Source organism: Streptomyces mayteni, from assembly GCF_054783955.1.
Map to the genome: position 1 here is coordinate 1 of NZ_BAAGPR010000056.1, position 50,967 is coordinate 50,967.

At 71.2% G+C, this 50,967-nt stretch carries 45 protein-coding genes and 3 pseudogenes; 26 read left to right on the plus strand and 22 right to left on the minus strand.

Annotation, left to right across the window (positions count from 1 at the left end):
- Nucleotides 1-300: 300 nt before the first annotated feature.
- Nucleotides 301-2,856, minus strand: coding sequence for a glycoside hydrolase family 9 protein (locus ACYVPE_RS23125; protein WP_461035646.1), 2,556 nt, complete (start codon nt 2,854-2,856; stop codon nt 301-303).
- 216 nt (nt 2,857-3,072) lie between these two features.
- On the opposite strand from ACYVPE_RS23125, the gene ACYVPE_RS23130 reads away from it, so the two are divergent.
- A complete protein-coding gene (locus ACYVPE_RS23130) occupies nt 3,073-3,423 on the plus strand; it encodes a hypothetical protein (RefSeq protein WP_461035603.1) in 351 nt (116 codons plus the stop codon).
- 91 nt (nt 3,424-3,514) lie between these two features.
- On the opposite strand, the gene ACYVPE_RS23135 is transcribed toward ACYVPE_RS23130, so the two are convergent.
- Nucleotides 3,515-4,174, minus strand: a complete 660-nt coding sequence (locus ACYVPE_RS23135) for a peptidoglycan DD-metalloendopeptidase family protein (protein WP_461035604.1) — start codon at nt 4,172-4,174, stop codon at nt 3,515-3,517.
- A 205-nt stretch (nt 4,175-4,379) separates the two neighbouring features.
- Here ACYVPE_RS23135 and ACYVPE_RS23140 point away from each other — a divergent pair, with 205 nt between their 5' ends.
- Entirely contained in the window at nt 4,380-5,147 is a 768-nt protein-coding gene (locus tag ACYVPE_RS23140; RefSeq protein ID WP_461035605.1) for an alcohol dehydrogenase catalytic domain-containing protein, read from the plus strand.
- An 18-nt stretch (nt 5,148-5,165) separates the two neighbouring features.
- Entirely contained in the window at nt 5,166-5,429 is a 264-nt protein-coding gene (locus ACYVPE_RS23145) for a hypothetical protein (protein WP_461035606.1), read from the plus strand.
- Nucleotides 5,430-5,533: 104 nt separating this feature from the next.
- Here ACYVPE_RS23145 and ACYVPE_RS23150 read toward each other — a convergent pair whose 3' ends face one another.
- Nucleotides 5,534-6,424 carry an NAD(P)-dependent alcohol dehydrogenase gene (locus ACYVPE_RS23150; protein ID WP_461035607.1) on the minus strand — a complete coding sequence of 297 codons (891 nt, stop codon included), beginning with the start codon at nt 6,422-6,424 and terminating at the stop codon, nt 5,534-5,536.
- A 16-nt stretch (nt 6,425-6,440) separates the two neighbouring features.
- Here ACYVPE_RS23150 and ACYVPE_RS23155 point away from each other — a divergent pair.
- Nucleotides 6,441-6,755: pseudogene (locus ACYVPE_RS23155) on the plus strand (TetR/AcrR family transcriptional regulator); the annotation flags it as partial.
- 29 nt (nt 6,756-6,784) lie between these two features.
- Here ACYVPE_RS23155 and ACYVPE_RS23160 read toward each other — a convergent pair.
- The gene (locus tag ACYVPE_RS23160; protein ID WP_461035608.1) at nt 6,785-7,660 is read right to left on the minus strand and encodes a glycosyltransferase family 2 protein; all 876 of its coding nucleotides are present in this window, start codon (nt 7,658-7,660) and stop codon (nt 6,785-6,787) included.
- A 132-nt stretch (nt 7,661-7,792) separates the two neighbouring features.
- Entirely contained in the window at nt 7,793-9,133 is a 1,341-nt protein-coding gene (locus ACYVPE_RS23165; RefSeq protein ID WP_461035609.1) for an oxidoreductase, read from the minus strand.
- Between the two features lie 228 nt (nt 9,134-9,361).
- On the opposite strand from ACYVPE_RS23165, the gene ACYVPE_RS23170 reads away from it, so the two are divergent.
- From ACYVPE_RS23170 to ACYVPE_RS23185, 4 genes are read left to right on the plus strand one after another with little or no spacing between them, the layout of a single operon-like run.
- On the plus strand, nt 9,362-10,369 hold the full coding sequence (locus ACYVPE_RS23170; RefSeq protein ID WP_461035610.1) for an ABC transporter ATP-binding protein: 1,008 nt from the start codon (nt 9,362-9,364) through the stop codon (nt 10,367-10,369).
- Nucleotides 10,366-11,205, plus strand: a complete 840-nt coding sequence (locus ACYVPE_RS23175) for an ABC transporter permease (RefSeq protein WP_461035611.1) — start codon at nt 10,366-10,368, stop codon at nt 11,203-11,205. The genes ACYVPE_RS23170 and ACYVPE_RS23175 overlap by 4 nt, the downstream gene beginning before the upstream one ends.
- A 7-nt stretch (nt 11,206-11,212) precedes the next feature.
- On the plus strand, nt 11,213-12,031 hold the full coding sequence (locus tag ACYVPE_RS23180; protein WP_461035612.1) for an ABC transporter permease: 819 nt from the start codon (nt 11,213-11,215) through the stop codon (nt 12,029-12,031).
- 13 nt (nt 12,032-12,044) lie between these two features.
- Nucleotides 12,045-12,935 (plus strand): GNAT family N-acetyltransferase, encoded by an 891-nt coding sequence (locus tag ACYVPE_RS23185; protein WP_461035613.1) that lies wholly within the window; start codon nt 12,045-12,047, stop codon nt 12,933-12,935.
- Here ACYVPE_RS23185 and ACYVPE_RS23190 read toward each other — a convergent pair.
- Nucleotides 12,911-14,083 (minus strand): C40 family peptidase, encoded by a 1,173-nt coding sequence (locus ACYVPE_RS23190; protein ID WP_461035614.1) that lies wholly within the window; start codon nt 14,081-14,083, stop codon nt 12,911-12,913. The genes ACYVPE_RS23185 and ACYVPE_RS23190 overlap by 25 nt on opposite strands.
- Before the next feature lie 404 nt (nt 14,084-14,487).
- Here ACYVPE_RS23190 and pcrA point away from each other — a divergent pair, with 404 nt between their 5' ends.
- A complete protein-coding gene (gene pcrA, locus ACYVPE_RS23195; RefSeq protein ID WP_461035615.1) occupies nt 14,488-16,944 on the plus strand; it encodes a DNA helicase PcrA in 2,457 nt (818 codons plus the stop codon).
- A gap of 152 nt (nt 16,945-17,096) precedes the next feature.
- Nucleotides 17,097-17,822, plus strand: a complete 726-nt coding sequence (locus ACYVPE_RS23200) for a hypothetical protein (RefSeq protein WP_461035616.1) — start codon at nt 17,097-17,099, stop codon at nt 17,820-17,822.
- 91 nt (nt 17,823-17,913) lie between these two features.
- Here the strand turns inward: ACYVPE_RS23200 and ACYVPE_RS23205 are convergent, their stop codons facing one another.
- Nucleotides 17,914-19,338 (minus strand): M23 family metallopeptidase, encoded by a 1,425-nt coding sequence (locus ACYVPE_RS23205; RefSeq protein WP_461035617.1) that lies wholly within the window; start codon nt 19,336-19,338, stop codon nt 17,914-17,916.
- A 374-nt stretch (nt 19,339-19,712) separates the two neighbouring features.
- On the opposite strand from ACYVPE_RS23205, the gene ACYVPE_RS23210 reads away from it, so the two are divergent.
- Nucleotides 19,713-20,126 carry a cobalamin B12-binding domain-containing protein gene (locus tag ACYVPE_RS23210; protein WP_461035618.1) on the plus strand — a complete coding sequence of 138 codons (414 nt, stop codon included), beginning with the start codon at nt 19,713-19,715 and terminating at the stop codon, nt 20,124-20,126.
- A 171-nt stretch (nt 20,127-20,297) separates the two neighbouring features.
- Nucleotides 20,298-21,836 carry a recombinase family protein gene (locus ACYVPE_RS23215; RefSeq protein ID WP_461035619.1) on the plus strand — a complete coding sequence of 513 codons (1,539 nt, stop codon included), beginning with the start codon at nt 20,298-20,300 and terminating at the stop codon, nt 21,834-21,836.
- Nucleotides 21,837-22,212: 376 nt separating this feature from the next.
- On the opposite strand, the gene ACYVPE_RS23220 is transcribed toward ACYVPE_RS23215, so the two are convergent.
- The 5 genes from ACYVPE_RS23220 to ACYVPE_RS23240 form a co-directional block, all read right to left on the minus strand.
- Nucleotides 22,213-23,547, minus strand: coding sequence for a replication initiator (locus ACYVPE_RS23220; protein WP_461035620.1), 1,335 nt, complete (start codon nt 23,545-23,547; stop codon nt 22,213-22,215).
- Nucleotides 23,548-23,825: 278 nt separating this feature from the next.
- Nucleotides 23,826-24,005, minus strand: coding sequence for a hypothetical protein (locus ACYVPE_RS23225; protein ID WP_461035621.1), 180 nt, complete (start codon nt 24,003-24,005; stop codon nt 23,826-23,828).
- Complete coding sequence (locus tag ACYVPE_RS23230) at nt 24,002-25,351, minus strand: FtsK/SpoIIIE domain-containing protein (RefSeq protein ID WP_461035647.1); 1,350 nt, start codon at nt 25,349-25,351, stop codon at nt 24,002-24,004. The genes ACYVPE_RS23225 and ACYVPE_RS23230 overlap by 4 nt, the downstream gene beginning before the upstream one ends.
- Nucleotides 25,351-25,617 carry a hypothetical protein gene (locus tag ACYVPE_RS23235; RefSeq protein WP_461035622.1) on the minus strand — a complete coding sequence of 89 codons (267 nt, stop codon included), beginning with the start codon at nt 25,615-25,617 and terminating at the stop codon, nt 25,351-25,353. Before ACYVPE_RS23235 ends, ACYVPE_RS23230 begins: the two co-directional genes overlap by 1 nt.
- Nucleotides 25,617-25,949 (minus strand): hypothetical protein, encoded by a 333-nt coding sequence (locus tag ACYVPE_RS23240; RefSeq protein WP_461035623.1) that lies wholly within the window; start codon nt 25,947-25,949, stop codon nt 25,617-25,619. Before ACYVPE_RS23240 ends, ACYVPE_RS23235 begins: the two co-directional genes overlap by 1 nt.
- 512 nt (nt 25,950-26,461) lie before the next feature.
- Between ACYVPE_RS23240 and ACYVPE_RS23245 the strand changes: the two genes are divergently transcribed.
- Complete coding sequence (locus ACYVPE_RS23245) at nt 26,462-27,220, plus strand: GntR family transcriptional regulator (protein WP_461035624.1); 759 nt, start codon at nt 26,462-26,464, stop codon at nt 27,218-27,220.
- 548 nt (nt 27,221-27,768) lie between these two features.
- On the plus strand, nt 27,769-27,984 hold the full coding sequence (locus ACYVPE_RS23250; RefSeq protein ID WP_461035625.1) for a hypothetical protein: 216 nt from the start codon (nt 27,769-27,771) through the stop codon (nt 27,982-27,984).
- 1,121 nt (nt 27,985-29,105) lie between these two features.
- On the opposite strand, the gene ACYVPE_RS23255 is transcribed toward ACYVPE_RS23250, so the two are convergent.
- The 3 genes from ACYVPE_RS23255 to ACYVPE_RS23265 all read right to left on the minus strand — a co-directional run bounded on the left by ACYVPE_RS23255 (nt 29,106) and on the right by ACYVPE_RS23265 (nt 31,593).
- Nucleotides 29,106-29,351, minus strand: a complete 246-nt coding sequence (locus ACYVPE_RS23255; RefSeq protein ID WP_461035626.1) for an SH3 domain-containing protein — start codon at nt 29,349-29,351, stop codon at nt 29,106-29,108.
- A gap of 1,367 nt (nt 29,352-30,718) precedes the next feature.
- Nucleotides 30,719-30,937 (minus strand): hypothetical protein, encoded by a 219-nt coding sequence (locus ACYVPE_RS23260; RefSeq protein WP_461035627.1) that lies wholly within the window; start codon nt 30,935-30,937, stop codon nt 30,719-30,721.
- 389 nt (nt 30,938-31,326) lie between these two features.
- Complete coding sequence (locus tag ACYVPE_RS23265) at nt 31,327-31,593, minus strand: hypothetical protein (protein ID WP_461035628.1); 267 nt, start codon at nt 31,591-31,593, stop codon at nt 31,327-31,329.
- A 328-nt stretch (nt 31,594-31,921) separates the two neighbouring features.
- Here ACYVPE_RS23265 and ACYVPE_RS23270 point away from each other — a divergent pair, with 328 nt between their 5' ends.
- From ACYVPE_RS23270 to ACYVPE_RS23285, 4 genes are all read left to right on the plus strand, one after another.
- Complete coding sequence (locus tag ACYVPE_RS23270) at nt 31,922-33,250, plus strand: helix-turn-helix domain-containing protein (protein ID WP_461035629.1); 1,329 nt, start codon at nt 31,922-31,924, stop codon at nt 33,248-33,250.
- 665 nt (nt 33,251-33,915) lie between these two features.
- On the plus strand, nt 33,916-35,091 hold the full coding sequence (gene sucC / locus ACYVPE_RS23275; protein WP_461035630.1) for an ADP-forming succinate--CoA ligase subunit beta: 1,176 nt from the start codon (nt 33,916-33,918) through the stop codon (nt 35,089-35,091).
- Between the two features lie 32 nt (nt 35,092-35,123).
- Nucleotides 35,124-36,008 (plus strand): succinate--CoA ligase subunit alpha, encoded by an 885-nt coding sequence (gene sucD / locus ACYVPE_RS23280; protein ID WP_461035631.1) that lies wholly within the window; start codon nt 35,124-35,126, stop codon nt 36,006-36,008.
- A 518-nt stretch (nt 36,009-36,526) separates the two neighbouring features.
- Entirely contained in the window at nt 36,527-37,777 is a 1,251-nt protein-coding gene (locus tag ACYVPE_RS23285; protein WP_461035632.1) for a cell division protein PerM, read from the plus strand.
- Here ACYVPE_RS23285 and ACYVPE_RS23290 read toward each other — a convergent pair.
- Nucleotides 37,689-38,513 (minus strand): hypothetical protein, encoded by an 825-nt coding sequence (locus ACYVPE_RS23290; protein ID WP_461035633.1) that lies wholly within the window; start codon nt 38,511-38,513, stop codon nt 37,689-37,691. The genes ACYVPE_RS23285 and ACYVPE_RS23290 overlap by 89 nt on opposite strands.
- A gap of 159 nt (nt 38,514-38,672) precedes the next feature.
- Between ACYVPE_RS23290 and purN the strand changes: the two genes are divergently transcribed.
- Both purN and purH read left to right on the plus strand, forming a co-directional pair.
- On the plus strand, nt 38,673-39,353 hold the full coding sequence (gene purN, locus ACYVPE_RS23295; protein WP_461035634.1) for a phosphoribosylglycinamide formyltransferase: 681 nt from the start codon (nt 38,673-38,675) through the stop codon (nt 39,351-39,353).
- On the plus strand, nt 39,350-40,921 hold the full coding sequence (purH, locus tag ACYVPE_RS23300) for a bifunctional phosphoribosylaminoimidazolecarboxamide formyltransferase/IMP cyclohydrolase (RefSeq protein WP_461035635.1): 1,572 nt from the start codon (nt 39,350-39,352) through the stop codon (nt 40,919-40,921). The genes purN and purH overlap by 4 nt, the downstream gene beginning before the upstream one ends.
- Nucleotides 40,922-41,001: 80 nt before the next feature.
- Here purH and ACYVPE_RS23305 read toward each other — a convergent pair whose 3' ends face one another.
- The 3 genes from ACYVPE_RS23305 to ACYVPE_RS23315 all read right to left on the minus strand — a co-directional run bounded on the left by ACYVPE_RS23305 (nt 41,002) and on the right by ACYVPE_RS23315 (nt 42,673).
- Complete coding sequence (locus ACYVPE_RS23305; protein WP_461035636.1) at nt 41,002-41,253, minus strand: hypothetical protein; 252 nt, start codon at nt 41,251-41,253, stop codon at nt 41,002-41,004.
- A gap of 23 nt (nt 41,254-41,276) precedes the next feature.
- Nucleotides 41,277-41,933: an HNH endonuclease family protein gene (locus ACYVPE_RS23310; protein WP_461035637.1), complete on the minus strand. Its 657-nt coding sequence runs from the start codon at nt 41,931-41,933 to the stop codon at nt 41,277-41,279.
- Nucleotides 41,934-42,112: 179 nt separating this feature from the next.
- Complete coding sequence (locus tag ACYVPE_RS23315) at nt 42,113-42,673, minus strand: DUF4234 domain-containing protein (protein ID WP_461035638.1); 561 nt, start codon at nt 42,671-42,673, stop codon at nt 42,113-42,115.
- A gap of 235 nt (nt 42,674-42,908) precedes the next feature.
- Here ACYVPE_RS23315 and ACYVPE_RS23320 point away from each other — a divergent pair, with 235 nt between their 5' ends.
- Both ACYVPE_RS23320 and ACYVPE_RS23325 read left to right on the plus strand, forming a co-directional pair.
- Nucleotides 42,909-43,775 carry a bifunctional methylenetetrahydrofolate dehydrogenase/methenyltetrahydrofolate cyclohydrolase gene (locus ACYVPE_RS23320; protein WP_461035639.1) on the plus strand — a complete coding sequence of 289 codons (867 nt, stop codon included), beginning with the start codon at nt 42,909-42,911 and terminating at the stop codon, nt 43,773-43,775.
- Complete coding sequence (locus ACYVPE_RS23325; protein WP_461035640.1) at nt 43,772-44,224, plus strand: DUF3017 domain-containing protein; 453 nt, start codon at nt 43,772-43,774, stop codon at nt 44,222-44,224. Before ACYVPE_RS23320 ends, ACYVPE_RS23325 begins: the two co-directional genes overlap by 4 nt.
- A 33-nt stretch (nt 44,225-44,257) precedes the next feature.
- Here ACYVPE_RS23325 and ACYVPE_RS23330 read toward each other — a convergent pair whose 3' ends face one another.
- Both ACYVPE_RS23330 and ACYVPE_RS23335 read right to left on the minus strand, forming a co-directional pair.
- Entirely contained in the window at nt 44,258-45,151 is an 894-nt protein-coding gene (locus tag ACYVPE_RS23330) for a glycine betaine ABC transporter substrate-binding protein (protein ID WP_461035641.1), read from the minus strand.
- 196 nt (nt 45,152-45,347) lie between these two features.
- Nucleotides 45,348-46,346: a malate dehydrogenase gene (locus ACYVPE_RS23335; protein ID WP_461035642.1), complete on the minus strand. Its 999-nt coding sequence runs from the start codon at nt 46,344-46,346 to the stop codon at nt 45,348-45,350.
- A 146-nt stretch (nt 46,347-46,492) separates the two neighbouring features.
- Here ACYVPE_RS23335 and trpS point away from each other — a divergent pair, with 146 nt between their 5' ends.
- The 3 genes and pseudogenes from trpS to ACYVPE_RS23350 all read left to right on the plus strand — a co-directional run.
- Complete coding sequence (trpS, locus tag ACYVPE_RS23340; RefSeq protein WP_461035643.1) at nt 46,493-47,509, plus strand: tryptophan--tRNA ligase; 1,017 nt, start codon at nt 46,493-46,495, stop codon at nt 47,507-47,509.
- A gap of 77 nt (nt 47,510-47,586) precedes the next feature.
- The gene (locus ACYVPE_RS23345) at nt 47,587-48,162 is read left to right on the plus strand and encodes a 2'-5' RNA ligase family protein (protein WP_461035644.1); all 576 of its coding nucleotides are present in this window, start codon (nt 47,587-47,589) and stop codon (nt 48,160-48,162) included.
- Nucleotides 48,163-48,315: 153 nt separating this feature from the next.
- A pseudogene (locus ACYVPE_RS23350) lies at nt 48,316-49,074 on the plus strand (YihY/virulence factor BrkB family protein); the annotation flags it as partial.
- A gap of 64 nt (nt 49,075-49,138) precedes the next feature.
- Here the strand turns inward: ACYVPE_RS23350 and ACYVPE_RS23355 are convergent.
- Nucleotides 49,139-50,437, minus strand: a complete 1,299-nt coding sequence (locus tag ACYVPE_RS23355; protein WP_461035645.1) for a D-alanyl-D-alanine carboxypeptidase family protein — start codon at nt 50,435-50,437, stop codon at nt 49,139-49,141.
- A gap of 133 nt (nt 50,438-50,570) precedes the next feature.
- On the opposite strand from ACYVPE_RS23355, the pseudogene ACYVPE_RS23360 reads away from it, so the two are divergent.
- Nucleotides 50,571-50,967, plus strand: a pseudogene (locus ACYVPE_RS23360) (metallophosphoesterase); the annotation flags it as partial.

A 50,967-nucleotide genomic window follows, 5' to 3' on the forward strand; every position in this document is an offset into this window, starting at 1 on the left:
CTGCGGCGGTGTCGGCCTGCGGCGGTGTCGGCCTGCGGCGGTGTCGGCCTGCGGCGGTGTCGGCCTGCGGCGGTGTCGGCCTGCGGCGGTGTCGGCCGTGCCGGCCGTGTCGGCCGTGCCGGCCGTGCCGCGCCCACCCACCCGCCCCAGCGGGTGGCTTTGCGCGGCAGCGTGCCTGCGGCCCGGCGGCGTAGCCGCCGCAGGCCGGTGCGGGCCCGCCGGGGCCCGCCCCCCACCCGCGCGGAGCGCGAAGAAGGGGCGGGGGGCGGGGGTGCCCCGTCAGGTGCCCAGCGGGCCGGATCAGCCGGCCACGTCACACCGCTGCGCGTTGAGGGTGAACGCGGTCGGTGAGGTGCCGCCGGTGCCGCTGGAGTTGAAGCCGAACGACACCGAACCCCCGGCCGGAATCGTCTGGTTCCAGCTGGCCGGCCGCGCCACCACGGTCGACCCCGACTGGCTCAGCGTCGCGTTCCAGTGGGACGTGACCCGCTCGTCGCCCGCGAAGGACCACGAGAGCTCCCAGGGGGAGACGGCGGCGGTGCCGCTGTTGCTGACCGTCACCTGGGTCGTGGCGCCGCCCGTCCACCGGTGCGACTCGTAGCGCACCGCGCACGTCGCCGGGGCCGGGTCGCCGCCCGCGCCGAGGTCGTCGACGTACGACGCGATCCAGGCCAGCGGCGCGTTCCAGTTCACCGTGACCTCGTTCGTCGAGTACGACTCGATGTGGTCGACGTAGCACATCGCCGGCGCGCAGCCCTGGAGCAGGTCCTCCGCGATCGGGTCCTGGAGCGCGTTGTTGGGGCCGCCGGCCACCGAACCGGCCGGCGGGTTGGGCAGGTTGGCGTTGAGCTGGTTGGCCCAGAACCGGTGGTGCTGGTTGCGCACGTCGCGCTCGCCGTAGCCCGTCACGTAGGAGAGGTTCAGCGGGTTGCGGCCCAGCAGGTAGTCGAGGCCGGTGAGCACCGCGTCCCGGTACGTCGCCTCGCCCGTCAGTTCGGCCGCCGTGGCCAGCACCACCATGTTGTTGAGCACCTGGCTGTTGGAGCCCCACACGTAGTTGCCCTGGGACGGCGCGTACGGCAGCCCGTACACCGCCTCCGCCGCGTCGGCCGCGTAGCGGTCGGCGGCGTCGGTGACCATGGCCCGCACCGCGGCGAGTTCGTCGGCCGGCAGGTCGTTGTCGACCGTGGCCAGGCTGAGCGCGCCCAGCGCGGCCGTCCAGGCCCAGGAGAAGCCGTCGTCCGTGAAGACGGCCGCCGCGTCGCCGTGCAGCGGCGAGTCGAGCACCGCCTGCCGGTACGTGTCGTCGCCGGTCGTCACGTACAGCTCGGCGGCCGCCCAGTAGAACTCGTCCCGCACGTCGTTGTCGCTGTACGCGCCACCGCCGACGCCGTCGTTCGGGTCCGCGTAGACGTCCGGGTGGGCCAGGGCCGCCGCGTAGGCCGTGGTGGCGGCGTCCAGCAACTCGGCCGCGAAGTCGGCGTCGTACGGCTCGTACAGCCGCGCGCCCTGGGCCGCGGCCGCCGCCAGGTTGAGGGTGGCGGCCGTCGACGGCGGGTGCAGCTCGCGCGGCTGCGGGTCCTGGTCGGGGCGCAGCGGCAGCCCCGTCCACTCGCGGTCGTGCAGCTTGTGGTGCGCCATGCCCGCCAGCTCCTCGCCGGCCGGCACCTGCATGGCCAGCAGGAACTCCAGCTCCCAGCGCGCCTCGTCGAGGACGTCCGGCACGCCGTTGCCGCCCTCCGGGATGGCGAGGCTGCCGTCGCCGAGCGCCCCGGCCGCGTCGCGCTCGTGGGCGGCGAGCAGCTGGGCGACGGAGATGCCGCCGTTCACCACGTACTTGCCGTGGTCGCCCGCGTCGTACCAGCCGCCGGCCGCGTCCAGCGTGTAGTCGCAGACGCCTGGCTGACACGGCACGTCGTCGTCACCCTGGTTGGGGGCCACGCCCACGTGTCCCGCGGGCCGCGCGTACTCCTCGCCGACGTACTCCGCCTCGATCGGGGTGCCGCTGCGGTTGTGGTAGAAGTACGCGAGCGCGTCGGTCCGCAGGCCGCCGTAGAGGTCGTCGCCGATCGCGAACGGCTCGCTGGTCTCCTCGCCGATCGTCACCGTGTAGCCCTCGCCAGGGGTGGCGAAGTCGTCGAAGGCGAAGGTGTGGGTGTTCTGCCGGGACGTCGGGTCGACGCCGCGCGGCGCGGTGGTGCCGGTGGCGGCCGGCGAGCCGTCGGCGGCGTTGAGGGTCCACGGCAGCGGGTCCGTCGCCTCGGTGACGAAGGTGCCGCGCTTGGGCCCCTCGGTGAGGTAGCCGACCTGGTTGACGCGCACCGGCGAGCCGGTGTCCGGCTCGTAGACCGGCGGTTCGGCGCCGCCGGTGAGCGAGACGTCGTCCAGGCAGAAGGTGAACGGCTCGGCGCTGCCGCCCATCTGGAAGACGAGCTGGGCCGCCGCGTGGTCGGCGCCGGCCGTGAAGACGTGGGTGATGGGCTCGGCCGTCTCGTCGATCGGGTCGGGCGACGCCAGCTCGGTGGTCCACGGCTCGGTGTTCATCTGCACGTTGGTGCGGACGGTGATCGGGGTGCTCGCGGTGGCGGTGAAGGTGAGCTGGTAGCTCTCGCCGGCGGTCAGCGGGAGGCCGTCCTGGCCGACGATGGCGTCCCACGGGTTGACGGTGCCGCCCGCCACCTCCGCGCACAGCCGGCCGTCCACGACGGTGGCGGGAGCGTTGGCGGTCGACCACCAGGGCGTGATGACGCCGCTGGCGAAGTCGCCGTTCTCGATCAGCTCGGGCCCTTCGGCGGCGGCCGGCGCGGTGCCGGCCGCGGTCAGCCCGGCGACGGCGAGCCCGGCGGTCAGGGCCAGGCTCAACAGCCGCCGGCCGCGAGGCGGATGGGATGAAGGAAGTAACGTCACGGCTCGGTCCTTCGGGGTCGGGGGTGGCGTGCGCGCTCTGTCCCGCCTGGGTGGGAGCGCTCCCAAGCGGGTTTCCCGTTCAGCCTGTGTGCCTGGCGTGACCTCGTCAACCCCTGGTGACCCCCCGAGAACGTCCATATCCGCGCATCAATAAACTCTGGCCCCATGGACGCTCTGATAGCGGTCTTCCTCGTTCTTCACATCGTCGGCATCGTCGCGCTGCTCGGCATCAGCCTGCTGCAGTTCACGCCCGTGGGCGCGGCCCGGCCCCGGCTCGCGGCTGGCATGCTGCACGGCGCCCTCACCATGCTGGTCACCGGGGTCGTGCTGGTGGGCCTGAACCAGGCCGACGACCAGGAGGTGAACAACGTCAAGATCGCCGTCAAGCTGGCGGTCCTGGTGGTGGTCCTCGGCCTGGTCTACGTCAACCGGGACGAGGAGCGGGTCCCCGCCCCGGTCGTCGGCGGGGTCGCCGTGCTCACCACGGCCAACATCTTCCTCGCGACTCTCTGGTAGAGCGCTCCTCACCGGGACGGTTTCCGCACCGCCGGCCCGCCTCGCGCTTGCCGCTCGGGCCTCGCGACCGGTGGGTGCGCCGCGGTGCCGGTCACCAGGACGGTTTCCGTACCGCCCCGTAGCCGCCGCCGCGTGGGCGGTCCTCGAAGTGCAGGTGGGGGCCGGTGACGTTGCCGGTCGCGCCGATCCGGCCGAGCCGCTGGCCGGCGTCGACCCGGGTGCCGGCCCGCACCTCGCGCGAGGACAGGTGGCAGTAGACGTAGTCCCGGCCGTTGTCCGCCCGCAGGCCGAGCCACTTGCCGTAGGCGCCGCCGTTGTCGTTCGACCAGACGACGGTGCCGGAGCGGACCGCCACCACCGGCGTGCCGGTCGGCGCGGCGTAGTCGTTGCCGGTGTGGAAGCCGGCGGCGTAGCGGCTGTTCCTGACCCCGTAGGCGTAGGTCACGGAGCGGCCTGGCACGGGTGACGAGACGCGCCCCCCGCCGGAGCCGCCCGAGCCTCCCGAGCCGCCGCGGCTGTTCGTGAAGCCGAGCCGGGCGAACGTCTGCGGCCCCGGCAGCCCGTCGGCGTCGCTGCCGCGCCAGCCCTGGTCGCGTTGGAACGCGGTGCAGGCGGCCTTGGTCTGCTCCCCGTAGTAGCCGGTGGCGCCGGCCGGAATCCGGTGGCCGCGGCTGATGAGCGCCCGCTGGAACGCGGTGACGCAGGAGTCGTTCTTCCCGAACTTCACGTGCGCGAAGTTGATCGCCGGCATGATCCCCCCATGTCAATTGGGCGTGGGTCGTGCTCCTTTGAAACGGAATTCTGGTCGCTAATTGTCCGGCACGGGGTGATAGCGGACAAGGGGGCGGCCGGATGACGGCGTCCGCCCCGCCGGCCCGATGCCGTCGCCTTCCGGGTCTCGCGTCCTACGATCGCCTCGCCAGGCAGACGAGAGGCAGAGGAATCGAGGTCCGCCCATGCTTTCGGCCGTTGCCACCGCCGCGAACGCGCCGCTCACCGTGACCGAACGGGAGGTGCCGGAGCCCGGTCCAGGCGAGGTGCTGGTCGGGATCACGGCGTGCGGGATCTGCCACACGGACCTGGACCTGCTCCAGGGCCACTGGCCGATCGCGCGCTTCCCGGTCGTCCCCGGCCACGAGATCACCGGCGTGGTGGCCGCCACCGGTCCTGGCGTGACGTTTCCCGAGGTCGGCACGGCGGTGGGCGCCCAGTTCCTCGGCGACTCCTGCCGCACCTGCGACTACTGCGTGCGCGGCGAGCAGATCCTCTGTCCTGGAAAGCGCATCACGGGCATCGTGATGGACGGCGGCTACACCGAGTACGCCGTCCTCGAGGCCGACTTCGTGACCCCGCTGCCCGACGGGCTCGACCCGGTCGCCGCGGCCCCGCTGATGTGCGCGGGCCTGACCGCGTTCAACGGGCTGCGGCGGGGCGGCATCACCGCCACCTCGCGCGTCGCGGTCATCGGCGCCGGCGGCCTCGGCGCGCTCCCCGGCGACTACCGGCGCGACCGCACCTGGTACCGCGCCTGCCTGTCCCGCTCCCTCGCCGGCATCGGCGAACCGGAGGCCGCGCTGGCCGTCGCGCTGGACATCGTCCCCGACGCGGCCGAGGTCGGCCGGCCGCACTCCTGGAACGAACTCCACACCACCGCCGCCACGTTGCTCCGCAAGCGCCCGGCGGCCGGCCGCCAACTCGTCGCGGCGCTCAGGGAACAGGACTGACGCGATCGGAAGGCATCCATGGCAGAGCGTGACACTCGGGTCATCGACTTTCTGTACGAGCTTGGGCTGCTGAAGCGGCACAAGCGGACTGGTTGGCTGATCGCCGGGGTGCCGGAGGCCATCGAGTACCGCGAGCAGGGAAACCGGCAGACCCAACCCTGGATCGACACCTCGCTGGCGGCTCTCACCACGGTTTCCGCGAAGCAGTTGGCGCACGATGCCCTGGGGCGCGGACCGCTGGAGTGGATGCACCGGGCCCGTACGGAGAAGCCGGAGCTCTGAACCGAGCAGGAGGGCCGGGTGGTCGCCGATCCTGTGACGTTCGGCCCACAACGCGTCGATTCAGACGGGCCGAACGTCACGGAACCGGCAGCCGAACGTCCCGCTCAGTCCAGGTCGGACATGTCCAGCACGAAGCGGTAGTGGACGTCGTTGCGGGCCAGGCGGTCGAGGGCCTCGTTCACCCGGGCCGAGGGGAGGAGTTCGATGTCGGCGGTGATGCCATGCGTGGCGCAGAAGTCCAGCATGGCGGCGGTCGCCGGGCGGCCGGTGCTGCCTCCCGAGCTGAGCTTCTTGCGGCCCACGAGCAGGTCCATCGTCTCCACGGTGACCGGGCCCAGGTGGCCGAGGTGGCTGAGGTGGCTGAGGTGGCTGAGCGTGCCGTCCATGGCGACCAGCCGCAGGTAGGGGCCGAGGTCGTGCGGGGCGGAGACGGTGTCGATGAGGACGTCGAACCGGTCGCGGGCGGCGGCCAGTTGCTCCGGGGCCGTGGACAGGACGAACTCGTGGGCGCCGAGGCGGCGCGCGTCGTCGGCCGGGTCGAGGCCGGCGGGAAGCGGGTGGACGAACCGCTCGCGGACGACGTACTCGCGGGAGTGGCCGCCGAGCGTGGTCGACCCGTCGAGCCGGTCGGTCCCGCCGTAGGTGAGGGTCGGGAAGGCGTGGCAGAAGTTCTCCTGGCCGGCCAGGCACATGGGGCACTCGCCGCACGAGTCGACGATGTTGCCGACCGCGACGGGGTCGCCGACGGAGAACCGGGTGACCTCGGGCCCGGTCTCGGTGACCACGCCCGTGAACTCGTGCCCCGGCACCAGGGGCTGCCCGGCCGCGCCGTCGCCGGCGGCCGCGCCGCGGAGGGCGTGCAGGTCGGAGTGGCAGACGCCGCAGTAGTCGATCCGGACCGCGAGATCGTCGGGGCGCAGTTCGCGGCGGATCAGCGGGGTGCGCCGCAGCGTGGCCGTCGGGCCGTCCACCTGCCAGCCGGTCGTGGTTCGCACGGCACTCTCTCCAACTTTCGACGCGATCTTCTTCGCCTCGCTGGAGCGCATTACCAACGTCGTGCCGATCGACGCCGACGACCTCGCGGACTGGGCCGTGCGCCTCTACGACGAGGACCGCGAGCTGCGCGCCATCGCCGAGGCGCAGGCCGCCGGGCGGGTGCGCGAGGGCGACCCGTTCGACCTGATGGCCGTGGTCATCGCGATGTCCATGGCCTGGTCGCCGGTCAGCAACGTCTACGCGGCGACCGACCAGGAGCCCGCCGACGTCCACGAGGGCCGCCGCGCCCTGCTCCGCGACTGCGTCAGGCGGGCCGTCGCCGCCGGCTGACGGCGGACCGACGACCCGGCCTGCCGGGATCAGATCACCGGTGGGCGGCCGAGACGCGTCATGCGCCAGACCGTGCGCCAGCGGATGGGGCGGCGGGTGCCGCACGGGTGGCGGAGCCCCTCGGCGAAGCCGGCGAACCAGGCGCGGAGTCCTGGCACCGAGCGGTCGCGGGCGAGGGTGAGGAGGATCCAGGTGGCGAGGTACGCCGGGATCAGCGGCAGCGGCAGGTGGCGGCGGGCCAGCCAGACGCGGTTGCGGGCGGTCATCCGGTAGTAGACGGCGTGCCGCGTCGGGGCGGTGCGCGGGTGCTGGAGCAGCAGCTCGGGTTCGTAGACCACCTTCCAGCCGGCGTCCAGCGCGCGCCAGGCGAGGTCGGTCTCCTCGTGGGCGAAGAAGAACTCCTCAGGCCAGCCGCCGGTGTCGTCCAGCATTCGCGACGAGAGGGCGTGCCCGCCGCCGAGGAAGGTGGTGACCTCGCCGGCCCGCATCGGGTCGCTGGCGCGGAGCCTGGGGACGTGGCGGCGCGCGGTGTAGCCGGTCTCGTCGGCGATCCGGAAGCTGATGATGCCGAGCTTCGGATCGGCCGCGTACATCTCCTGGACGCGGGTGAAGACGTCGTCGTCGACGAGCAGCCCGTCGTCGTCGAGGCCGACGACGACGTCCACGTCGCCGAAGGCGGCCAGCGCGGCGAGCGCCGCGTTGCGGCCGCCGGTGACGCCCCGGTTCTCCGGGAGTTCGAGAGTGGACACGGGGGCTGGATAGACGGGAAGCTCGGTGCCGTTCCCGACCACGACGACGCGGGTGGCGGGCGTCCGCTGGCGATGCACGGACTCCAGCAGCGCGGCGACCTCGGTGGGGCGGTCGCCCATGGTCAGGATCGCTACACCCAGGCGTGGTGGGGACACAGGCACTCCACAGCTCGGCGGCAACTTCCGAGATGCTAGCCGTTCACCCTCCCGTGGGAATCACGCAACCCGATGAACGTGATGATTCGGAGGCTAACGGCGGGTGCTCCGCCACTCGGTGAGCCGCGCCGCTCACCCTCTGTTGAGCACCCGGGTGACGCCCGCCAGCAGGGCCGTCGTCAGCAGCCAGCCGGCGGCGACCAGCGCGTAGGAGAGGCCCTGGAGCGCGGGGGCCGTCCAGTGCCAGGTGTTGCGCAGGCCGAGGCCCGCGATGGGCACGAGCAGGTCGAGGGTGTAGACGAGAGGGTTGAACGGGGCCGCCTCTTCGGGCTTGGCGGCGGTCGGCTCGCCGACGGTGAAGGCGACGGCGCCGAGCAGGACGAGGGCGGCCAGCCAGACGCCGGCCAGCCAGGGCCGGTAGCCGTAGCCGACGGTGGCGTCCAGCAGGTGGCCCCAGACCCGGCCGGCGGGGCGCAGCGTGGTGCGGCGGTGCCGCTGCTGGGCGAGGCGGACGGCGCGCGCCTCGTGGTCGTGGCCGAGCGACTGGTAGGTGGCGGCCAACTGCTGGTAGGTCTTGGGCCGGTAGCCGTCGGGGTCGTGGCGTGGCAGGGCGAGCCGGCGGGCGGCCGGCAGCTGCGGCTGGAGCGAGCCGTAGACGAGGCCGTCGAGGCGGCGGGCGGCGGTGGCGGGCCCCTGCGTGTCGGGGAGGTGGAGCACGTCGAGGTGGGCGTGGCGCAGGTCCACGGTGCCGACGACGCGGGTGGCGCGCAGGTCGAGCACCCGGGTCTGGAGGTTGCGGCAGGTCAGGGCGGTGGCGCCGGGGTTGCTCAGCTGGGCGCCGCGCAGCCGCAGGCCCTCGCCCAACCGGGCCTCAGGCAGTTGCAGTTCGCCCTCGATCCGGAACTCCTCGTCGCCGACGAGCCCGCCGCCGAGGTCGAGGCGTGAGCCGTGCAGCGCGACGGCGCCCGGGTTGCTCAGGTGCGCGCCCTGGAGCAGCAGCCCGCCGTCGATCCGGGTGTCGTAGACGCTGAGTCCCGGCGTGGTGATCCTGGTGTGCATCAGGTCGAGGTTGCCGCCCTCCACGATGACCCGGCTGGCGCTGAGGCCGGGGAGGTGCGAGCCGGCGAAGCCGGTCACCCGCAGCCTGGCGCCGTACAGTTGGGGCTTCAGCTCGAACCAGCACCGTTCGAGGCGCAGCACGCAGCACGCCTCGGCGAAGACCAGCCGCAGCCGGCCGGTGATCCGGGCGCCGACCAGGTGCACCACCGGGGTCTCGCCGGCCTGGCGCTCGGCGGCGCCGAGCACCAGCGCGCGCACCACGTCGGCGCGGACCGTGCGGTCCTCGCCCCACCGTTCGCCGCCGGCCGGATCGTCCTCCGCCGGATCGCCGGTGCGCAGGTCGACCGGGTCCCCGGTGGGGAACGCGTCCCACAACCGCCGCTCGGGCGTGGTCAGTTCGGGATACGGCAGCACCAGGGCACGGTACCCGGCCGGGCCGCGGCGCCGGCCGCGCGCCGGGGGTGGAAAACCGATCGCGGGGCGGGCGGGCGATCGGCTAGACAGGTGCGCACAGGATCGCTCTCGCCCCGCCCTTGTGCGTACCCCGGCAGTCGCCGGAGTCACGGACCGGCTCGTCGGCCGTGGCGCGGGCCGCCGTTCCGATCGCCCGTCGTGGCGTCGCAGAACCGAGGGAGCCAGGGCGTGTCCGGTTCGATCATCGAGGTCGAGGGGCTGGTCAAGGAGTACCGCGGGGCGGTGCGGATCGAGGGCCCGCTCGGCGGGTTGCGGTCGTTGCTGAGCCCGCGCCACGTGACGAAGCGGGCGGTCGACGGGGTCTCGTTCGCGCTGGCGGAGGGCGAACTCGTCGGATATCTGGGGCCGAACGGCGCCGGGAAGTCCACCACGATCAAGATGCTGACCGGGATCCTGCGGCCCACCGCCGGCCTGGTGCGGGTGGCCGGTCTCGTGCCGTGGCGGGAGCGGGAGCGGCACGCACGGAACATCGGCGTCGTGTTCGGGCAGCGCACGCAGCTCTGGTGGGACCTGCCGCTGCGCGACTCGCTTGAGCTGATCGGCCGGCTGTACGGCGTCGAGCCGGCCAGGCACCGGGCCACCACCGCCCGGTTCACCGAACTCCTGGGCCTCGGGCCGTTTCTCGACACGCCGGTGCGGCAACTGTCGCTTGGGCAGCGGATGCGCGGCGACCTGGCCGCGGCCATGCTGCCCGAGCCGCGCATCCTCTTCCTGGACGAGCCCACCATCGGCCTCGACGTGATCGCCAGGGAACGCATCAGGGAGTTCATCGCCACCCACAACCGCCGGGACGGCACCACGATCGTGCTGACCACGCACGACCTGGACGACGTGGAGCGGCTCTGCCGCCGCATCGTGCTGATCGACGACGGCCGGGTGCTGTACGACGGCGACGTCGCCCGGCTCAAGGAGCGGTACGCCCCGCACCGCAGGCTCGTCGTCCACCTGGCCGACGGCGCCGCCTGGCACGGGGTCCTGGTGCCCGGCGTCGCCCGCGAGGACGACGCGAACGAGCCGCCGGGGCGGGTCACGCTGCGGTTCGACCCGGCGGGAACCCGGGTCGCCGACGTCGTCGCGGCCGTCCTGGCCCGCCACGAGGTCACCGACCTGTCGCTGGTGGAACCGGGCTTGGAGGGCGTCGTCCACCGGATCTACGCGGCCCGGGAGGCGGCGTGACCGGCCTGACCGCACGCCAACGCGCCACCGCCTACGCCGGCACGGCCCGCCTCCACGCCCGCGCGCAGCTCGCCTACCGGGCGGACTTCGTCATCCGCGTGCTGTGGCTGCTGCTCCAGGTGTACCTGCTGGCGCTCGTGTGGCGCGCCGTCTACCCCGAGTCCGGCACCGCGGACGCGCACGGCGGCCGGCAGGTCACCCTCGCCACCCAACTCGCCTACGTCACCTACGCCTCGGTGCAGAACTGGCTGCTCAACCCGGCCGGCGTGGACCCCTCGCCCCTGCACCAGCGGGTGCGCGAGGGGAGCGTCGCCGTCGACCTGGTGCGCCCCGTCGCCTTCCCCACCCAGATGCTCGCCGCGCAGGCCGGCACCGTCCTCGCCGGGGTGCCGTTCGCCGCCCTCGCCCTGCCGCTCGCCGTCGTCGCCGGCGGCGCCCAGGCACCCGCCTCGACCGGCGCCGCCCTCGCCTACGCCCTGAGCCTGCTGCCCGCGGTGCTCAACACGCTGCTGCTCGCGGTGATCGTCTCCATGGTCTGCTTCTGGACCCTGGAGGTGGTGGGCATCTTCGTGATCCACCGCATCGTGGCCCAGTTCTTCGCCGGCGCCCTCGTCCCGCTGTGGTTCATGCCGTCCTGGCTGGCCGACCTGGCCCAGCTCCTGCCGTTCCAGACCACCACCTACACGCCCATCGCCCTCTACCTCGGCCACCTCGAAGGCGCGGGACCCGTGCTGGCGGCGCTGGCCACCCAGTGCGGCTGGACGGCCGCGCTGTGGCTGATCCTGCGCCTGGTCTGGGCGCGCGCCCTGCACCGCGTCGTCGTCCAGGGCGGGTGACCGCGCCATGACCACCGCCCGCCCCATCCCGCGCCACCGCGCCTACCGGCTGCTGGCGACGGCCGCGTTCCGGGCCCAACTCCAGTACCGGGGCAACCTGTTGCTCACGCTCGCCGGCGGCGTCGCCTACCAGGGCGTCGGCCTGGTGTTCCTGTGGACCGTCACCAGCCGCTTCGGCGACCTCGGGGGCTGGTCCATGGCCGAGATCGCCTTCCTCTACGGCATGCGGGTCACCGCGCACGGCCTGATCATGGTGCCGACCAGCCAGCTGTACAGCCTCGACCAGGCCATCCGCACCGGCGAGTTCGACCGCTACCTGGTCCGCCCGGCCGGGCCGCTGACCCAACTGCTCACCCGCCAGGTCCATCTGCCCACCCTCGGCGACCTGGCCACCGGGATCGTGGTGCTGACCTTCGCCGCCCGCCAGGTCGGGTTCGAGCCGACGCCCGCCGCGCTGCTCTACCTCTGCCTCGCCCTGGCCGGCGGCGCGTTGGTGGAGGGCGCCTGCCAACTGGCCGTCGCCTCCCTGTCCTTCCGGATGCTGTCCAACCTGGCCCTGCGCAACCTGATCGACGACACCATGAACACCTTCGGCGGCTACCCGCTGAAGGCGTTCCCCGACACGGCGCGGCTCGCCCTCACCTACCTGCTGCCCGTCGCCTTCGTCGCCTACCTGCCGGCCGGCGTCCTCCTCGACCGCGCGGACGGCCTCGGGATCACCCCGTGGCTGGCCTACGGCGCCCCCCTCGCGGGACCGCTCCTCTACGCGGCCGCCTACCTGCTGTGGCGATCCCAGCTCCGGCACTACGCCAGCTCGGGAACCTGAGGGATCATGCGGCATGCGCTCCGACGGCTGGCACTTCACCGAAGACATCGAGCAGTTCCTCGACCGCGCCGGGGACTTCCTGCGCTCGCGCCCCGCCCTGCACACCATGCCGCTGACGGTGACCGAGAAGCTGCGCGCCGGCGGGGACACCGAGGGCGCCGTCTTCGGCCACTTCGAGCGGTCGGGCGAGGTCCTGGCCACCTGCTTCCATCGGCCGCCAGGCCGGGTGCTGAGCATGACCCCGCTGGCGCCGGAGCCGGTCGGCGCGCTCGCCGACCGGCTCGCCGACCTCGGCCGTGAACTGCCGGGCGTCAGCACGGAGTACGACACCGCCACGGCCTTCGCCGACGCCTGGCGGCGGCGCACCGGCGCCGAGCCGACGCTCAGGCACCGGCTCCGCCTCTACCGGCTGGCCTCGCCGACCCCGCCGGATCCGTTCCCGGCCGGCCGGGCCCGGGTCGCGGGGGAGGGGGACCACGAGCGGGTCGTCCGCTGGTGCCGTGAGTTCTGCGCGGCCGTCGGGGAGGCGTTCCCCGACGACCCGGAAGCCTGGGCGGGGACGCGCTTCGCCGGCCGGACCTTCACGTTCTGGGAGACCCGGGACGGCACCCCCGTCTCCATGGCGGCCGCGACCCCGCTGGTCGCCGGCCAGATCCGGGTGGACCCCGTCTACACCCCGACCCACCTGCGCGGCCGCGGCTACGCCGCCGCCGTCTCCTTCGCGGCGAGCCGGGCCGCGCTGGCCGCCGGCGCCAGGGAGGTGGTGCTGTTCGCGGACGCGGCCAACCCGACGAGCAACGCCCTCTACCGGCGGATCGGCTACCGCCGACTCGCCGACTTCGCCGTCTACGGCTTCGCGGCCAGCCGAGGCGTCTCGGGTCAGGACGGGCGCAGCCCCGCGTAGAAGGGCATGGTGTCGATGGACTCGTAGCGCACCACGGCGCCCGGCTTGGGGGCGTGGATCATCATGCCGTCGCCGGTGTAGAGCCCGACGTGGCTGATGTCGTCGTAGAAGAAGACCAGGTCGCCGGGTTGCAGCGCGTCGCGGGCGATCCGGCTGCCGGCGTTCACCTGGTCCCAGGTGACGCGGGGCAGCTCCACGCCGGCGGCGCGCCAGGCGGCCTGGGTGAGTCCTGAGCAGTCGTAGGAGTTGGGCCCGGTGGCGCCCCAGACGTACGGCTTGCCGAGCTGGGCCTCGGCGAAGTCGATGGCGGCCTGGGCGCCGGTGGAGTCGGCGGCCGGCGGGTCCTGGGCGGGCGGCTCCGCGGCGTCCGACTGCGCCTGTTCCTCGGCAGCGGCCTCCTGCGCGGCCGCCTCCTCGGCGGCCGCGGCCTCCTCGGCCGCGGCGCGCTCGGCGGCCAGCTGCTCCTGCCGCTGCCGCTCCTCCTCGGCGAGCCGCTCGGCCTCCTCCCGCTCCAACCGCTCCAGCTCGTCGAACTCGGCCTGCTCCTCGGCGGACAGCTCGTCCAGCATGGCGCGGGCCTCGGCCAGCATCGACTGGACGCTCTCCTGCTGCCGCTGGAGCTCGGCCTGCCGCTCCTCCAGGGCGGCGAGCGCGGCGCCGGCCTCCTCGCCGCGCGCGGTGGCCGCCTCCTGGCGCTCGGTGTAGTCGGCCAGCGCCTGCTGCTGGGAGTCGCCGAGCCGGTCCAGGGTGTGGGTGCGGTCGAAGAAGGCCCGCGGATCGGAGGCCAGCAGCAGCGCGGCGGTGTCGCTCAGCCCGCTGCCGCCGGTGCGGTACTGCGCGGCGGCGAACGAACCCAGCGTCCTGCGGGCCTCGTTGACCCGCTCCGTCTCCTGGGCGGCCTCCGTAAGCAGCTGGTCGACGGTCGACTGCTGCTCGGTGACGTCCTCCTGCGCGGCGTTGTAGTGCTGGGTGGCGGTGCCGGCCTCCCGGTAGAGGCGGTCGACCTCGTCCCGCACCTCGACGGCGCGCTCGCGGGCGGTCTCGGCACGGTCCCGCTGCTCCTCGATGCCGGGCGGGTCGGCGTCGTCCGCCGAGGCGGCGCCGGACAGCAGCGTCATCGAGGCCAGGGCCGCGGCGCCCACGCCCACGACGCCCCGCCGTGCGGCGGGGGACTCGAGTATGGCCGCGCGACCGCGCGGCTTGCGGTGGGAACCCAAGGCCGGTGTCTCCTTCCGTTACCGCCCACCGGTCGGTTCCCCACGCCCCGCCGGCCTGTCGGCGAACCGGCGCCCCTCGTGTGTCCGATGGAACGGCGACGGCCCGCGGAGCCGGTTTCGGCCTCCGGGGAACGGGCCATCCGCGCCGCACGCTAACCACTGGGGACGGCGCTTGGGAAGGCCGAAATGCGATATGCCCGCAATCGAATCGTGATCCGGCGGGCCGAAACGGGCGACGCGCACGGTCCGTACGCCGCCATCAGCCGTCCGTCATGACGCGTACCTGGCCGTACGCACGCCCCGTGTGTCGGACCGCCCAACTAGACTCGACGACGATGAGCGGCCTCTTCGATGACAACGTGCTGGCGAACCTCGCACCCAAGGCAGGCGGACCTATGGTGGGCGGACCGACGGGGGGAGACGAGGAGCCGCCCCCCGCGCCCGACGAGTTCGAGCGGGAGGAGATCCCCGACGACCTGTTCGCCGGCACCTTCGCCGAGCCGGGCCGCGCCGAGGACGACGCCTACTACCGCAACGGCGCCCGCAAGCCCGTCGCCGACGCGGCCGCGCTGATCGAGGGCCTGAACGAGGAGCAGCGGGCCGCCGTCACCCACAGCGGCGCGCCGCTGCTCATCGTGGCCGGCGCCGGCTCCGGCAAGACCCGGGTGCTCACCCACCGCATCGCCTACCTGCTGGCCGCGCGGAACGCCCACCCCGGGCAGATCCTGGCGATCACCTTCACCAACAAGGCCGCCGGCGAGATGAAGGAGCGCGTCGAGGAACTCGTCGGGCCCCGCGCCAACGCGATGTGGGTGATGACCTTCCACAGTGCCTGCGTCCGCATCCTGCGCCGCGAGAGCAAGCTGCTCGGCTTCACCTCCAGCTTCTCCATCTACGACGCGGCCGACTCCAAGCGCCTGATGGCCCTCGTCTGCCGGGACCTCGACCTCGACCCCAAGCGGTTCCCGCCCAAGTCGTTCAGCGCCAAGATCTCCAACCTCAAGAACGAGCTGATCGATCACGAGGACTTCGCCGCCCAGGCGACCGACCAGTTCGAGAAGACCCTCGCCGAGGCGTACACGCTCTACCAGTCGCGGCTGCGCGAGGCCAACGCGCTCGACTTCGACGACATCATCATGACCACCGTCCACCTGCTGGACGCCTTCCCCGACGTCGCCGAGCACTACCGGCGCCGCTTCCGGCACATCCTGGTCGACGAGTACCAGGACACCAACATCGCCCAGTACACGCTGATCAAGCTGCTGGTCGGCACCCAGGACCCGGGCGAGCTGTGCGTGGTGGGCGACGCCGACCAGTCCATCTACGCCTTCCGCGGCGCCACCATCCGGAACATCCTCCAGTTCGAGGAGGACTTCCCCAACGCCACCACCCTGCTGCTGGAGCGCAACTACCGCTCCACGCAGACCATCCTCTCCGCGGCCAACGCCGTCATCGCGCGCAACGAGAGTCGCCGCCCCAAGAACCTGTGGACGGACGAGGGCGCGGGCGCCCGGATCACCGGCTACGTCGCCGACACCGAGCACGACGAGGCCCAGTTCGTCGCCGACGAGATCGACCGGCTCACCGACGCCGGCGACGCCAAGCCGGGCGACGTCGCCGTCTTCTACCGCACCAACGCCCAGTCCCGGGTCTTCGAGGAGGTGTTCATCCGGGTCGGCCTGCCCTACAAGGTGGTCGGCGGCGTCCGCTTCTACGAGCGCCGCGAGGTCCGCGACGTGCTGGCCTACCTGCGGGTGCTCGCCAACCCCGAGGACACCGTGCCGCTGCGCCGCGTCCTCAACGTGCCCAAGCGCGGCATCGGCGACCGCGCCGAGGCGATGATCGAGGCGCTGGCGCAGCGCGAGCGGATCTCCTTCGCCCAGGCGCTGCGCCGGGTGGACGAGGCGTACGGCATGGCCGCCAGGTCGGCCAACGCCGTCAAGCGGTTCAACGTGCTGCTCGAGGAGCTGCGCACCATCGTGGAGTCGGGCGCGGGGCCGGCCACCGTGCTGGAGGCGGTGCTGGAACAGACCGGGTACCTCGCCGAGTTGCAGACGTCCACCGACCCGCAGGACGAGACCAGGATCGAAAACCTCCAGGAACTCGCCGCCGTGGCCCTGGAATTCGAGCAGGCACGCGACGAGGACAATCCCGGCACGCTCGCCGACTTTCTGGAACGGGTGGCGCTCGTCGCCGATTCCGACGAGATCCCGGACGGCGCGGAGGGCGGCGGCGTCATCACGTTGATGACGCTGCACACCGCCAAGGGCCTCGAATTTCCCGTGGTGTTCCTGAGCGGCATGGAGGACGGCGTCTTCCCCCATATGCGCTCGCTCGGAAAGACCAAGGAGTTGGAGGAGGAACGCCGGCTCGCCTACGTCGGCATCACCCGGGCCCGCAAGCGGCTCTACGTCACCCGCTCCACGCTGCGCAGCGCCTGGGGGCAGCCGCAGCACAACCCGCCGTCCAGGTTCCTCGACGAGATCCCGGACGAGCACCTGGACTGGCGGCGCACCGGCGCGACCGTGGCGGCCCCGGCACCGTCCGTGGTCAGCACGCCGTCGCGCGGCGGCGGGAACGCCCGCGGCGCCCGCGGGTTCGCCACCGGCCGGATCAAGGACCGGCCGGTCGTGGCGCTCTCACCCGGTGACCGGGTGACCCACGACAGCTTCGGTCTCGGCCGGGTCGTCTCCGTTCAGGGCAGCGGCGATCGAGCCGAGGCGACCATCGACTTCGGCGGCGAGAAGCCGAAGCGGCTGTTGCTCCGATACGCCCCGGTGGAAAAGCTTTGAGCCCGCCTCGGTAGTGTTCCCGATATGTCACAGACCGGGGAAAGGGCTTGTGGTACGGGCCTGGGTGGCGATTAGCTGCCTGCGGCACCTCGTACTCCAGTTCCTGCCTGTCCCCGGAGTACGTATCACCTCAGATTCCCAGGGGGAACATCATGAGCCAGCCCTGGCAGCCGCCCCAGCCGGGAGGCGGCGCCGGCCAGCCGCCGCAACAGCCCGGCGGTTACCCGCAGTACGGCGCTCCCCAGCCGCAGCCGGGTTTCGGCCAGCCGCAGCAACCCCCGCAGCAGCCGGGCTATGGCTACCCGCAGCAGCCGCCGGCCCAGCCGGGTTACGGCTACCCGCAGCAGCCCGGCCAGCAGCCCAACCCGTACGGCCCCCCACAGCCCGGCTACCCCGGCGGCTACCCGCCGCCCGCGCCGGTGCCGGGCGGCGGGCGCCAGCAGAACCTCCTGCTGGCCATCGGGCTCTCGCTGGTCGCCGCGCTCGTCGCCGCGCTCCTCTACGGCTTCATCTACCAGGCCATGTTCAACGAGGAGACCGGCGAACTCACCCAGATCAGCTGGATCTCGATCGGCATCGGCGTGCTGGTCGCGCTCGGCCCGGCGTTCTTCGCCCGGGGCAACTGGGTGGCCTACATCGTCGCCGGCGTGCTGGCCCTCGCGGCCGCGGTCGGCGGTGAGCTCATCGGCACCGCGATGCTGGTCAGCGAGTACTTCGCCGGCGGCGACCCGGGTGCCTTCGAGATCCTCACCAGCTACCCGCAGGACACGTGGGACGCCTGGGACGCGGACAACGAGGCGATGAACTACGTCTTCATCGCGCTGGCCCCGGTGGCGGCGGTCGCCTTCGCGGCCGGCCTGGAGCGGCGCACCCGCTGACCAGGGAACCACCAGGCGACGCCGAAGGGCCCGCCGCTCCCCGAGGGGAGCGGCGGGCCCTCGCGCTTGTCGCGCTTGTCGTGTGGGCCGATCAGGTCGGCTCGAGGCCCTGGTTGCGCAGCCAGGGCAGCGGGTCGATGGCGCTGCCGCCGCCCGGGTGCACCTCGAAGTGCAGGTGCGGGCCCGTGGAGTTGCCGGAGTTGCCGGAGTAGGCGATCACCGTGCCGGCCTGGACGTAGCCGGACTGGTAGGCGGTGCTGTCCAGGTGCGCGTACCAGGTCTCGGTGCCGTCGTCCGCGGTGAGGATCGCCAGGTTGCCATAGCTGGGGTGCCACTGGGTGCGGATGTTGCCGTCGGTCGCGGCAAGCACCGGGGTGCCGTAGCTGACGGGGAAGTCGATACCGGTGTGGGTGGACATCCAGTTGACGCCCGCCTGGCCGTAGTAGGCGCTCAGGCCACGCTGTTCGACGGGGAGGAAGAACTTGGGCCGCGCCGCCTCGATGCGCGCCGCCTCCTCGGCGGCCGCCTGCTCCTCGGCCTCCTGCTGGGCCTCCAGGTCGATCCGGCCCTGGGTGCGGCTCGCGCGGTCCGCGTAGTCGCCCGCGGCGGCCGAGACGCTGGTGAGCTGGGTGTCGAACTCCGAGTTCGCCTCCGCCCGTTGGGCCTCGTCGGCCGGGTCGGGCGCGGCGATCGGGGGAGGCTCGCCCGTCGAGTCGGACTCGGTGCCCGAGACGGTGGCGGCGGTGGCCACGGCGGTGACGCCGAGGACGGCCAGCGAGGGGGCCGCGACGCTCAGGAACGCGGAGCGGGCCCTCGGCCTGCTGACCCGCCGCCGGCTGCGGCCCTGGCCCCGCGCGGCGACCGCCGGGGCGGCCGCCACCTCCGCGTCGGCGACCTCGGCGACCTCGGCGGCATCGACGGCTTCGGCCGGCGGCTCGAAGGTCTCGGGCTCGAATGACTGGGGTTCGAAGGACTGGGACTGGGCCCACTCCTCGACGACCTGCGCGGCCTCGACGGGCGCGTGGGCGGAAGCGGGATCCGGCTGCGCGGCCGGGTCCTCGGCGACGCCGGCCTCGCCGTACTCGGCGCCGTAGGCGTCGGGTTGGGCCTGGGCCTGGGCCTGGTGGAACTCCGGTCCGTACGTGGCGCCGTACGCGCCCTCGTACTCCTGGTACTCCTGATAGGCCGCGACGCCCTGGGCGGGGGTCTCGTGAAGATCCCCGGCCCCGTAGCCGCCGTTCTCCCAGCCGCCGGACTGCTGGAGATACCAGTCCTGGACGCCCTGTTGGGGTGGGATGGTGGCCGTGGCGGCCTGCTGCGGCTCGGCCGCCCACTGCTGCCCGTCGGTGGTCGCCGACCACTCACCGAGCCCGGCGGTGCCCTCGTAGCCGCCCTGCGGCTGTCCCTGCGCGGCGCCACCCCAGTCGTGGCCGGTGGGCTGCGCGCCATAGGGATCGAGAACGTCGTACGCGGCGTAGGAGCCGTAGCCGGGGTGATCCGATTGTTGGTCGGTCACTCCGGACAACAGACGATCGCTCACCGATTACGCCTTTCGGCTCGACGACAGGAGCAGGGGTGGGGGTCCCAGCGGCTGTAGTTCGGCGTGACTGTACCGGCCGGCGGTCGGCGGCCACAATCTTTCCCGGTCTGTTCGCGGGTTTCGTGGAGTCAGGAAACGGGCAATAGCCCGCCTTTCGGCGGACCGCGCATTGATGCCGCACGATTTGTTCGATGCCTGTTCGAATGTATCGGGGGTGGGAATCACCCAGGGTGCGCCGGGCGTCCCGCGACCATCCGACGGGACCCCTCCGGGATCGGCCCGCATGGGGGATGCTGGGGTTAACGACCGTTAGCTCCGGCGCCGTGGCCGGGGGACTTGGGAGGCTCAGCATGGCTGTATCGGGTCCGATTCGCGTCGTCGTCGCCAAGCCGGGGCTCGACGGCCACGACCGCGGCGCCAAGGTGATCGCCAGGGCGCTGCGCGACGCGGGCATGGAGGTCATCTACACCGGGCTGCACCAGACGCCCGAGCAGATCGTGGACACGGCGATCCAGGAGGACGCGGACGCGATCGGCCTCTCGATCCTCTCCGGGGCCCACAACACCCTCTTCGCCCGGGTGCTCGAGCTGCTGCGCGAGAAGGACGCGGACGACATCACGGTCTTCGGCGGCGGCATCATCCCCGAGGAGGACATCGAGCCGCTCAGGGCCCAGGGGGTCGCCGCGATCTTCACGCCGGGCGCGTCGACCGGCGAGGTGGTGGCCTGGGTCCGCGAGCACGTGGGTCTGGCGCCCCGCGCCTAGGCCCTGTCCTGCCGATCTTGCCGGGCCCGCGACGCCAGCTACGGCACCTCGCTGCGTTACCGAATCGCGCGAATACGGCCAAGTATGAGCTGCGATCCGGCACCTTGCGATCCACCGCATCACACACCTTCAAAAGGGCTATTTCCTGGCTACTTGGGGGATAATTAAACCATGCCCCTTTCAGAGATAGCCGAATCCCTGCCGCGTTCCGTGGCGCTTACCGCAGTGCTCACCGCGCGTCAGTACCTGCGTGTATCGCAGGACAAGCGTGGCAAAAAGCGGAGCGTCAAGGAGCAGGCCGAGGAGAACATCCAGAAGGCCGCCGCTCACGGCATCACGATTCTTGGGGAGCCGTACACCGACAATGACATGTCCGCATCGCGGTATGCGACCAAGGAGCGCAAAGATTTCGCGCGGCTCATCAGTGACCTAGAAACAGGGAACTATCCGGAAGATCTCTTAGTGCTTTGGGAGAATTCGCGCGGCAGTCGACAGACCGGCGAATGGGTCCGACTCATTGATCTGTGCGAGACTCACGACAAGAGGATCTTTATAACGTCGCACGGGCGCATTTATGATCCCGTCAACGGCCGAGACCGCAGGGCCCTACTCGAAGACGCGGTAGACAGCGAGTACGAAACATACAAGACCCATCTTCGTATCAAGAGGGATACGGCAGCCTCCGCCACGGAAGGCCGCCCGCACGGGAAGGCGCCGCACGGCTACAAGCCCATCTACAACGAGAAGACCGGCGAACTCATCAATTGGGTCGAGGACCCGGAAGAATCGATCGTGCCGAAGGAGCTGTTTCGCCGCCTCAAGGCCGGTCACTCTCTCGTGTCGATCACGCGGGACTTTGAAGCCGCCGGGTATCTGAATCGGTCGGGCGCACCCTTCAGCCGCCAACACCTCCGGGTCATGGCAACCAGACACGCTTACGCCGGAATCAGGGTGCATCATCCCAGGAGTCGAGGTCAGCGCGGCACGAGCGAGGTGAAGGCCACACTCCACAACGCCACTTGGGATGGTCTCGTGTCAAAAGAGGATTTCTGGAAGGTCCAGCGGATCATTTCTGACCCCAAGCGCCGCAAGTCCAAGAACGGACGAGCGAAGCACGTGCTGACGATCACCATACGGTGCGACAAGTGCGGCGGGCCCATGAAGTGGGAGAACGCGAAGGGTACCCCGTCCTACAAGTGCAGGGATAAGGGGTGCTGTTACATCGATCAACAAGGCGTTGACGCCATTGTAATCGGCACGGTCGACGCCCCGGGGATGATCTTGATGTATCTGGAGTCGGACGCTGTCTATGCGGACTTTCAAGCTAGCCCGGAGGAAGAAGCTCGTATCGCCGAGGATCGCGCGGAAATCGAAAGGCTCACGGCGGACAAAAACGAGATGTCGAAAGCCATCCCGCTTTCTCTGGAGGAGTCAAGGAGGATTGAAAAGGGTGTGCAAAAGCTGGAATCGATGATCGCGGAAATACGGGCGCGTATCGATGCGGCTACTCTGCCCGCCGTGCTGCAAGACCTGGTTTCTCCGGGCGTCGGAGTGGCTAAAAGGTGGCAGGCTGCCCCGATTGAGGCACAACGCAAGGTGGCGAGCATGCTTCTCACGTCTCAGATCTGTGGAGAAGTGCGGATCTTGCCGTGCCCGAGTAAGCGGCGCCTACCGGCCACGCAGCGCGTGAAGTTCGCGCGATCCGAATAAGTGGACGGAGAGCGGCACCCATAACGGATTTGGTGCCGCTCTCTCGTTTGTGCTCAATCAACCGGGGGCAGCAGTGCCCGCAGCTCTTCAATTAGCTCAGGAGTAGGGGAGGCTGCACGTGATAGCGCATCCATGACGAACGCGCGCACCTCTTCCGGCGACGCTGTACCGGAGTGACGTTCGCGGCTAACCTTGCGCGCCGTTCCCCGCCCACCCACACCAGGCCCACCGGGGCCCGCGCCGCCGGCACCCGACGACGACATCACCCCACCGTCGCCAGACCCCGAGGCGTCCGGCTCCTGGGCACACTCGCGCGCCGCGTCCCGCCCACCCGCCCCGCGTTCCTCGTGGCTCTCGCCGCCGGCACCTTGCGCACTCACGGCGCCCACGCATCCCGAGCCGCCGCCCGATTCACCGCCGCGTCCAGCGCGACCCCCCGAGCGATCTCCCCCTCAGCCGGGGAATGCCCCTGACTCACGAACCGCCACGACCCCTCGCGCACCAAGCCGCCGCCCTCGTCGTCCAGGCCCTCATCCCGGAACGCGGAACGTGCCCCGCGCAGCTCCCCGAACGTGGTCGAGTACCGACGCGACTTGCTCAGCACATGCCCCCGGAAGCCCAACGTGTGAGCCCACGCCCGCAGCCGCAGCCCCTCGAACTCCGGCAACCCGCCCAGCCGCCAACACGCCAACATCAACGCCCGAACGTGCCCGGTGACCTTCCGCGCCCTGATATCCGCCAGGCCCTTGACCCGGTAGTCCGTCCCCCCGGAATCGCTGACCGCCTTGCCCACGTACTTCGCCACGTACGCAGCCACCGCCGAGTCATCGACGACCGACGCGCCCCCGGCCCGGATGGGGTGGATATCGAGCTGACGCCCCCAACGAACGGTGCGTTCACCCGTCGCGGTCGAGTCCAGAGTCTGAACCCTTATCGCGCCTGCGGCGGTGCGGACGGCCGCCGTAAGAACTGTCTCCGTCGCCCAGGCGGGGGGAGCGTCCCCCGGCCCCCCGGCCCCGTCGAGCCGCAGCACAGCATGCAGGTGCACAGCCCCGCGCCGCTGGTACTCGGCAACCTTCGCGAACGACAGCCGCAACGCCTCGCCCAGTCGAGACCGAGCTACCCCACCGGCCGCCGCCAGCGCCCGCCGCACCGCCCGCATGGTCCGGCTCCAGAGTTCGCCCAGGTGCGCGTGCCACAGCACATGCCCCGCGTAGTCGTAGCACCGACCACACAGCGGCGAGCCCACCTGGCGGGCATCCTCCCCATGACGCCGCCCGCACCCCAACGGCACTCCGTGCTCGCACTCCCCGGACCGCTCCGGGTGGCACACCCCCACCCGATGCACCCGCCCGAAGGACGGAGCCGTGAACGTCACGAACAGCCTCGGGTGACCGGCGACGTCAGCCGGCACCCCCTTACCGCCCGCCAGGCCCGACCGCATGATCTGATACACGTCCCCGGTATGCAGGAACGAGCAGGGCTCACACATCACCTTGCGACGGTTGCCGCACCGCACCGCCAACCGGGCCCCCGGCTCATCCCGGGTATCGAACTCCCGCACCACCGAGCCCGACCTGTCACGAACCGTCGAACGGCCCGACAGGTACACCGGATGCTCACAACCACCCGTACCGCGGATTTGCTGTAGCCAACGCGGAAACCCAGGATCGCCCACCAAACGCAACAGATCGCGCTCCGTGGAGGACAACGTAGAACCAGAACGGCGCCCCGCCGAAGCAGGACGCCGCTCCCAACCATCTCGACACATGGAGGACCCCTCACAGGAGGAAGAAGGAGGTTCACGGCAACTCCTAGTCCGGGGTCGAGACAGGCGGATCACTCCGCCCGGCCGGTTGGCTAGCCGCCCCGTCTCCGAGGCTTAGGCCGCTTCGGCGCCTGGCAGGCACACGCCAGCAGCTGACCATCCCGACCCCGCTCACGTGGTCGGTTACAACGGGTACAGATCGAGGGCGCGTCAGCCATGGCTCACATCTCCATTCCGCCGAGAACCCAGCTGACGAAGCCCGAGACCACGGGCCACAAGTCGGACCGGCCGACGTAGAAGCCGAACAGGAACGCCAGCCCGGCGGACCACCACGGCACCCCGGACCTGATCACAAGGAACGTGGCCAGCCCGAAGGCCAGCACCAAGGGCATGGTCGTCATGACGCACGCTCCGTCCCGCCGCCGATCGACCCCAGCGACGCGATCACCGGGGTCACGTCCCCGTAGCGCTCCGCCGTCCGCTCCGCTTGCTCCGGGGTCACCAGCGCGGACCGAGCCCGCGTCCACCGGCCCGACAGCGCTTGGACCGCGACGCCGCGTTCCGTCTCCGTGATGGACTGAGCAGCCACCACCGCATCAGGCTGGAGATCACCCAACGCCATTTCTGCCGTCTGCGGATCGTTCACCCGATGGCACACCCGGCCGCCGAGCTGGGCACGAAGCGCCGTGACCCCAGGGCCCAGGTCCGAGCCCACGCGCTGACCCGCCACCACGAGATGAAGGCCCAGTGCCCGACCCAGTTGCGCCAGCCGCAGTAGCGCCGACGAACTCTGGCGGAACGCCTCTCGCCCCTCACGCGACCCGTCGTGCAAGTACAGCTCCGCGACTTCGTCCACGATCACGACGATGGGCACCGGCCGCTCATCCTCCGGCAGGTCCCAGACGTTCCGAACCCCCGCCATCCGGCACTGCCGCATGCGATAGATCAGCTCATCCAGCAGCGCGCCCAGCAGTTGCACCGCTTCATCGCGCGACGTGGCCAGCGCCGTCAACCGTGCTTCGAAGAGGCCGAGTTCGAGGCCGCCTTTCAGGTCGATCCCGATCAGCGCGACGCGTTGCGGCGCCAGCTCGGACACGAGAGCGGCCAGCCAGGTGGACTTGCCCGACTGTGTTGCACCGACCACCAGCCAGTGAGGCACCGTCCGGAAGTCGATCAACCACTCGTCGCCGTCCTCCAGCAGGCCGACCGTCGCCGTCAGCAACCGCCCCGAGCCCGACACCGGCCGTACCTCACCGGCCAGCGCGTCACGAGCCGTCGCGACAAGAAGGATCATGCGCGGCCGTGGAGACAACACCCGCACCGAGTGCGCCCGCCACGTGTGCGCGATCCCCTCCGCCGCCTCGACGTACTGAGCCGGAGTCTGACCCGGATGCATCCGCACCCGCACCACAACCCCCGTACGCGTCATCCGAGGCACACCCAACAGCGGAGGCACCGGCCGAATCGACCGCCCCATCACCATCGAGTTAGAGCCGATCACCGTCCACGCCGGACGCCGAACCTCCGACAACGCGAGGTTGTCCGCCATCTGACGCCAGCTCCACCGAACCCGGCACAACATCAACGGCGCACCCACCAGGTACCAGCCCCACGGCCACCGCCACACCCGAGACACCCGCCGACGCACACGACCCCACCACCAGCCAGCCCACGGCCCCAGCGGATCCATCAGCGTCCCCAGCAGCAGCGCCAGCGGCACCAGCCACAACAGCCAGAAGACCCCCATCACCGACCGCCACCCTCGACGTCGGACGAGGCACCCGGCACCCCCGGAGTCACCCGGCCCAGCAGCGCCCGAGCCTCCCACGCGGTGGTTTCACTGTGCTGGATGACCAGCCGGAGCAGGTCAGCCACCATGGCCGGGTCGCTCGACGCCGTCAGCATCGCCTCACCGCCACGCAGCATCGCCAGATGCCGCAGAATCGACCCCATCAGGTAGTCGTTCGACAACCCCGGACGGTTCGACGCCGAGCCCGACGAAATCGCGTCCATCACGCCTCACCCCCCGAACCGCCGGAGGAGTCCGAGGAGTCCTCGTCCACCGAGATCCCCAGGAGCAGCACCTCATCCGCCAGGCCGTCACCGGTCTCGCGCGACGTCTCAACCACTTGGCCAGCCAGCGCCGTACTCGCCGCAGCAGCCAGCGACTTGGCGTGCCCCGCCATCGCGGCCAGGTCCTGAGACATGCGAGACAAGATCAACACCCGCACCATCGGGTCAGGCGGATTCCCCGCCATCATGCACGCCGACGTGTAGACCACATCCAGCCGCCGAAACAGCGCCTCCCAACTCAGCAGGTCCAGGAGCTCCCGCTTCTCATCCATCACCGGTCACCCCCAGCCGACTTACCGCCCCGGCCCGAGGCCGCAGCCGCCGGTGCCTCAGCCGGCGGTGCCACCGGCACCACCGACGCCGCCCGCCACGACGTACCCGTCCGACCCTCCATCTCCCAATCCGTCGCCCACAGGTCCACCAACCGCACCGGCACACCCACAGCCAGCCCCGCCGGCTCAACCGGCAGAACGATCTCCAGAACTTCGGCCCGCCGCTCCTCGCTGTTCCGAACCGCCACCTGCACCTGCCACTGAGGACGGCCGTCACGATCCCGACGCTGCACCCCCTCAGGGGTCGTACGCGGCTCCGGGTCACCCACACACACCGCCAGACCCATCCGCCGTTCATCGATCGGCTTCGTACGCATCCGACATCACCTCTCCGACAACTTGTCCAACAACCTGTCGGAACCAGGGTGCCTCCTGTTGTCCGAGCAAGGCAAGCCATATCCTGTTGGGCAACCAACAGGCCGCGCGACAGGCAATGAGGAGGAACAGGTGTAATGGAGCCCGTTTCCGCAGAACCGAAGTTCCGGATCGTGGCGGATCAGCTAACCGCCGCCATCCTGCGAGGGGACTACAAGGCCGGCGCGTTCCTGCCGACCGAGACCCAACTCGCCGCACAGTTCGCTGTGTCCCGCGACACCATCCGTTCCGCCTTGCAGGAGGTGAGAACGGCTGAACTGATCGAGACCCACCGAGGCCGAGGCAACATCGTCAAGGCCACCACAGCGCCCGACACCGTGATCAGCCGCAGCCTCACCAAGACCACCAAGGGGTTCCACGACGAGGCGTCAACCGTCGAGTTGGAACCCCCAACGATCACCCGGTGCACCCTGAGCGGCGAACCCGCCGACCTCTTGCACGTCCACCCGCGCGACGAGGCACAGGCGTTCAGCATCGATCGCCTCCTGCGGAACGCGACCGGAGTGCGCGTCATGCAACGCGTCATCGTTCCGTTCGACACCGCCGCCGACGCCGACATGGGCGACGAGCCCGCCACGGACCCCGCCGCCATCTACGCCATGCTGGCCCAGGCAGGCCACACGCTGAGTTGGCACGAGCAGGTCACCGCCCGCGCACCGCGACCCGACGAGCGCACGACCCTAGCCGTGCCACCGGACGGAACGCTACTCATCACCCACCGAGTGACCACCGGCAACGCGAAGCCCCTCATTCTCGAAACCCTGAAGATCAACGCGGCCATCGCTCAACTCCGGTTCCAGATCACCGCGACCAGGCCCCGCCGCCCCAAGAGCTAGGTCCAGACTTTCTCTACGTGATCAAGCGCGCGCCTACGGCGCGCGGGCGGCCGCGCCGCCCCGGCGGACGTGCGGACCTCACGGCCGTTCCGCCGGGCGGCCGGCCGCCCGAGGCAGCGGCACCGAGCCAGGCAGCAATCCGAACCGGCCGGCAGCGACCGCCCCGGCCAGGTCGCCAGCCCCCAGCGGCACCCACGCGCCGAGCCCAGGACCAGGCACGACGCGCACACTCGTGGGGCGGGAACTCGACGGCGGCCTGGGCGAAGTTGAAGGGGTCGGCCTCGATGATGGCGCGGAAGTCTGCTGCCCACCCGAGGCCGCCAGCACAGACACAGGCCCGACACCAGGCGCCACCGACCAGGCAGACGCCCCCGCCGCACGCACACACGCGCCCCCCGAGACGCGGCGATCTGACGCCAGAGGCTGACACGGGCACCCGCGCCGCGCGAAGGACGCTACGCGCCACACGTGGTCTGACGATCCCTCACCCACCCCCCGCCCCCGAGTCCGGGCGGTGCCCGTCAGACCACCCCAACTCGGGAGACTCCATGTGCCCCACGTGCAACGGCGCCGTCTACCTCGCCGACGACACCATGTGCCGCGCCTGCGTCTGCGACAGCTGCCACCGATGGGCAGCAGACTTCCGCGCCATCATCGAGGCCGACCCCTTCAACTTCGCCCAGGCCGCCGCCGACTTCCCGCCCCACGAGTGCACCCGTCGCACCTGCTCATGGGCCCAGCTCATGGGCACCGCTGAGGGCTGACGACCCGTCCGGGGCGGCCACCACCAGCCGCCCCGGACCGCCACCAGGCCCAAGGCTCCGGTCCAAACTGCCTCTACTCCATCAAGAGGGAGGAGAGCCCGCTCGTGACCACCGGACCCACCGCGTGGGCAGCCGCGGGACGACACGGTCACTGGACACCTGACGACGACCACGACGAGTCGCCCCGCGGCTCCCCACGCTCCGACCCACGACCCCCACCGAGCCCGAACACGAAAGAAGGCCCCCGCCGAAACGGGGACCTTCAATCGTGGGGGGACAGAAATCTACTCACCGGCACCGGTGCTTCTGTAGCTCCCTTTGAGGGGACTTCCACCCGGAGATTACTTCGTCGATGCGACACCGAGGACAAACCAAAAAGGTGCGTCCACCGCGCCTCACTAAGCTAGGACCTTGCGCCATGAGATTCCCTCCCCTTTCGCTTGTCAACCTAGGATAGACAACCGGAAAGGGAGACTCAACACCCGGAAGTCAGCACCCCCCGAGCGGACCCGGACCGCCGCACGTGGGTCGGCGGTACGTTCACAGCGGCTAGTCCCACTCCACGACGCACCTGGACGGCACCTCGGCACAAGCAGGCGCGAGCCCCGCACCCTGCCTCACCAGGCATCCCAGGCACCGAGCCGCCGCCGCGTCACCCGTCACCTTGACGAGCGGACGCCCATCAGCATCCGTCGCCGGCACCGCTCTGACCTGATCCTCAAACCCCGCATCTGCCAATGCGGAATTCAGCTCACGCGCAACTCTCCTTGCACGACGCCAACCCGTAACGTATGGCGACCCCGCTATATAGACCACCTCACCCCATGAAGCCGGTGAAGAATCGGAACGCACTTGCCACAACCCTTCCAGGAGCCCCCGCACCCCTTAATGACACGGATGTAAGTAACCAGCCAAGCACGACCACTCAGGGCGTGACAACCCATACGCAAACAGCCGTGCCCATGGAAACGAGTTTCACCCGACACCGCAAATCCGCACCGCCCAGAAATGCACGTGCATATGCCGCTGGCCAGCAGGGACGTGACATGCCCCCCTCAGTGACCCGAGGGGGGCATACCTGACACGGCGTCACTTATGTGGGGTTCTTCACCACGTGACCGCTAGTTCGCCACGTAGTCCCGGTGCACGTACCCCCGGAGCCCCCAGTCCAGCCCCGCCGAGGACGTCATGACCCACACGCCCAGCCAGTCCTGTCGGACGTCGCGCCGGTCGAACTCCGTGCGCACCCACACCCGGTCACCCGGGTACAGCAGGCCCAGCACCGGTTGGAACAGCCCCGGGGCGGACCTCAACCGCAGCCCGTTGCCGGTCACCGTCGCGGCGCCCACGAGCGACGGCCGGCTCACCAACTCCGCCTGAGGAGCGGACCCCGCCGCCGCACACGGAGGCATGGCCGAGCACTGCCACTTCGCCAAGTAGTCGGCGAGTCGCTGCCGAAGCGCGTCCGCACGGGATCGCGACTCCTCCGCCGACTCTTCCGAATCGCCGAAGCTGTCACCCGCCTGAACCGTCACAAGAGCCGGAGCCGCACGGGCCCCACGCTGCGACGCGGCATCCGAATCTGCGGCGTTCATGATCAGGATCCCGACCAGCGCCAGCGCCAGCGCACCCAACGCCGACCTCACATTCCACCCGAACACGGGAACTCCCAACTTCCGCTACAGGCGCCCGCGCAGGCCGATCCCGCACGTGTACGACAGCCTGTAGCTATATATTGGGCTCCAACTTGTCGGACAAGCAACCGGATTACCCACCAACGACGAAGGCCCCGACCGAACACCCGGACGGGGCCGCCGAGGGGCCACCTACACCGTCGCCACCCCCACCCACAGGGGAACCACTCCACCCGGCCGAGGCCCCGGCGGTCGGGCAGTCACCGCCAAGGTCGAGGCCGGAGGGGGAGCCTGCGACGGGGCGGGGCAGGTCGAGGTGACCGCCGCCATGAGTGCGGACGGATCCCAGTCCCGCCGCAGCGGCAGCGCGGCCAAGACCCGACTACGCGCCGGAGCATCCGGAACCGGACGGGTAAGCAAGGCCGCAGCGGCAGCTCGAACGGATCGGGTAGACCCCGCCGCCGAGGCCGCAGCGGCGGGCAGTGATGCCGGACGGGTATACACAGCCACGGCAGGCAGCGCCCTACCGCCGACCACCTCTATCCCGTCGCCCGCCGCTTCCAAGGCCGCCCGCCGCTCACGTATCAACCGGCGCTCACGATCAAGGATCCGCGCCCGCTGCACCTCGCGCCGCCGCGTCGCCACCTCCCACAGCCGCCCCAGCCACAGCATCACGGGCAACTCATCCATCAGCGGATGCTGCGTCGGCCGCCGCGACGCCGGCTCATGCGACACGAGGTCACGAAGTCGCTGAACTTCGCGCGCTCTCAGCGCTCGCTCATGCAGCAGCACATGCACCCGCAACAGGGGAGCATCAGCCGTCCACTCGGGCGGGTGCGGCAGACGCGGCGGGTACGGAGGACAGGGCGGAACCAGCAATGGTCGAACAGGCGGGGCAACCTCGCCCGCCTGCCGATGGATATCGCTCCCCGGCAGCACAGCGGCAAGCAGTGACCGCAGATGCGCCCCAAGCCACTTCCCGATAGAGTCGCGCATGGCGACGTATCTCCTCTCTCCTCTAGCGTGGGTGTTGAGTTCACGTCGTTGGGCCCCGGAGGTGTTCGCGCACCACCGGGGCCGCCTTTACGGGCGAGGCAGATTCACTCGCAGCCTTGCCCCTGGTACAGATTCACCGCTTCCTGCCAGTTTCGAAGCGGTTCGTCCCGCTCAAGAAATCGCTCCTTCAGGAATCCGAAGGACACCCCATATCTCCGCGAAAGCTCACTCAAGGAAGCGCCATTCCTGTAAAGCTGGATGACCGCGTTCATGTTCTTGCGTATCCATTCGCGATCGGCCGCGTTCTTCAGTGTTGCGCCCATCTAGGACTTCCTCTCTGTCTCCCGTGCCTTCAGGCGCCGCGTCTACCTGCGCACCATTTCCTGTTACCCATCGCGATAGGACCACCAGCCCGCCGACGAAGCTAGCCAGCGGCACTACGAGCAAGGCGAAAGTCTTCAGCGCTTCGGCCACCAGGCTGCGACCTCCTCATCCGTAACCTCGTCAGGGCACTCGGCGGCATGGGCCCACAGCTCATACAAGCGCCCGTTGAATTCACTTCTGAACTCGCCGAGGGAACGCGTTAGCGTAAAAGCCAGCCATCCGCCGCATAGCGCGCAATCAATCTGCTGCCGCTGACGACCGCTCAGTCGGTCAACATCGATCGATTCAGGGTCGGGGGCACATGCCGAGTCGTTAGCCGACTCCTCCCTCACAGTCGAGGGTCCGAGCTCCGCGAATTCAGCCCTCGCAGTTTTGCCAACAACCGCTCTTCGCCGGTGGCCGGGCGCAGGTCGGACTCCTCTGCCTCCCACTCGCGCCCTCCGAGCAGCGGACGCAGGTAGACACGGTCGTTCTCCTTGGCCATAACCACGCCGACGCGCTCACGCCGGACGTCCATAACCGCAGCCCCCACGACAACGAAGGTTGTCCGATCATCCGATGGGCTGGTGTTCGTGTTTGGCGTACGCTTCGCCATGACTGCCTGCCTTCCCTAGGCAACAGGTGGTCGGCGCCCCCGGGCCGGTCGGACGGTCACGGGGGTGCCCTTGGCTTGACCAGTACGGATTGGTGACCCACCACCATCGCCGGAAGGAACTAGCCAGATAAGCCCTCTGCTGGGGTCCTCTGCTGGGGACGGCTTTGGCGCGTGCCCGTCCCAACGGTGGGGGCGGGCGCCCCCATGATGGGGACGGGAGCCCCCCATCACAGGCACGGGTGCGGCGTCGAAAATGGGGGGTACAACAAGGTGAAGACGATCGACCACCTATGTATCGTGGACTTCGGAACTAGCCAGAGGGGGCATCGTGACGGAAGATCAAGAACCAGCGGCGTTCGCGACTTTGCTGAGCGATGCGCGCATGCGCGACGCCTTACGCAAGCGTGAGTTTTCCACTGCATTCACCCTTGCCCGCAGACACGGCATTAGCTATTACAGCATCGCTGAAAAGTGCGGTCTTAAGCGGGATCGTGTTGGGCATATCGCTTCGGGGAAGTCGGCCGTCTCGTCAATCTCGACAATCGAGCGCATTGCTGATGGTCTAAGGATCCCAGGGGAGATGCTAGGACTGGCGGCACGTCCCTGGGAGGAGGGGACGAATGGACGCTCAGAAGCAGTAGAGGAGCACAACCTTCATGAGGACCCCATGAAACGCCGACTTCTTTTGGCCGGTGCTCTCGCTAGTGGCATCACCGGCATAGCGGCTGATGCCCTAGCTTCAACTCGCCGCGATCTCGACACTGCGCTAAACGACAACGCGACGGCGGAGCTTTCCTATTGGGAAACCACGGCGGAGCGTCACAGCTACGGATATGGTGGACGCGCCCCAGCGGAAATGCTCGCCGAACTCCTGTCGGATTTTTCGGAACTCCAGCCGCTCTTGGCGTCCTCTCAAACGGTCACCTCCCGTCAGCGCCTATGTCATGTCGCCGCACAAATGGCAGCAATGACGGCTATCGTGCTGCATGACTTGGGAGAACATCGGGAAAGTAGCAGGTGGTTCCATACGGCACGTCGCGCGGCAGTGGAGAGCGGCAACAACGGTCTTCACGCATGGGTACTTGGGCGTGAAGCTATGGTTCCGCTCAACTTCGGGGCCCCAGCCGTCTCGGCCGCCATCGCGGAACGCGCGCTCAGCATCACAAAGCGGGAATCGTCGGCAGCAACAGCACTCTCTTGCGCTGTTGTTGCGCGCGCTTACGCCGCGTCTGGCAATCGTGAAGGTGCTCTAGCTGCCGTTGAACGGGCGGAGTTGATAGTCGAAAGACTCTCTCCCGAGCAATGTGCCGATACTTGGTTTGGTTACCCGATGCAGAAGCATCACGTGCATTTGAGTCAGGCCCTAACGTTGTTGGGCGAAACAGATCGCGCGTACGCTCAGCAAGCACGCGCAATTGAGCTTTCGCGCCGCCCAAGTGTCATGACCCGGGCCCTGATCGCCATCGACCAAGCGTCATGTCTGGTGGTGGACGGGGAACCCGACGAAGCCGCTCGTGTCGCCGCAGTCGCCTACCGGGAACTCCCGGCGTCCTACCGCAGTGGACTGACACGTGACAGGGCTTACGCGGTCTACGAGGCCGTTCGGGCAAGCAGGCAGGCTGACGAGCTGCGCGAAGCCCTGGAAGAGACGGACTGAACACGACGGGCCCTGGCCACATCTCGCACAGAGGGGCAGTCGTGGTTTGGGCCGGGGGCGTCGAAGCTTTAGGCAGCCACCATGGGGCGAGACTCTAAGAGCGGGGGGCCAAATCGGGCCTTGCGGGCAGGGGTGGAACCACTGCCCGATCGCCGGCAGCTTACGGCCCCCCGCTCTCTCGCCCCATGGCAGCTCCCGCCCAAAGCTTCGACGCCCCCTAGTGCGTCCGTGCACGTCCATCGTGGTCGAGGTGGGAGGGAACCAGGTCGGGCAGGTGTTGCCACCCACCCAACCGGACCAGCCCCTACGAAGATGTGACCCATCTGACGACGCGGGCTGATCCGACAAGATCGACAAGACAGGACCTGGCGCGGCCGGCGCCCGTCGCACCAGGCGCCGACCGGGTTTCGCGGGGGTCGGGGCGGGAAAGCCTGTTCTCACCCCGACCGTGCTTCCGGCTCAGCCGAAGCGGTCGGCGCGGGTCGAACTGTGACAGGTTTCACCACTCTGGTGTGACCCGCGATTCATGAGCCCTCAGGGCCCCCAGATACGCTCGACGTCGGACTTGCCGCGTGCGTAAGCAGGGCCCATGCCTCGCGCCGCGGCCACGCGGCACGCCCACGTCGACAACGACCGCGAGACGACAGACTGAGGGACGGACGCGCGTGGACCTGTTCGAATATCAGGCGAGGGACCTCTTCGCCAAGCATGACGTGCCGGTGCTGGACGGTGAAGTCATCGACACGCCGGAGGCGGCGCGGGCGGCGGCGGAGCGCCTTGGCGGTCGCGTGGTCGTCAAGGCGCAGGTGAAGACCGGTGGCCGTGGCAAGGCCGGTGGCGTCAAGGTGGCCGCCGACCCCGCGGACGCGGTGGCGAAGGCCGAGGCCATCCTGGGGATGGACATCAAGGGCCACACCGTGCACCGGGTGATGCTGGCGCCCACCGCCGACATCGTGGACGAGTACTACGTCTCCATCCTGCTCGACCGCACCAACCGCACCTTCCTGGCCATGGCCTCCGTCGAGGGCGGCATGGAGATCGAGGAGGTCGCCGCCACCAAGCCGGAGGCGCTGGCCAAGATCCCCGTCGACGCCATCGAGGGCGTCACCCCGGAGAAGGCCGCCGAGATCGTGGCCGCCGGGAACTTCCCGGCCGAGATTGCCGACCAGGTGAGCAACGTGCTGGTGCGGCTGTGGGACGTCTTCATCAAGGAGGACGCCCTGCTGGTCGAGGTCAACCCGCTGGTCAAGACCGGCGACGGCCGGATCGTCGCGCTCGACGGCAAGGTGTCCCTGGACGCCAACGCCGAGTTCCGCCAGCCGGAGCACGCGGCGCTCGAGGACAAGGCCGCCGCCAACCCGCTGGAGTCCGCCGCCAAGGAGCGCGGCCTCAACTACGTCAAGCTCGAGGGCGGCAACGTCGGCATCATCGGCAACGGCGCCGGCCTCGTCATGTCCACCCTGGACGTGGTGGCCTACGCCGGCGAGAAGCACGGCGGCGTCAAGCCGGCCAACTTCCTGGACATCGGCGGCGGCGCCTCGGCCGAGGTGATGGCCAACGGCCTGGAGATCATCCTCGGCGACCCCGAGGTGAAGTCCGTCTTCGTCAACGTCTTCGGCGGCATCACCGCGTGCGACGCGGTCGCCAACGGCATCGTGCAGGCCCTGGCGCTGCTCAAGTCCAAGGGCGAGGACGTCAACAAGCCGCTGGTGGTCCGCCTCGACGGCAACAACGCGGAGCTGGGCCGGAAGATCCTCACCGACGCCGCCCACCCGCTGGTCGAGCAGGTGGACACGATGGACGGCGCCGCCGACCGGGCCGCCGAACTGGCCGCCAAGTAAGCCCAGATCAGCAGACGAGGACAAGAAGAGAAATGGCTATCTTCCTCACCAAGGAAAGCAAGGTCATCGTCCAGGGGATGACCGGCTCCGAGGGCCAGAAGCACACCCGTCGCATGCTGGCCGCGGGCACCAACATCGTCGGCGGCGTGAACCCGCGCAAGGCCGGCCAGACGGTCGACTTCGACGGCACCGAGGTACCGGTGTTCGGCGGCGTCAAGGAGGCCATCGAGGCCACCGGCGCCGACGTCACCGTGATCTTCGTGCCGGAGAAGTTCACCAAGGACGCGGTCATCGAGGCGATCGACGCCGAGATCCCGCTGGCCGTGGTGATCACCGAGGGCATCGCGGTGCACGACTCCGCGGCGTTCTGGGCCCACGCCGGCAACAAGGGCAACAAGACCCGGCTCATCGGCCCCAACTGCCCGGGCCTCATCACCCCCGGCCAGTCCAACGCGGGCATCATCCCGGCCGACATCACCAAGCCGGGCCGCATCGGCCTGGTGTCGAAGTCCGGCACGCTGACGTACCAGATGATGTACGAGCTGCGTGACCTCGGCTTCTCGACCTGCGTCGGCATCGGCGGCGACCCGATCATCGGCACCACCCACATCGACGCGCTCGCCGCGTTCGAGGCGGACGCCGACACCGACCTGATCGTGATGATCGGCGAGATCGGCGGCGACGCGGAGGAGCGGGCCGCGGACTTCATCCGCGAGAACGTCACGAAGCCGGTGGTCGGCTACGTGGCGGGCTTCACCGCGCCCGAGGGCAAGACGATGGGCCACGCCGGCGCGATCGTCTCCGGCTCGTCGGGTACGGCGCAGGCCAAGAAGGAGGCCCTCGAGGCGGCGGGCGTCAAGGTCGGCAAGACGCCGTCGGAGACGGCGCGGCTGGCGAGGGAACTCCTCGCGGGCTGACGCCGCCGCGCGGCCCTGGCGTGCCGGTGGGGCGCCCCGCGCCCCGCGCTCCGCGCGGTGGCCCTGGCGTGGCCGCCGGCCGGTGGGGTGCCCCGCGCTCCGCGCGGGTCTTCCCCCACCTTCCCCCAGCTACCGCTGGGAGGTGCCCCCACGAGCCCTTTTCCGCGCTCCGCGCGGTGGGGCGCGGCCGGCCGTGCCGGCGGCCAAGCGGCTCCGCCGCAGGCGGCGCCCCGCGCTCCGCGCGGGGGTGACGCCACCCCCGCGCGGAGCGCGGAAGAGGTGGGTGGGTGGGGATAGCCACGCGCAGCGTCGGACCCGGGCGGCGGCTCGTGCCTGCGGCGGCGGCCCGCCAGGGCCGCGCGGCGGACGGGCCGCCCCGCGCGGAGCGCGGAAGTGAGGGCGGGTGGGTGGGGGAAAGCCCCGCGCGGCGTCCGGCCCGCGGGGCGGGTGGGTGGGGGAAGGCCTCCCGCCGGTGTGCCGGACCGAGGTCGGGCCGTGTCGTTGGCAGCATGGCCGCCGTGGGACACCTTTCGCTTGGTCAGGTCCGGGTCAAGGTCCGCTGGTTGTTCGACGGGGCGCTGGCCGCCGGGCTCGGGCTCGGCATCGTGGCCGTGCCCGTGCTGCTGTTGTGGACGCTCTCGCCCTATCCCGGGATCGGCCCCGGCGCCGCCACGCGGACGGCCACCGACCTGTGGCTGCTGGCGCACGGCGTGGAGCTGCTGCGGGTGGACACCGTCAGCGGCGTGCCGGCGCCCGTCGGGTTGACGCCGTTGGCGTTGGCCGCGCTGCCGGCCACGCTGCTCTACCGGGCCGCCCGGGGCAACGGCGTGTGGGGGGCGGTGGCGATGACCTTCGGGTATCTGGTGGTCGCCGCGGGCGTCATCGCGTCCAGTGCCGTGCCGCTCCAGGCGGCCGTGCGGCTGCCGCTGTTCGCCGCCGGCGTCACGCTGCTGGCGGCGTTCGCCGCCGGTGACGGGCGGGTGCGGGCGGCGGCCAGGGCCGCGCTCGCCGGGACCGTGGCCTGCTGTGGGGCCGGTGCGCTGCTGGCCGCCGGGGCGTTGCTGAGCCACGCCGGGGTCGCCCAGGAGGTGTTCGCCGCGTTGACCAACGACTGGGCCGGCCGGGTCGGGGTGCTGCTGCTGGCCAGCACGCTGGCCCCGAACGTGGCGGTGTGGGCGGCGTCCTACGGCCTCGGGCCCGGGTTCACGCTGGGCGCGGGGAGCCTGGTCGGCCCGCTCGCGGTGCGCGGCGAGCCCGCGCTGCCGGAGTTCCCGCTGCTGGCCATGGTGCCGTCGGCGCCGCACGCCGAGCCCTGGATGTGGGCGGTCACCGCCTCGGTGCCGGCGGCCCTGGTGCTCGTGGTGGCGTGGTTCGTGGCGCACTCGGCCGCGCCGGTGGTCGGCTCGCGGCCGCTGGCCGACGGCTGGTTGGCCACGGCCGGTACCGCGCTGCTGGCCGCCGCCGGCGCCGGGGCGGCCATGGGTGGGCTGGCGGCGTTCGCCGGCGGGCCGCTCGGCACTGCCGCGCTTGCCGAGTTCGGCCCCGACCGCTGGCTGGTCGCGCTGGCCGCCGCGGCCTGGACGGCCGGCCTCGCCACTCCGCTCGCGCTGGTGATGCGCGCCTGGCGGCTGCGCGCCGCGAAGCGGCCCCTTGAGGAGCGGCTGTTGGAGGAGATCCGGCTCAGTCCGGCTCGCCGAAGTAGGGGCGGAGTTCGCTGGGCAACAGGGTTTCGCAGGACTGGCGGGATGGGCTGGTCAGAGCGTCGTTGACGCAGTCGAAGTAGTCCTTGTACACGAGTTGGAGCGTGTACGAGGCGCCGACGAGCAGCAGCGCGACGCCGGCCAGCACCACGCCGGAGATCGCAGACGCGCGCCCGGGGGACGAGGTGCCCGCCCTGGCCGGCGCGGCGCCGCCCTGGGCGGGGCCCGAGGGGCCCGAGGGGCCCGAGGGGCCCGAGGGGCCCGGCGTCGGGGCGGGGGGGCCGCCCTGGAGGGCGGCGACCCGGCGGTCCCTGGCCTCCGGGCTCTGCTTGGGGCCGCCGCGCAGCGAGCTGATGCCCCAGTAGAGGGCGAGCGAGCCGAGGAGCAGCGCCAGCCACTCCCAGCCGAGGGCGGCCGTGAGCACGCCCCACATGCCGGCCAGCATCGCGTAGCGCGCGTGTCGTTGGGCCGGGTCGGACGGGTCCCAGCGCCCGGGCCCCGCCGGGCCGCCGCCCGAGCCACCGTCCTGGCCGCCGGACGGCTCGCCCCAGCGGCCGCTGCCACGGCGCGGCTGCCGGCTGCTCCACTGGCTGCCCCAGCGCGGTCGTGGCTCGTCCTGCCGGCCGTTCGTCTCGCGGTCCTCGCCACGGTCCTCGTCGCCCCGCCGGCCGCCGTCCTGTCCTTCGCCGTCCAGGTGACGCGGCTGCCACGGACGGTCTGGCGCTCCCTCGGGCGGCGGGGCGAAGGGGTTGTGCTCCTCGCCCGGCCCCTCAGGGCGGTCGGAGGCACGGCGTCGGTCCGTCATCGTGGTAGTCGAGTCTCCCTGGTAGTTGCGTTCCCTCGACCGTACCTGGAGCGCACCGCCCCACGGGACGGGGGGAGCGAGGCGTGCCGGTATCGTTGCCGGGTACTTCCCGCGCCCGCCGTGCCGGTGTGCGGGGCCCGCCGCGGAGATCTCCCAGAGATGCCGCAGAGATGCCGCAGAGACGAAGAGAGAGTTAGTTTCGCCGTGCCTCTTCCCGCTGAGCCGGCGGCGCCGGCGCGCGTCGTCGTTCTGGTATCCGGTTCCGGCACCAACCTCCAGGCCCTGCTCGACGCGGTGGCCGACCGCGGCCCCGGGTACGGCGCCGCGGTGGTGGCCGTCGGGGCGGACCGCGGCGACATCGAGGGCCTGCGGCGTGCCGAGCGCGCCGGGCTGCCGACGTTCGTCTGCCGGCTGCGTGACCACGCCACCCGCGCGGAGTGGGATCGGGCGCTGGCCGCTGCGGTGGCCGAGCACCGTCCTGACCTGGTGGTCTCGGCGGGCTTCATGAAGATCGTCGGCGCCGAGTTCCTGGCCCGCTTCGCGGGGCGGGTCGTCAACACCCACCCGGCGCTGCTGCCCAGCTTCCCCGGCGCGCACGCGGTGCGGGAAGCGCTCGACCACGGCGTGCGGGTCACCGGCTGCACGGTGCACTTCGTCGACGCCGGCGTGGACAGCGGGCCGATCATCGCGCAGCGGGCCGTGTCCGTCGAGGACGCGGACGACGAGGCCGCGCTGCACGAGCGCATCAAGGACGTCGAGCGGGAGCTGCTCGTCGAGGTCGTGGGGCGGCTCGCCCGGGACGGCTACAGCATCGAGGGACGGAAGGTGTTTATCCCATGACCGGCGCAGGAAACGATGAGTCGCGGCGCCCGGTGCGTCGGGCGCTGATCAGCGTCTACGACAAGACCGGCCTCGCCGAGCTGGCCGCCGGGCTGCACGCGGCCGGGGTGACGCTGGTCTCCACCGGCTCCACGGCGAAGACCATCGCGGCGGCCGGGGTGCCGGTCACCGAGGTGGCGGACGTCACGGGCTTCCCCGAGGTGCTCGACGGCCGGGTGAAGACGCTGCACCCCCGGGTGCACGCCGGGATCCTGGCCGACCAGCGTCTCGAGGCGCACCGCGCGCAGCTGGCGGAGCTCGACATCGAGGCGTTCGAGCTCGTGGTGGTGAACCTCTACCCGTTCCGGAAGACCGTGGAGTCGGGCGCCTCCGTCGACGAGTGCGTGGAGCAGATCGACATCGGCGGGCCCTCGATGGTGCGCGCCGCGGCCAAGAATCACCCGTCCGTGGCGGTGGTCGTCGATCCGGCGCGCTACCCCGAGGTGTTGGCGGCGGTCGAGGCCGGCGGCTTCGACCTCGCCAAGCGGCGGCGGCTCGCGGCCCGGGCGTTCCAGCACACCGCCGAGTACGACGCGGCGGTCGCCGGCTGGTTCGCGCGGCTCGACGCCCCCGAGGGCGAGCCGTTCCCCGAGAACGCGAACCTCACCTTCACCCGGCAGCGGGTGCTGCGGTACGGCGAGAACCCGCACCAGGCCGCCGCGCTCTACGCGGACGGCGGCGGCTCAGGGCTGGCCGCGGCCGAGCAGCTGCACGGCAAGGAGATGTCGTACAACAACTACGTCGACACCGACGCCGCGCGGCGGGCCGCCTACGACCACGAGGCGCCGTGCGCGGCGATCATCAAGCACTCCAACCCCTGTGGCATCGCGGTCGGTTCCGACGTGGCCGAGGCGCACCGGAAGGCACACGCCTGTGACCCGCTGTCCGCCTACGGCGGCGTGATCGCGGTCAACCGGCCGGTGTCGGTGGCGATGGCCGAGCAGGTGGCGGAGATCTTCACCGAGGTCATCGTCGCCCCCGGCTACGAGGACGGCGCGGTCGAGGTGCTGGCCAGGAAGAAGAACATCCGGGTGCTGCGCTGCCCGGAGGCGCCGGCCGCCGAGATCGAGTACCGGCCGGTGGACGGCGGCACGCTGGCGCAGGTCACCGACCGGCTGCAGGCCGAGGGCGACGAGCCGGCCGGCTGGCGGCTGGCCACCGGCGAGCCGCTGGCGGCCGCCGAGCTGGCGGAGCTGGTCTTCGCCTGGCGGGCCTGCCGGGCGGTGAAGTCCAACGCGATCCTGCTGGCCAGCGACGGCGCCACGGTCGGCGTCGGGATGGGCCAGGTCAACCGGGTGGACTCGGCCAGGCTCGCGGTGCGGCGGGCCGGCGCGGAGCGGGCGGCCGGCTCCTACGCGGCGTCCGACGCGTTCTTCCCGTTCCCCGACGGCCTCGAGGTGCTGACCGAGGCCGGCGTCCGGGCGGTCGTCCAGCCGGGCGGCTCGGTCCGCGACGAGCAGGTCATCGAGGCGGCGAAGGCCGCCGGCATCACCATGTACCTCACGGGGACCCGCCACTTCTTCCACTAGGCACCGCGGCGCCCCTTCGGGGCGCCACCGCCCCCGCCACGGCGGGGGCGGGGGCCTTCTCCGCCTCGCCCAGCGCGGCGCTACGGCTGTGGACGGTGGAGGAGGTTGACGATGATCTCGTGCAGCACCTCGTGGTCGCGCGGGTCGTGGAGGCGGTAGGGGCCGCCGTCGATGGTGTACCACTCGGCGGCCCCCGCGTAGCGGACGCGCAGTGTCAGCGTGCCGTCGTCACCGGCGGCCGTGTGGAGTTCGAGCTCCCCGGTGATCACGCCGACTTCCCTGGTCATCACCCCGCCGCGAGGCGCGGTGAAGACGGAGTACCTGTCGCTCATGCCTCCACTTCATACCGCCTGGTTCAGCAGGAGTTGAGCATCTCGCCCAGCGCGTCGAACTCGTCCTGTCCGAGCGTCAGCTCGTAGACGTGCTTCACGTGGATCCACATCTCCGCGTAGACGCAGTGGAATCCGGCGGCCGGCGGCTGCCAGTCGGCCGGGTCCTGGTCGCCCTTGGAGCGGTTGGACGCGGCGCTGACCGCGATCAGTTGGGACGTGGTGAGGTCGTTGGCGAACTGTCGGCGGAGGTCCCTCGTCCACTCGTCGGCCCCGGAGCGCCAGGCCTCGGCCAGCGGCACCACGTGGTCGATGTCCAGCTGGGACGGCTTGGTCCAGGTGGTGTCGTCGTAGGGGCTGTACCAGTCGCCGGCGACCGGGGTGCAGGTGCCGGGCGTCACCTCGACGTTCTCGCCGTCGCGGATCAGCACGGTCTGCCTGGTGGTACAGCCGTTCACGGTGATCCAGTGCGGGAACTCGGCGCGCGAGTAGCCCGCCATCGAGTGGTCGGGGGCCACGGTGAGGGTGGCGAGTTCGGCGCGGGCCTGGGCTTCGTCGGGGATGTCGGGCGGGAGGGCCCCGGCCGGTCCCGCGGTGGCCAGCGCGAGCAGCAGCGCGGCGACGAGCGCCGCCAGCAGTGCGGTCAACCGGCGGGTGCGTGAGGTGAGTTGAGGGTGGTGCATCAGGAACCTCCGGTGAGAGGTGGAGAGTTGCCTGATGACCGATCTACCCGACTTGTGTCGTGCTCATGATCGCAAACGGTCGCCGGCCGAAGCGCCCCGGGCACGCGAACGCCCCCGTCGCACACCGGAGTCGACCGGCGTACGACGGGGGCGGGTGACGGCCGTCGACTCGCGGGGAGTCAGACGGCCAGTGCGACCTGGGTGTTCTGCGGCGGGCTGCCGTAGTGCCTGGTGACCTTGTTCAGCTCCAGTTGGCAGTACAGCGCGTAGAACCCGACGAGGCCGATCAGCAGCCCGACGACCGGGTTCGCGGTCGGCGGCAGGCCGGCCACTCGCTGGGTCTCGGCGATCCGCTTGACCGTGTTCCAGATCGACAGGATCGGCGGCACGATCAGGATCGCGCCGAGGGTGACGGCCAGCAGCGTGGTGCCCGGGCTCTGGGGACGGCGCCGGTCGAACGCCGCCATCTCCTTATTGATCTTGTAGTACCAGACCAACGCGTAGATGCCGAGGGTCACCAGCGGCAGCAGGATCACCGCCACGAGGTTCCGCTCCTTGAGCATGAACCCGACCCCGGCCTGGCCTCCCGGCGCGATCGGCTGGCCGGGCGCCGGCGCGTAAGCGCCGGCCTGCGCGGGCGGGTAGCCGTAGCCGCCGGGCTGCTGCTGGGGCACGACCGCCCCTTGCTGCGGGTACGCCCCTGGCTGCTGGCCCCCGGGGGGCGCCTGGTAGTTGCTCACGACTGCGAGACTCCTGTGCGAACGAGGATGAATGAGAACCAGGGGTTGGCCGACGGACTCCCCGAAGCGCGTTCGCTGTCGCCCCCGAAATTCCGCCGACGCGTCATTCGACCGCCGCCGGCGCGACCCCGTCCACCCGGACCGGGTCTCTGTGGCCAAGCTGAGACACTGCGGCGGCCCGTCTCCCCGGTACCGGATTCGATTCCGGGGCCGGCCATCCGGGAGAATGGGCCCCATGAGCGCCCAGATTCTCGATGGCAGGGCGGCCGCGGCCGCGATCAAGTCAGACCTCACGGCGCGGGTCGCCGTCCTCGCGGAGCGCGGCGTCACCCCGGGCCTCGGCACCCTGCTCGTCGGCGACGACGTCGGCAGCCAGAAGTACGTCGCCGGCAAGCACCGCGACTGCGCCGCCGTCGGGATCGCCTCCATCCAGCGCGAACTGCCGGCCACCGCCAGCCAGGCGGAGATCGAGGCCGTCGTCCACGAGCTGAACGCCGACCCGGCCTGCACCGGCTACATCGTGCAGCTGCCGCTGCCGCGCGGCATCGACGCCAACCGGGTGCTGGAGCTCATCGACCCCGCCAAGGACGCCGACGGCCTGCACCCCACCAACCTCGGCCGGCTCGTGCTCGGCCAGCCGGCCCCGCTGCCCTGCACCCCGAACGGCGTGGTCACGCTGCTCCGCAGGAACGGCGTGGAGATCGCCGGCGCCCACGTGGTGGTGGTCGGCCGCGGCGTCACCATCGGCCGCTCCATCCCGCTGCTGCTCACCCGCCGCAGCGAGAACGCCACGGTCACCCAGGTGCACACCGGCACCCGCGACCTCGCCGGCCACCTCAGGCAGGCCGACATCATCGTGGCCGCCGCCGGCGTGCCCCACCTGGTGAAGCCCGAGGACGTCAAGCCGGGCGCCGCCGTCCTCGACGTCGGCGTCAGCCGGGACGAGCACGGCAAGGTCGTCGGCGACGTGCACCCGGGCGTGGCCGAGGTCGCCGGCTGGCTCTCCCCGAACCCGGGCGGCGTCGGCCCGATGACCAGGGCGATGCTCCTGCAGAACGTGGTGGAGGCCGCCGAGCGCGCCACCGCCGTGGTGGGCGGGTGACGGCCGTGGGCGGCGCGGGACAGGGACAGGGACAGGCGCGGGGACAGCTCGCCGGCTGGTTCGGCCGCTGGCGGGTGCCGGAGAAGTACCGCACGCGCGACACCGCCCGCCCCGAGGGCGGCCAGCGCACCGCGCCGGGCAGCGCCCCGGCGCCGATACGGCAGTGGCCGCTGCTCGCCGTGCTCGGCGGCACGCTGCTCGGGCTGCTCGTGACCCTCGGCGACTTCCGGATCGGGCTGCTGATCGTCGGCTGCTCGCTGCTCGGCGGCGCCGCGATGCGGGGCTGGCTGCCGGCCGTCGGGATGCTCGCGGTGCGCTCCCGGTTCACCGACGTGCTCACCTACGGCGTGGTCGGCGCGCTGATCACCCTGCTGACGCTGATGGCCGAGCCCGAGCCGTGGCTCGTGGTGCCGTTCCTCAGCGACGTGCTGCGCTTCTCCGCCGGCTGAGGGGTTCCGCCGGCTGACCCGCCGGGACAGGGCCTACTCCAGCCACCCGGCGACCGTGTCCGGGTGCTCGGTGACCCACCGCTCGGCCGCGGCCGCCGGGGTCAGGCCGTCGCCGGCGATCAGCTCGGCGACGGCGTTCTGGTCCTCGGCGGTCCAGGCGAACCGCCGCAGGAAGTCGACGGCGACCGCGTCGCCCACCTCGACGAACTCGGCGTTCAGGTACTTCAGCAGCGAGATCCGCGGGTAGTAGTCGGGCAGCGGCACCTCGGTCAACGGCACCTCGGCGCTCAGCCAGTGCGGCTCCCAGAAGTAGGTGAGCAGCGGCTCGCCCGCCTCGGCCGCGTCCGCGATCTCGCCGACCAGCGCGTCCTCGCTGCCGGCCGCCACCGGCTGGAACTCCAGGCCCAGGTCGTCGACGATCGTCGCGTCCCGGGTGGCGTACCCGGGGTCGGCGTGCAGCAGCCGGCCGCCGAGCTCGCCGGCGAAGTCGTTCAGGTTCCGCCAGTCGAGCACCGAGGGGTGGGCCTGCGCGAAGTCGTCGGAGACGTACCAGCCGACGTGCCCGGTGATGCCGAGCTCGCCGGCCTCGACCACCGTCTCCTTGCGGTCGACGTACAGCTCGACCTGGTCGGGCAGCGCGCCCCAGTCCTCCAGGATCGCCTGCACGCCGCCGTCGGCCAGCTGCTGCCAGGCGTCCCGCTGGCTCATCTCCACCGCCCGCACCGGCACGTCCAGCTCGTTCTCCAGCACGTACGCGGCCACCGCGGCGTTCGCCTGCCCGCCCGGCCACTCGGGCACCGCGATCACCACCGGCTCCCGCTCGTCCTCGGCCAGCCGCTCCGTCATCCCCTGGGCCAGATCGCAGCCGCTCACCGCCAGCAGGCTCAGGGCACCCACCCCGGCGAACAGGGGATGACGTATCCGCATGGTGTGGAGTCCTTCTGGGATGTGGCGGCGGTGGTGGGACGAGGTGCGCGTGCTGTGCGTGGACTCGCCTGGGATGCAGTGTGGCCCCGACCTGAGGTCCGGGGCCACCACTCGCGCACGAGGAATCGGGAAACTGGGAAACTGGGAAACTGAGGAACCGGGGAATCCCGGTGTCTCTCCCGCGCCCGCCGGTCGATCAGATGAGGCCGAGCCCGCGCACGGCGTCGCGCTCCTCGGTCAGCTCCTTGACCGAGGCGTCGATCCTGGTGCGGGAGAACTCGTTGATCTCCAGGCCCTGGACGATCGAGTACGAGCCACCGGCCGTGGTCACCGGGAAGGACGAGATCAGGCCCTCGGGCACGCCGTACGAGCCGTCCGACGGGATCGCCATCGACGTCCAGTCGCCCTCGGCCGTGCCGTTGACCCAGGTGTGGACGTGGTCCACGGCCGCGTTGGCCGCCGAGGCCGCCGAGGACGCGCCCCTGGCCTCGATGATGGCCGCGCCGCGCTTGGCGACGGTCGGGATGAACTCGTCGGCCAGCCACTTCTCGTCGTCGATCACCTCGGCGGCGTTCCGGCCGGCGATCTCGGCGTGGAAGACGTCCGGGTACTGGGTGGCCGAGTGGTTGCCCCAGATCGTCAGCCGACGGATCTCGGACACGCTGCTGCCGGTCTTCTTGGCCAGCTGGGTGAGCGCCCGGTTGTGGTCGAGCCGGGTCATCGCGGTGAACCGCTCGGCCGGCACGTCGGGCGCCGCGGCCTGGGCGATCAGCGCGTTGGTGTTGGCCGGGTTGCCCACCACGAGCACCTTGATGTCGTCGGCCGCGTGGTCGTTGATCGCCCTGCCCTGTGGCTTGAAGATGCCACCGTTGGCCTCGAGCAGGTCCCCGCGTTCCATACCCTTGGTGCGCGGCCGGGCGCCGACCAGCAGCGCCACGTTGGTGCCGTCGAAGGCCACGTTCGGGTCGTCGGTGATGTCGACGCCGGCCAGCAGCGGGAAGGCGCAGTCGTCCAGCTCCATGGCGGTGCCCTCGGCGGCCGACAGCGCCGGCGTGATCTCGAGCAGCCGCAGCCGGACGGGAACGTCCTGGCCGAGCAGCTGGCCCGAGGCGATGCGGAACAGTAGCGCGTAGCCGATCTGGCCGGCCGCTCCGGTGACGGTTACGTTGACGGGGGCACCGGGGGTGCTTGGCATGTGTGGCCTTCCGAAGTCGGGCTCGGACAGTTCAGACAGCTCAGACAGCGAGTTCCTTCAGGTCCGCCCGTCAGGTTAACCGACGCCCCTGGCACGGCCGGGATCGGGCTGGCCTCGGAGCCATGGGGACCTGAGAGAATGAACCCATGACCACAGGACGACTGCGTGTGCTCTCCGGGATCCAGCCCACCGCGGGCTCGTTCCACCTCGGCAACTACCTCGGCGCGGTGCGCGAGTGGGTGGCCCTGCAGGAGACCCACGACGCGTTCTACATGGTCGTCGACCTGCACGCGATCACCATTGCGCAGGACCCGGCCGAGCTCCGCGCCTCCACCAGGCTGGCCGCCGCCCAGCTGCTCGGCGCCGGCGTCGACCCGGCCCGCTGCACCGTGTTCGTCCAGAGCCACGTGCCCGAGCACAGCCAGCTCGCCTGGGTGATGAACTGCCTGACCCGGTTCGGCGAGGCGTCCCGGATGACCCAGTTCAAGGACAAGGCGGCGAAGCAGGGCGCCGAGGGCACCAGCGTCGGCCTCTTCACCTACCCCGTGCTCCAGGCCGCCGACATCCTGCTCTACCACGCCAACGAGGTGCCGGTCGGCGAGGACCAGCGGCAGCACGTCGAGCTCACCAGGGACGTCGGCCAGCGCTTCAACTCCCTGTACGGCGACACCCTGACGCTGCCCGACGCCTACATCCCCAAGGCCGCGGCCAAGATCTACGACCTCCAGGACCCGTCGGCCAAGATGTCCAAGTCGGCCGCCTCCGACAAGGGCGTGGTCTGGCTGATGGACGAGCCGAAGGTCTCCGCGAAGAAGTTCCGCAGCGCCGTCACCGACGCCGGCACCGAGGTGCGCTTCGACCCCGAGGAGAAGCCGGGCGTCAGCAACCTGCTCACCATCTACTCGGCGCTCACCGGGATCTCCGTCGGCGAGATCGAGGAGAAGTTCACCGGCCAGCTCTACGGCCCGCTGAAGGTCGAGGTCGCCGAGCTCTTCGCCGACTGGGTGGCGCCGTTCCGCACCCGGGTCAACGAGTTCCTCGACGACCCGGCGCAGCTCGACGCGATCCTGGCCGACGGCGCCGCCAAGGCGCGCGAGGTCGCCGCCGCCACGATGGCGGAGGTCTACGACCGGATGGGCTTCCTGCCGCCGGCCGCCCGCTGACACACGTTCGTCCTGAGTTGGCGCCACCCGGGGTCGGGGGACCGAGAAACGAGCAGCGCGAGGAGAGGAGTCGCGGCGTGGGCACGGTCACCCTCGGCGTGTCGATCGCGGTCCCCGAACCGCATGGCAGCGCCCTGCAGAGCCGCCGGCTCGGCTTCGGGGACGCCGCCGCGGCCGGCATCCCCACCCATGTGACGCTGCTGCCGCCGACCGAGGTGCCGGCCGCCGACCGGCCGCTGATCGAGGACCACCTGGCGGCCGTCGCCCGCGCCGGCCGCCCGTTCCCGATGCGGCTGCGCGGCACCGACACCTTCCGTCCCGTCTCGCCCGTCGTCTACCTCAGGGTGGCGGCCGGCGCCACCGCCTGCGACCGGCTCCAGCGGCGGGTGCGGGAGGCCGGCGGCCCGCTGGACCGCGAACTCGGCTTCCCCTACCACCCGCACGTCACCCTCGCGCACGGCATCGACGAGGACGCCATGGACATCGCCCAGGCCGAACTCGCCGACTACGAGGCGGCCTGGACGGTGCGCGGCTTCGCCCTCTACGAGCAGGGCACGGCCGGGGTCTGGGAGCCCCGCCGCGAGTTCCGCTTCGCCGGCCGCGGCGGGCGGGCCGCCGAGGCCACGCCGCGTACCCCGGAGACCGCCGCCTGACGCCGTCGCGGGGCATCGGGCAGCCGCCGCCTCCTGGCGACCGGTCCGTCCGACGGCGCCGAGGCCGCGCACTGCCACCGTGGGCGGCGCGGCGGGCCGAGGCGGCGCGGCCTCCGTGATATCGGCCCGGCAGGGCCTACCGTGGCACGCGCGATGGAGACACTGACCCGACTGCGCTGGATCGGCCCGACGGTGGCCAGGATCCAGCGCACCCGGGCGTGGGGCGTGTTCCAGCACCTGGAGTCCCACAACTGGAGCCGGCTGGCCGCGGCCATCACCTTCACCAGCTTCACGGCGCTCTTCCCGGTGCTCGGCCTGGTCGCCGCCCTCGGCGCCGCCGTGCTGAGCCGGGGCCGGCTCCACGAGATCGAGAACTGGTTCGAGGACCAGGTGCCGGGCATCTCGGGCCGGCTCGACCTCAACAGCCTCTTCGAGAACGCCAGCGCCCTCGGCGTCGTCTCGCTGCTGCTCGTCGTCCCCACCGGCGCGAGCTGGGTGAACGCGCTCCGCGGCTGCCTGCGCGAACTGTGGGACCTGCCAGAGCCGCCGGGCAACCCGCTGCTGCGGCGCGCCAAGGACCTCGGCGTGCTGGCCGGGCTCGGCGCCGTGACGCTGCTCTCGCTGGTGGTCTCGGCGCTGTCGCTCGCCGTGGTGCGCGCGGTGGCCGCGCACGGCCCGGGCACGCTGCTGATCCAGTTCGCCGCCTTCGCGTTCGCCGCGGTCGTGACGTTCCTGCTGCTCTGCTACGTGCTGACCTGGCTGCCGGGGGTCAGGCCGCCGAGGGCCGTGCTGCTCACGGTCTGCGGCCTGGGCGCGGTCGGCTTCGAGCTCCTCAAGCTGGCGCTCGGCGGCTACCTCACCCAGGTCGCGACCCGCAACCTCTACGGCGCCTTCGGCGTCCCGGTGGCGCTGCTGGTCTGGATCAACCTGATGGCCAGACTGCTGCTGGTGTGCTGCGCCTGGACGGCCACCTCGGTCACTCCCGAGGAGCGGCTCCGCGCCGACGTCCTGACCGGCGAGCCGACAGCTGGGCCAACTGGGGCAGCGGATGACGGCGATGGAACACGTAGGCCCCCGCCGCGAGAACCACCAGACCCGCCGCCGTGACGCCGAGCACCAGCAGCCCGCTGACCGAGTCGCCGTCCGAACCGGCCGCGCCGTGCGCGCCGGCCTCCTCGGTGCCGTTCTTGTCGTCGTCCCCCGGCGTCGCCGCGCCGTCCTCGCCCGGCTCCGTCGCCTCGCTCAGCGGCGGCACCAGCTCGCCGACGGGCTCGACCAGGCCCTCGGCCGCGAACCCCCAGTCGAGCAGGGCCGCCGACTCCCGGTAGACGGCCAGCGGGTCGTCCTCTTCCGGGGCCAGCGCGGTGACCAGCAGCACCCGGCCGTCGCGCTCGGCGACCCCGGTGAAGGTGTGTCCGGCCTCCGAGGTGTAGCCGTTCTTGACGCCCGCCAGACCCTCGTAGCGGTCGAGCCCCGGGGCGCCGACGAGCAGCCTGTTGGTCGACTGGATCTCGTAGCTCTCGCGGTCCTCGCCCTCCTCCGGCTCGCCACCCGGGAACTCTGCGCGCGGCGTGGACACGTACTCGCGGAAGTCCTCGTTCTGCATCCCCGACCTGGCGAACAGGGTCAGGTCGTAGGCGGAGGAGAGCTGCCCCTCGGCGTCGTAGCCGTCCGGGTTGACCACGTGGGTGTCGTTGGCCTGGAGCTCCTCGGCGCGGTCGTTCATCTCCGCCACCGTCTGCTCCTTGCCGCCGTTCATGGCGGTCAGCGCGTAGACGGCGTCGTTGCCCGAGGCCAGGAAGACGCCGTGCCACAGGTCCTCGACGCGGTACGTCTGGCCGTCCGCGATGCCGACGGCGCTGCTGCCGGCGCCCATGTCGGCGAAGTGTTCGGGCTCGGCGCGGTAGGTCGCGTCGCGCTCGAACTCCGGCAGCAGGGTGTCGGCGAACAGCATCTTGAGCGTGCTGGCGGGGGCGAGCGGCCAGTGCGAGTTGTGCGCGGCGAGCACGTCGCCGGTCTCGGCGTCGGCCACGATCCACGACCTGGACGTCAGGTCCTCGGGCAGCTCCGGCACGCCGGGACCCTCGCCGACCTGGGTGCCAGGCCGGCCGAGGCGCTCCCCGCCGATGGTGGACATGGCCTCCGGGGGCTCCTCCCGGGTGTCATCCGACTCCTCGTCGGCGCGGGCCGGTGACGCGAGGACGAGGGTGGCGAGGGCGGCACACCCGAACGCGCGAACGGCGATCGTAAAAGAAGACGAGCGATTGAACGGCACATCGTGAATTTACCGTCGCCCGGCCGCGTGGGGACCAGCGGAGCGAGCCAAACCGGTGAGAGGCCGCCGTCAACCGGGGGACGGCCCTCGCCCATACTTGGTCGCGGGGGGTCCTTGATCGGGAGGTTGGCTGGTGGAGCTGGGCTTCGTCGCCGTGGTGTCGGTGCTGGTCGTGCTCATCCACCGGTACCTGTGGGTTCGGCTCGTCCGCGACGTGTCCCGCCCCGGCGGCTGGTACCGGAGGATCGGCACGATCCTGATGTGGGTGCTGCCGACCATCACCATGATCACGGTCGTCGGCGACCGCGTCCTCGACCTCCCCTTCCCACTGGTCCAGGTCCTGGCCTGGCCTGGCAACTACTGGTACGGCTCGCTCCTCTACATCCTCCTCACCCTCGCCCTCGGCGAACTCCTCCGCCTCGTCGCTGGGCGCTGGCCGTCCGGCGCGGAGCGGCCGGCTGCCGGTCCCGGCTCCGCCGGGGCGGTGGCGTCGGCGGACGCCGCGTCGCCCGGCGAAGCCGGGCCGCCGG

Bases quoted from the DNA above. Each gene is read 5' to 3' on its own strand.
- ACYVPE_RS23130 (WP_461035603.1), top strand. From the start codon at position 3,073: ATGGACGCTCTGATAGCGGTCTTCCTCGTTCTTCACATCGTCGGCATC.
- ACYVPE_RS23135 (WP_461035604.1), bottom strand. From the start codon at position 4,174: ATGCCGGCGATCAACTTCGCGCACGTGAAGTTCGGGAAGAACGACTCC.
- ACYVPE_RS23140 (WP_461035605.1), top strand. From the start codon at position 4,380: ATGCTTTCGGCCGTTGCCACCGCCGCGAACGCGCCGCTCACCGTGACC.
- ACYVPE_RS23145 (WP_461035606.1), top strand. From the start codon at position 5,166: ATGGCAGAGCGTGACACTCGGGTCATCGACTTTCTGTACGAGCTTGGG.
- ACYVPE_RS23180 (WP_461035612.1), top strand. From the start codon at position 11,213: ATGACCACCGCCCGCCCCATCCCGCGCCACCGCGCCTACCGGCTGCTG.
- ACYVPE_RS23185 (WP_461035613.1), top strand. From the start codon at position 12,045: ATGCGCTCCGACGGCTGGCACTTCACCGAAGACATCGAGCAGTTCCTC.
- pcrA (WP_461035615.1), top strand. From the start codon at position 14,488: ATGAGCGGCCTCTTCGATGACAACGTGCTGGCGAACCTCGCACCCAAG.
- ACYVPE_RS23200 (WP_461035616.1), top strand. From the start codon at position 17,097: ATGAGCCAGCCCTGGCAGCCGCCCCAGCCGGGAGGCGGCGCCGGCCAG.
- ACYVPE_RS23210 (WP_461035618.1), top strand. From the start codon at position 19,713: ATGGCTGTATCGGGTCCGATTCGCGTCGTCGTCGCCAAGCCGGGGCTC.
- ACYVPE_RS23215 (WP_461035619.1), top strand. From the start codon at position 20,298: ATGCCCCTTTCAGAGATAGCCGAATCCCTGCCGCGTTCCGTGGCGCTT.
- ACYVPE_RS23225 (WP_461035621.1), bottom strand. From the start codon at position 24,005: ATGACGACCATGCCCTTGGTGCTGGCCTTCGGGCTGGCCACGTTCCTT.
- ACYVPE_RS23230 (WP_461035647.1), bottom strand. From the start codon at position 25,351: ATGGGGGTCTTCTGGCTGTTGTGGCTGGTGCCGCTGGCGCTGCTGCTG.
- ACYVPE_RS23235 (WP_461035622.1), bottom strand. From the start codon at position 25,617: ATGGACGCGATTTCGTCGGGCTCGGCGTCGAACCGTCCGGGGTTGTCG.
- ACYVPE_RS23240 (WP_461035623.1), bottom strand. From the start codon at position 25,949: ATGGATGAGAAGCGGGAGCTCCTGGACCTGCTGAGTTGGGAGGCGCTG.
- ACYVPE_RS23245 (WP_461035624.1), top strand. From the start codon at position 26,462: ATGGAGCCCGTTTCCGCAGAACCGAAGTTCCGGATCGTGGCGGATCAG.
- ACYVPE_RS23250 (WP_461035625.1), top strand. From the start codon at position 27,769: ATGTGCCCCACGTGCAACGGCGCCGTCTACCTCGCCGACGACACCATG.
- ACYVPE_RS23260 (WP_461035627.1), bottom strand. From the start codon at position 30,937: ATGGGCGCAACACTGAAGAACGCGGCCGATCGCGAATGGATACGCAAG.
- ACYVPE_RS23265 (WP_461035628.1), bottom strand. From the start codon at position 31,593: ATGGCGAAGCGTACGCCAAACACGAACACCAGCCCATCGGATGATCGG.
- sucD (WP_461035631.1), top strand. From the start codon at position 35,124: ATGGCTATCTTCCTCACCAAGGAAAGCAAGGTCATCGTCCAGGGGATG.
- ACYVPE_RS23290 (WP_461035633.1), bottom strand. From the start codon at position 38,513: ATGACGGACCGACGCCGTGCCTCCGACCGCCCTGAGGGGCCGGGCGAG.
- purN (WP_461035634.1), top strand. From the start codon at position 38,673: ATGCCGCAGAGATGCCGCAGAGACGAAGAGAGAGTTAGTTTCGCCGTG.
- purH (WP_461035635.1), top strand. From the start codon at position 39,350: ATGACCGGCGCAGGAAACGATGAGTCGCGGCGCCCGGTGCGTCGGGCG.
- ACYVPE_RS23305 (WP_461035636.1), bottom strand. From the start codon at position 41,253: ATGAGCGACAGGTACTCCGTCTTCACCGCGCCTCGCGGCGGGGTGATG.
- ACYVPE_RS23310 (WP_461035637.1), bottom strand. From the start codon at position 41,933: ATGCACCACCCTCAACTCACCTCACGCACCCGCCGGTTGACCGCACTG.
- ACYVPE_RS23320 (WP_461035639.1), top strand. From the start codon at position 42,909: ATGAGCGCCCAGATTCTCGATGGCAGGGCGGCCGCGGCCGCGATCAAG.
- ACYVPE_RS23330 (WP_461035641.1), bottom strand. From the start codon at position 45,151: ATGCGGATACGTCATCCCCTGTTCGCCGGGGTGGGTGCCCTGAGCCTG.
- ACYVPE_RS23335 (WP_461035642.1), bottom strand. From the start codon at position 46,346: ATGCCAAGCACCCCCGGTGCCCCCGTCAACGTAACCGTCACCGGAGCG.
- trpS (WP_461035643.1), top strand. From the start codon at position 46,493: ATGACCACAGGACGACTGCGTGTGCTCTCCGGGATCCAGCCCACCGCG.